This window comes from Anaerotardibacter muris (genome assembly GCF_943192915.1).
Lineage (GTDB): Bacteria > Actinomycetota > Coriobacteriia > Coriobacteriales > Eggerthellaceae > Anaerotardibacter > Anaerotardibacter muris.
In genome coordinates, this window is record NZ_CALPCD010000001.1 from 287,043 (window position 1) to 344,713 (window position 57,671).

Here is a 57,671-nt window from a genome sequence, read left to right on the forward strand (position 1 = left end):
TGGATGCAGTGCTGCATCCGGCTATCTATCGGCGCGAGGCCATCTTCAAACAGGAAGGGTGGCACTACGAACTAGAGTCAGCCGATGCGCCGCTGACCTACAACGGCGTGGTATTCAACGAGATGAAGGGCGTGATGAGCGACCCCGATAACGTGCTCTACGATGCGCTGCAGGCGGCACTGTTCCCTGACACTGCATATCGTTTCGAATCGGGCGGTCTACCGAGCGCGATCCCGGATCTAACGTACGCGGACTTCTTGGACAACCACGCGCGCCACTATCGCCTGGACAACAGCTACATCACGCTGTATGGCAACATGGATATCGATAACGTGCTGGCATTCTTGGACGAGCGCTATCTTGGTGCTGATGCTGAAGGATCGAGGCCTGTCCCCAAAGTGTCCGGGACAGTTTCGGACCTGTCCCCGAAGTGTCCGAACCCGCTGGAGTTCCAAGATGCTGTGGTGGCTGATGACGTAGTGATCGAGATGAACACTTCACCCGAGAACGCGTGCGCGGGACTGGGGTATGTCATCGGTACGGCGGCGGACAACGAGCGCATCATCGCGGTGGATATCCTGATGGACGCACTGATGGGCAGCAATGAGGCGCCGCTGAAGAAGGCGCTCTTGGAAGCAGGCTTCGCGGGAGATGTGTTCGACTACATGAACAAATCCATCCTGCAACCGTTCTTGTTGATCGAAGCCAAGGGCATCAAGCCCAAGCAAGCACGAGCATTCAAGCGCTGCGTAGAGGAACAAGCGCGGACGCTCGTGGAAAACGGCATCGATAAGCAGCTGATAGAAGGTGCTATCGCGCACGCGGAATTCACCATGCGCGAAGGAGATTTCGGCACGTCAACAGGTGTTATCTTGGCGGTGAATGCGCTATCTTCATGGCTATACGACGATACGCTCGCTGTTGAACCGCTGCGCTTCGAGACCACGTTCGCTTCGCTGCGTGAAAAGCTCGAGACGCGCTATTTCGAAGAGCTGCTCGAAGAGGTCTTGCTGACAAATGACCATCGTGCACTGGTGGAAGTCGTGCCGATGGCGGCTGAATCTTCCGAGGAAGAGCAGCGCTTGGCAGCGGTGAAGTCCACGATGGATGATGCACAGCTCGAGGCCATCATGGCCGATGCCGCTGAGTTGCAGCGCATCCAGATGGAGCCTGACAGCCCCGAGGCGTTGGCAACGTTGCCGCTTCTGGAGTTAGCGGACATCGCCGAAGCGCCGGTCGAGCCCGCATGGCATGCGGACTCTGCTACGCCGCAGCCGAGCATCATCCATGATGTTCACACCCATGGCATCGACTATCTTTCGTATTATTTTCCGCTCGATGGCGTGAGCTTCGAAGATATGCCGTATGTGAGCTTGCTAGCAGGACTGCTAGGCAAGCTGGATACGGAAGGATACACAGCGGCGGAGCTGGACACGCTTTCGCAGCTTTACTTGGGACGCCTGCGTTTTTCAGCGACCACGTACGAGAATGCGAGCGCACCACAGGGCATCGCACCACAGTTCATCGTGGCCACCAGTTGCTTATCGAAGAACGTCGACCATGCGGTGATGCTACCGCGCGAGATCTGGGCACGCACGAAATTCAACGATCCCGAGCGCATCCAGACCATCTTGCAACAGCAGCGTATCGCCATGGAGCAGAATTTCTCCACCATGGGCAACGCGGCTGCGATGGCACGCATCGCAGCAGGACTCACTTACGCGGGCAAGCTGATCGATCAGATCTCGGGCGTTGGCTTCTATTTCTTCCTGCGCGACCTGCTCGATCACTTCGATGAACGTGCAGATGCACTGGTGGCAAAGCTGGGTGAGCTGGCAGAGCACATCTTCACCACCGACATGGTGCTGAGCTTCGCGGGTCCGCGCGAAGACTTGGCACGCGTATGGGAAGTGGGTGACACCTTCGACCTGCACTCGACAGGCGCGAGCGGCGGTCACGAGCGTGTGCTCGAGGTGCCGCAGCCAGTTGCCAAGAACGAGGCGTTCATCGTGCCGAGCGATGTGTGCTATGTGGGCGCGGGCACGAATCGCAGCGAGATCGACGCGGTGCCGTTCGACGGCGTGACCAATATCGTCACGCGTGCGCTTTCGTACGACTACCTGTGGAACGAGGTGCGCGTTAAGGGCGGCGCGTATGGTGCGGGGTATCGCGCAACACGAACGGGCACCGTGATGTTCTATTCGTTCCGCGACCCGAACTTGGATAGCACGGTGACCATCTATAACGCCACGGGTGCGTGGCTGGCAAGCTTCGATCCGAGCGAGACAGAGCTGCGCGGCTACATCATCAGTGCGGTGGCCTCGTACGATGCGCCGGTGAAGCCACGCGCATTGGCGCAGCGTCAGGATAGCATGTACTTCTCGAACCTGCCGCTCGATTGGCGCGAGAAACTGCGCGCGGAGATGCTCGCCACCACCATCGATGAACTGCGCTCCCGTGGGACAGCGCTCGAGCGTCTGGCGGAACATGAGATCATCTGCGTCTTCGGCAACAAAGAGAAGATCGAATCCTCCACCCTCGACCTTGAAGTGACCGAACTTTACTAACCCGAAGGCAATTCGAGGCCGAGGGCGCGTATGAAACGAACGACCCGGCGCGCAAGCTTCTTCATTAACGGGCCTTACAGTTGCGAGGCGAGTTTCATGATCTGAGGTTTTGCGGCTTCGCGCATCTTTTGGAGGGAGCGGCGATAGAGCGGGTAGTTCGCGCAGACGATCGCGATCCCCACCACACCAACGATGATTCCCAGCACGAAGAAGTCGGTCGCGAGCATGGTCAGGCTCATGCCGATGCCTAGGAGCAGGCATCCGATGATGCCGATGGTGATCGCTTTGATGCTGGCGCGCTTGAGGATCGAATTCTCGATGCTCACGATCTGGTCCTCGACCGTGTTCTCGGGGCCTTCATAAGTGTACATGTCGACGATCTGTTGAGCACTTCTTTCCATTTGAGATTCCTTTCAAAACGACATATGATGTTTTAAGTTTTGATTTAAGTCTAAGCCGTGTGACCTGGGCGGACAACAACATACATCACAACATCTGTCGGGTTAAGGAGAAATATGGATAAGGCTGAGTCGAAATTCGCGAACATGGCGAAGCGCATGGATTCGGCGCTCATTGAATTGCTGGAGGAAAAACCCTTCAGTGCCATCACCGTGACCGACGTGTGCAAGGCAGCCGGCGCGCACCGTTCGACGTTCTATTCTCACTACGACAATACGCTCGACCTGCTGAACGAGGTGAAGGATGCGACCATGCGCGAGTTCTTCGCGAGCTTCGAGCACCTGCCGCGCGAAACTGCGCTGAAGGATCGCAAGTATTTGGAGGTTTATCTGCGCTTCGTCGAAGAACACAAGCGGCTTTTCCGGGTGTTTCTGGAGAACATCAACTTGTTCGACGGGTTCGGGATCCTTGAGTCTCTCGAGGGCAACATGCAGGATATCGTGCCGGCGAGGAGTTCGCGCGAAAAACGTGTGAGCAAGTACAAACTGCTGTTCACAGCGGCGGGAACGACCAGTATCGTGTCGATGTGGCTAGAATCGGGATGCAAGGAGTCGCGCAGCGAGCTTGCGGATATCATCCTGGCGTGCGCGAACGTCGCGTAACGCAGGGTTGTTGGCGACTAGCGGCTAACAACTGACGGCTGAGGCGTTTTCAGGCCGGGAGCAAACTTGTCCGGGACAGTTTCGGGACAGGGTTGCCCCGGCCTTGCATTCATCAAGCCAGCAAAAAGCAGGGACCCGAATCGGGTCCCTGCTTCCATCCTCCAAGCTTTCCGCTTGTTCTACGCGCTTCTCCCTGCGCGTGGATCGTTTTCTTCAGCGCTCGTCTAACCTTCAAGGATCGCGCAAGCTGCCTGAGCCAGCTGCTTGGAATTCATGCTGACCGGGTCCTTCTCGATGCCCTTTTCCTTCAGGTGCGGGATGGTCGAGATCTGGCGGAACTTCGTCTGATGCTCCGGCAGCGTTGCCAGGATGACTGGTGCTTCGCTATTGCGTAGCAGCGTACCTTCGACCGCCTTATTGATGTAGCGGAAGAACTTTTCGCTCTCAAGCTCGGTCACATCGTTGCGCGAGCGGTGATCGTGATAGGGGTTCAGCTTGTCCATCAGCGCATGATGATCGAGCGCTGGCGCGTCGCTGAAGTCATGCATCACATCGCCGAACTGATCAGCGATGCCATCGGTCTTCACGTCAACGCGCTGCAGATAATTGCCATGACCCGCGATCAGGCCGAAGCGATCGGTGCAGACGGCCAAGATGTAATAGTCGGTCTGTTGGAACGCATCGCCCTCGAGCGGACCAAGTTCCCAGTTGTCGCCCACGAAGACCTGTGGCTCTACCTTGTGATACAGGTTGAAGATGAAGACCTGATCCTTGTTCGCGAAGAGCGCGACGCCTGCTTCCGCATTGCGCCAAACCGCTTCATCAGGAGCATTGAGCACGTCTTCAAGGTGAACGATGATCTTGTTGTTAGGCTGCTCGGCATAGTGCGCGTCGATCTCTTGCTTCGCCTTCTTGATAAGATCCTTCACCTCGATGCGCTCCTTGTTCGAACGGAGCTGCTTGTATTCGGTGGGAAGATAGAGCGAAACGACCGGGCCTTCAGTGGCCGGCGCAAGATCAGCAAGATCGTTGATGACCTTGACGGTATCTTTAGTGTGATGAATTGGACGCATGATGAGCCTCCTTGTAATAACGGATATTCCTGCAGCGAGCGCGAAACGGACGATCCGTTCGTCTTGCTGCATCTCTAAAGTATCACTGTTGGGCGAAGTGAACCGAAGGGCTGTTACTTTGACAAGAAGCTGTAATTTTTCAGTTGAAACGCTGCAAACTTGGGGGTTATGGGAGGTGCTGTGGATGTAGGGTAAGATTAAGGGACTGGACAAGGAAGGAATATGGCGGAGAACGTACAGGTGATCAAAGAGCAACGTCCGTTGCCAGCGCGCTATGAGAAGTTGCAGACGATCTGGGGAGAAGAGGCATTGCGGCGGATCATGGATTCGCACGTGATGGTGCTTGGCGTGGGCGGCGTAGGGTCGAACTGCACCGAAGCGCTCGCACGCGGCGGCGTGGGCAGGATCACCATCCTCGACCGCGATGTGGTGGCAGAGAGCAATATCAATCGTCAGTCCATCGCGTTCTATTCAACACTTGGCCAGCGCAAGGTTGACGTGATGGAGGGCATGATCAAGGATATCAACCCCGAAGCGCAGGTGACCAAATTCTTCCAATTCCTGCGCCAGGAAGAGATGGAAGCATTCCTCGATGAATACGCGCGCGATGTGGACTACGTGGTGGACGCCATCGATACCATCTCGGCCAAGTTGAAGCTGGCAGAGTTGGCCCCGAAATACTCATTCAAGCTGATCAGTAGCATGGGCGGCGCAAACAAAGTGCAGCCCGAATGCTTCAAGATCGCTGATCTTTACGACACGGTGAACTGTCCGCTGTGCCGCATCATGCGCAAAGAGGGACGCAAGCGAGGCATCACCGAGCTGAAAGTGCTGTATTCGTGCGAACAGCCCATCGACACGGACATGGGCGTGGATTGGGAACGCAGTGAGCGCAAGGACCTGGGCACTGCATCGTTCGTGCCACCGATCTTCGGACAGATGATCGCGGGCGAAGTACTGCGCGACCTGGCAGGATTCAACGACCGAATGGATGACGCGTCATGAGCGACCATGGTGCAGAAGCAACAGCGCACAACTTGAACGGCCTGCTCGATACGAGCGCATTGTTCGATGCGCACGCGCATCTTTCATTCGCACCCGAACCGATGCGATTCGGAGCGTGGGCAACGCATCAGTTCGCGGGCGCATTCTCCACCACCGTAACGCCTGCAGATTTCACGCGCGCACGAAAAGTATTCGCCGATCTAGATTCCGTGAAGGTTGGCATCGGCGCACATCCGTGGTGGATATCGCTTGGAGAGCTTTCGCCCCTTGACCTGGAATCGGCCGCGATCGAATTTGCGCAGGCGCCCTATATTGGTGAGGTTGGGCTCGACTTCGGCAAGAAAGGCATGTGGACGTGCGCTTTCGATAGTGACGAAGCTGCCGAGGCGGCACAGGTTTCGGCCTTGCGCACCATCTTTGCGGCTTGTCAGGGCGAACCCGAACATACTGCGAACACGCAAGCGCATGCGGGGCGTGTCTTTTCGTTCCATGCGGTACGAAGCGCGGACGTGATCATGGATCTGCTCGAGGAATTCGGCCTGTTATCGGGCAATACCATCATCTTCCATTGGTTCTCTGATTCAGGCGATCGACTGCAACGCGCACGAGAGCTTGGCTGCTACTTCTCGGTCAATTCTTTGATGCTAAATTCGCGCCGGGGACGTGAGTATGCCAAGGCCATTCCGCTCGATCGCTTGCTTGTCGAAACAGATCTGCCTGATGAAACGGCTGATAATGCAGGTGATCCGGACCGGTTCGAGAACGCTCGCGCAGACTACGAGCGCGCACTTGTTTCAGCTTATGAACTGATCGCTGAGATCCGCGGACCCGAAGTGCTCCCCGCTATCGCAGGCAACGTAGCGCATATCTTTGGTATTGGTGAATGATCGTCGCTGATCGTTGGTCTCTGATCGTTGATCGAACGCTCGTTGTGAGTGTTTGGCTTATGAAGGCCCAGGTACCGCTCAGTCGCCAAAGAGCCCCTCTAACGCTCCCCTATTCGCGTACGTAATTCGCGCAGATAATCCACTGGATCTTCGCAGGTCATCATGCTGCTCATCAGGCATGCGCCCGCTGCACCAGCCTCTTTGGTCTGAGCAATGGTATCAAGGCCAACCCCACCAATGGCATAGATGGGAATGTGCGTTTCACGGCAAACCTCAGCGAGGAAATCGATCCCCCGTGGCGCAAGACCAGGCTTGCAATCGGTTGCGAAGATGTGGCCCGCTATAGCGAACTGGACCTTGAGCTTTTGCGCTTCCCGCACTTCTTCAAGGCTATGGACCGACACGCCTACGGTAGGAAATTCGTGGATGAACGAAGGGTGCGCGATCAATTCCTCGTAGGTGAGCTGCACCGCAGTGATCCCTCGCACCTCTGCGATATCGACGAAGGTATTCACCGTGATGAACCTGCGGAATTCTGGATCAACAGCATCAAGGATATCGTCGATGAGCTGAGCGTATTCATGTTCAGACAAGTCCTTCTCTCGCACGATGACACGATCGATGCCAGCCTCGCACAACCGCGCAACACGCACGGGTAGCGGCTCGGCACACAGCGCGCGATTGGTCACCGCAACGATCTGGAATGGTTCGCTCATGCTCTTTCCCTTCGATGGACTTTGGACGAATTGAACGAATTGGGACGAATGGAGGATAGCGGCAAACTATCCTGGGATGCTTTTGCCTCCGTCCCCAATTCGTTCCCTGTTAGACGTAGACGTAATCGTTCATCACAGGTTGAAGGCCGCGGGCACGGATGGCAGCGACCACTTCATCAACGCTGCGCGGGTCGGCTATCTCGAACTGGTCATCGCCCTGTTCTTCTCCTTCATGACCGCCAATGCCCGTTGACACCCCAGCCGATATCTTAGTGGCCGCAATATCGATGACGTTGTTGCGAAAACCTTCGCGTTCGCGCGTGGAGATGGTCATGCCCGCAAAGGGCAGGAAGATGCGATATGCGCACATGACCTGCAACAATTGACGCTCGTGCACGTCGTGTGGATTGATCTGGTCGTTATTCGCGATCGGGCGCAAGCGCGGACAGGAGAACGATATCTCGGCATGCGGATACTTCTTCTGCAGAAGATAGGCATGCATACCTGTTGCGAATGCATCGCGGCGAAAATCGGCTAGGCCAAGCAGCGCCGCGAATGCCACACCACGCATCCCACCGCGCAAAGCGCGTTCCTGGGATTCAAGCCGGTATGGGAACACGCGCTTATGTCCCGCGAGATGCAGCTCTTCATAACGATCAGGATCGTAAGTCTCCTGGAATACGGTCACGTAATCGGCGCCGCATTCGCGCAAGTAGGCGTATTCGTCGGTATTCATCGGATACACCTCAAGCCCTACGTTCTTGAAATAGCGCGCTGCGATCTTGCATGCTTCACCCAGGTATTCGACCGTGCTCTTGTTGCGGCTTTCGCCCGTAAGGATGAGTATCTCCTCGAGCCCCGTTTCAGCGATGGCCGCCATCTCAGCCTCGATCTGGTCAGTATCGAGCTGCGCTCGACGGATCTTGTTGTGGCAGTTGAACCCGCAGTAGATGCAGTAATTCTCGCAGTAATTCGCCAGATAGATGGGCGTGAAAAGATAGACGTTGTCGCCGAAGAAGCGGCGCTTTTCCACGCGAGCACGCTGAGCCATCTCTTCAAGGAACGGTTCGGCTGCAGGCGAAAGCAGCGCAGCGAAATCACGCGGCGTGACGGGATCTGCGGCAAGAGCGCGCTTCACCTCCGCTTCCGTGAACGTTGCAGGATCGTAGCTGCGAAACGCCTCTTCGACCTGAAGACGAATGGTGGGGTCGATCTGCTCCATGTCGTCAAGGTAGGTCAAGTGGTCGATCTTGTTCTCCACCTCGAAAACCGTGATGCCCTCCATGGGCTGATGCTGGGCAACTTTCTTCATCATGTCTCCCCTAGTCCGCCAAGAAGCCTGTGAGCGGAGATGATGCCACGGCACCCTTTTCGATCACGCGACCGAGTCCAGCAAGGTACGCCTCACGGCCTGCTTCGATGGCCAACTTGAAAGCGTGCGCCATGGCCGCCACATCGCCTGCAGTAGCAATAGCAGTGTTCGCCATGACCGCCGCCGCACCCATCTCCATGGCTTCAGCAGCTTGCGAAGGCCGGCCGATGCCCGCATCCACGATGATGGGCAGGTCGATCTCGTCGATGAGGATCTGGATGAAATCGCGCGTGGCCAGGCCCTTGTTCGACCCGATGGGCGCGCCAAGCGGCATGACCGCTGCAGCGCCAGCCTCTACCAGGTCACGCGCCACATTCAGGTCGGGATACATGTAAGGCAGCACGACGAAGCCTTCATTTGCGAGCGTTTCGGTGGCCTTGATGGTCTCGTAGTTGTCGGGCAGCAGATACTTAGAATCGCGCATGATCTCGATCTTCACGAAGTCACCGCAACCCAGCTCGCGCGCCAGACGAGCAATGCGCACGGCCTCTTCAGCATTGCGCGCACCCGAAGTGTTCGGTAGCAGCGTAACGCCTTCAGGAATGTGCTCGAGAATGGAGTCCGTTTCGGAATTCGCGCGACGCAAGGCCAACGTGATGATCTGCGCGCCAGCGTGCTCGATGGCGGCTTGCACCAGGTCAAGCGAATACTTTCCCGATCCTAAGATGAAGCGGGAGCTAAATTCATGTCCTCCGAGGATCAGCGGATCATTGTTCGACATAAGGGTCCTTTCTGGTTCGCGCTTCAGGCGCGGAAGTGGTTATATGGTGGCTGCTCTTGTTCAAGCTTCGCGCTGTGCCCCAGGGGGCGCGCATGCCTAGGGTTCATCCATCCCGAGGATAAGACGCAGCACCATATTCGCCTCATGAGCTGCGCACACGCCCACACGCGGGCTAACGAGCGAGCCTACTTCGGCCACGTCCGCGGTGCCATCGCCACACACATAGAGGCGCCCAAGCGGATGCGTGGTAGTGATGGAGTTCGCCGAATCGATGCCCGCCATGCCCGAGCCACTGACCACGACTGTTTCGGGAAGTTGCATCAGCAGCGTTTCGATGAGCATCGCCTTTTGGTCGGGCTGGTCAAAAGCCTCGCACACGATCTGGCAGTCTCGAAAGATCTCGGGCGCGTTCTCGGGCGATATCTTCACTGGATGGAGTTCCAGCTCAACGTAAGGATCGATCGCACGGATCTGTTGGGCGATAGCCTCGGTCTTGGGCATTCCCAGATGCGCGATGGCATACTGCTGACGATGCAGGTTCGACAGATCGACCGCATCAAGATCGGCCAGCACCAGCTTCCCCACACCGAGTCGCGCCAGATGAAGAGCCACGGCCGATCCAAGACCGCCAAGGCCCGCGATACCAACGCATGCCTGTTCGATGAGCTGCTGATACGTTTCCGTATGGCGCTCGGCTAAGGCAGCGTGGAATTCTTCGCGCGAGGGAGTATACGGAATTGGTTGCGCGTTCTCAGCCAAAGACACTAGCCACCTCCTACGAAATGAACGATCTCTACCTTGTCGTCATCGTGAAGCAGGGTACTGTCGAAGGCTGCGCGAGGCACGATAGCGCCGTTAAGCTCGACCGCCACGCGTTGTGCGGCAAGATCGAGCGAGCGCACCAGGTCCGTGACGGTCATGCCATCCTCGAATTCATGTGCTTGCCCATTCACCGTTATCATAAGCGTCTCCTTCCCCTGCTGCGTTCAGGCGATCCGCGCGGTCATGACCTGTCCCCATTCCGTCCCGGACACTTTGGGGACGGGTCCTTTTTTGTCCCGGACAGTTTGGGACCTGTCCCCCAAGTGTCCAACGTTTCCGCCAATAAAAAAGCACCACGAAGAAACCCCACCGAAGGTGGTGAGCCCCTTCATGATGCCTCAGCGTCAATCTATCCTGAGGATACCACGGAGACCCAGCGGTGCGCAACAGAATACCCGCAGTTAGACAAGACAGACTTGGGCTCTGAGGCTATGAAAAAGCCCGAGCACCTTGCCCGGGCTTTCGTTCGTTGCGAACAGACGGAACTGCTTTTTCAGCTCTTATTCAGCGGGCTTTTGCTGGTCGCCCGTCACTTCGTCGACCGCTTCGGTTGCGATGACCTCAGTGATGACATCGGTCTTGGTAGCACGAGCGCCATTCACAGCCTGGTCAACTTCCATTTCAGCAATAGCATCTCCCAATGCGTCAGCCTGTGCATCAGCGGTGATCTCGGCAGCGATAGCTTCGTTGAGTTCCGCATTGAGCTCCGCTTCGACGGCCTGCACGGTCTCTACAGGAACGCTCGATTCAGGAGCTGGCGTTGGGGCAGGGGCTGGAGCGGAAGTAGGGGTTGCGCCAGGTGCGGGTGGTGCAGGAGGAACCGCAACGGATGCAGCAGCGGGCGCAGTAGCAGCGGGTGCTGGCGCAGCAGCTGCAGGAGCTGGAGCGGGTGAGGGTGCGGGCGTGGGTGCCGCCATCGGGGCAGGTGCCGGAGCAGCAACACCAGGCTGCGGGCCCTTCTTGATCTTATTGAGGAATACGGCACTCACAACGAAGAGCGCCACAGAAATGAGGCCACCATAGAACACGCACGTTACTGCAGCGATGATCGAAAGGACGAACAAGGTCTTCAGCTTCGAAGGATCGCGGAACATGCGAAAGGTGAAGATAGCTACGAAAAGCTGGAATGCGCTCGCAATGAGCGCCATGATGCCCAACACGAGTCCAACGGTGGCAGCAGCGCCGGCCGCACTCAGTTCGTTGAGCTCTTCATAATAGTAAGCATAGTAGCTGCTCATCGAGTAATAATCGAGGTAGGCGTTCACGGTGTTGATAGTGCCGACCATGACCACCGCAACGATGATGCTGAACAGGATAGCAAGCGCCGAAACTACGATCTCGGCAATGCTCAGGCCTTTCACGACCTTTTGATTTTGAGTGAGCGTATTCATGGGTCCTCCTAAATATCGTGCTTATAGATTAAAGCACAATCGCGCAGAGTTGGTATTCGTAAACAAGCCGTTTCTTTAGAAGGAATCTCTAGCGCATCAACGGAAACGAAGCGCAAAGACCGAAGCATGGATGCATGGCTGGACTGTCCCTCTTCTGTCCGGGACAGTTTGGGGACGGGTTCATTTTTTGTCCGGGACAGTTTGGGACCTGTCCCCGAAGTGTCCGAAGTGGGTTAGAAGAGGTACTTGGCGCAGAGGGCCTCGCGCTTTTCGGGGGTGATGCCAAGCGCCTGCTCAACATAGGTAGCCAAAGAGCCATACTTGTCTTCGACCGCTTCCATGGCGGCATTCATATAGCGCTCATCGGCGCTCACGAATGCGATCAGCGCCTCATCGCTCTTGCTGGCAATATGGAACTTTTCCAGGTCGTGCGCTGCTCGCTTGAGCTTTTCGCGTGCGAACAGATTCGTGGCCAGATAGTCTTCCATGATGGCTTCAGGCACCACGCCCAACACATAAAGGATGAGCATGCTGGTGATGCCCGTGCGGTCCTTACCTTCCGAGCAGTGCCACAAGATCGCACCATCTTCTTGGTTCAGGAAGATATCGAAGATCTGCTTGAAAGCCTTGATCGCGGGATCGCCCAGCAGCATGAGCGGGTAGGTTTCGCACATCGTCTTGATAGGATCGGCGCGCAGTTTGCTGAATTCTTCCCAGAGCGACTTCAGGTCGTGTTCATGAGTAAGGCCCACCGCACTGCCTGCGAGCACTGGCGCATTCACGAACTTCACATCAGGCATGCGATCGATGGGGTCGGGGCTTGATGAGCGCTCGACTTCAGTACGCAGATCGATGACCGTACGCAGCTTCAATTCGTCCATCAACACTTCGATGTCGTGATCGGTAAGACCAGCCAGTTTGTCGGACCTGATGAGCTTCTTCGCACGCACACGCTGACCCGTTGCGGTGAGCATGCCGCCTTGATCGCGCGTATTCTGCGTGCCTTCAAGTTCGATATGTCCATAATCGGTCATCCCGTCAGCGGGTTTGGTCACGGGCGGTTGGTCGGTCTGAGATCCTGTAGCCATGATGCTCTCCTTCATTCTTGATGGGTCGAGGCGTCCTCGCCCTTTTCGATCACTTCCAAATAACCCTCTTCGTCATAGGGTTTGCGGGGCTCTTCTACCTCAAGCGCTTCAGGCGATGGATCTTCAGCCTGCGCATACAAGGTTTCGACCTCTTGCTCTTCTTCCGAGGTCATCTCTTGCTTGCCGCCGCTTTCACGATAGCGTTTGCGCAGTTCGTCGATGAAATAGTGAAGCTCTTACTCACTGATGGATTCACGAGAAAGACGCTCGACGATAGGCGCGATGCGTGCAGCCAGGTCGGGATCGTCCTTGTTGATGAGCGCACGGGCCTTCGCCAGGGAACGGACCAGATCGGCACGGGTCTTCACGATGCTCGAGATATCAGCAGGTTGCGCATCGCTACGATACGGGGAGCGTTGCGCAGATATCGCTTTCACCAGCCCCACAGGACGCGTGTCGGAAATGCGCGTGGTGACCGAAGCGAGCGCTGGCATGACGAAGACCGTCACCGCGCCAGCACACACCAGCACAGATGCGATCTCGCTGCTCATGGCGCCTGATTGCTGCGCGACCGTGGTGACCGCCACGATGATGGGCAGCGCGGTGGTGCAGTAGATCGCCACCGTTATGCGCGAGCTCCGACCGAGTTCGTCCTTATGCTTGCCTGTTGAAAGCGCGATGAAGATAGGGAGCGCGCGGATGAGCAGCAGCAAGATGATGAAGAATACGAGCAGGTCAGGGCGCTGACCCACCGCAGTGAGGTCGATATTCGCACCCGAAACGATGAAGAAGAGCGGGATGAAGAACCCGAAGGCCAGGCCATCGAGCTTCTTCTCGAGACCCTTGCTGCCCTGGGGGATGATGTAGCGCAGGATGAATCCTGCTGCAAAGGATCCGAGCACGATATCAAGATTGAACACCGCAGAGAGCGCTGTAAGACCGACCATCAGCAAGACCACTCCACGGACCACGGTCTGTTGAGTGGTGTCGGCGCCTTCATGGATCGCAGCCTCTATCTTGCTCCAGTTCTTCAGACGCGAAGAAAGCAGTGCCATGGCCACCGCGATGACCGCGAACACCACCAAGATGATAACGCTCTCGATAGTAGTGCGCGTAGAGAGCAGCAGCGCCATAGCAATGACCGGACACAGCTCGCCCCAGGTGCCGTAAGAGAGGATGGCGTTGCCGATGGGCGTATCGAGCAGATTGCGCTCGCGCAGGATGGGAAGCAACGTACCCAGCGCTGTGGTGGTGAGCGCGATGACCACCGCGATGCCATCGATACCATCGAGCGAGAATGCGGGCCACAACCAGACCACCACTACTGCAATGGCGAAGGTGACGATCCACGTGGCAAGACCACGCTTCCCTTGGTAGTTCGTAAGATTCTTGGGATTGATCTCATAGCCGGCTAATAAGAAGAGGAAGGCCAGGCCCAGATCAGAAAGCAGGCTGATGGGTTCGCTCACATGGATGACGTTCAACAGATGCGGACCACAGATCGCACCAGCGAACAGGAGGAATACCGTTTCAGGAACAAGACGATGCGGGATGGCGCGGGCCAACAATGGCGTAATGCTAGCAACCAGTGCGATGACCGCAAGTGACACCAATGCGTCTTCCATCTTGTTCCCCTCCTTTCCGAATTCGATCCCTGGAGTTGCTGGGGTGCTGCGGATGCAGGGTAAGGGTGCATAATTTACCCGCTACCCTGCTCACCCCTTCGGGGTTCGTGCGGTCGCTCTCCAGTTCTGTTTACACGAACCAGCTTCGCTGGTTCTGTCTTTTCAAGTTTGCTATGCGAAGTAAATTCTGCACCCTTACCCTGCATCCGCAGCACCGTGTGCCTTTTCATATTCCGCATTCCATTGTGGCGCAATCTGGGCGTCGACAAGGAATCCACGGGGTTTCGTAACCTAACTGATGCCTAGTTGTGGGCAGGCGTTGGTTTACCCAAGACGCGCGCAGTGGCACGATGGGAATAGTAGATTCGATCAGAGTGAAAAGAAGTGGATCATGTCGTGGCTTTCCACCATCGATAAGAAGCAGCTCGGGCTTCACCTTGTGTTCATTGGCGTGGTGGGCGTGATATCAGCGTTCACGTCCATCGTGTTGTGCTTGTGCGTCGATACGGCGTATCACATCAGTCAGGCGTTCGCATGGACAGTGCTGTTGTTGCCGCTGATGGGGGTTATCTCGCTCATCTTTTATCGCGCGATGAAGCTGCCCTACGACTATTCCACTGACGACATGGTGCTTCAAATGCGTGAGAACAAACCAGTCTCCCCCACCCTTGCCCCTGGCATCCTGGTGGGCACCTGCTTGACCATGCTGGCAGGCGGTGCAGTGGGCAAGGAATCGAGCGCGTTTCAAATGGGCGCATCGATAGGCGAGATGCTCGGGCGCGGCTTCAAGCTGAAGAACATCTTCAAGAACAAGGCTGATCGCAACGTATATGGATACGCTGCGCTGATGGGCATGGCTGCTACGTTCAGTGCGCTGTTCTTCGCACCGCTCGGGGCTACCTTCCTCGTGTTCGAGCTGACACGCTTCAAGACGTTCAGCCCTGCACGTTTCATCGCTATCCTGGTGGCGGCGGTGATATCGGCCTCGATCGCCAGCATCTTCGGCATCGGCGATATCATCCCGAAGGTAGCGGTGCCGGGTCTTTCGCCCGACCTGCTGCTTCAGGTCGTGCTGGTCGGCACCCTGGGTGGCGTGCTCGGTCACTTCTTCGGCGGCAGCATCCGCATCGTACGAGAGTGGCAGCGCAAGACCTTCCGCCATCCGTTCGTTTCCGTGGTGGTGGTTGGCGTGGTGATCGCGGCTATCGTGATGATCTTCAGCCTGCAGACCTTCGAAGGCAGCGGCATGAATCTGCTCACCCAGGCTCTTGGCGGCAGCATTGGCACGTGGGACTTCGCCATCAAGGCGCTCCTCGTGTTCCTGGCGCTGGCATCAGGCTTCAAAGGCGGCGAGATCATGCCAACGCTCGTCATCGGCGGCTTGCTCGGTTGTTCACTCGGACAGCTGATCGGGCTTGACCCAGCGTTCGCGGGCGCCATCGGCGTGATGACCTTCTTCGCGGGCATGAGCCGCTGCCCCATCGCAGCATTCTTCCTCGGATTCGAGATCTTCGGTGTTGAGGCCATCCCGTTCTTCCTGGTGGCCATCGTTTTCGCATACTTCGGCAGTCGAGGCATGGGCTACTATGGCCACGGCATCTTGGGCGAAGAGCGCAACGCGCGCCAGGAGCGTAAGACCCTGCACACGTTCTTCAAGAAGAACCCAGATGCAGTTGCAGCGTTCAAGGCGCTCGAGGAGCAGTCGAACGAACGCGCCCATCGGGCAGAAGTTCTGGCGCGCAAGGAAGCGCAGAGCGCCGTGCTGCCGCAGATGCCTAAAGAGACGCTGAAGCACCTCGAGCAAGAACGCGAGCAGCACCAAGAGGCTGCGCAGGCAAAGAGCGCGCCAAGCGGGTCGTCAACGAACTCGACGGATCAGTCTTCTTGATCAACCTGGGAATCTTCTGGGGCGCTGCGGCTGCAAGGTAATCGTGCACTTTCTGGCGATTCGCTGTTGGATTCTCGCTACTATATACTGGTTGATGATCCGTCTTTAGTATTACGCGAACGAAAGGATTCCCATGACCACGCTCTTCGTGAACGCTTGTGCGCGTGAGGATTCGCGCACGATGGCTCTGTGCCAGGAATATCTGACAGGCAAGGCCGATGTAGAGACCGTGAATCTGTTCGAACTAGGCATCGAGCCCTTCGATTGGGCGAAAGTGGAAGAGCGCGAGCGCCTGAAGGCCGAAGGCGCTCTCGGGGATTCGATGTTCGACCTGGCCAAGCAATTCGCAGCAGCGGACGAGATCGTAGTGGGCGCGCCGTATTGGGACTTGTCGTTCCCATCCATCTTGAAGGTGTACGTTGAGCACATCACCGTGAATGACATCGTGTTCCACTACACCGAAGAAGGCAGACCAGAGGGATTGTGCAAGGCGCAGCGCTTGGTGTACGTCACCACCTCGGGCGGTCCGTGCTCGCTGGCGAACTATGGCTATGAATACTTCCAGGGTCTTGCGCGCATGTTCGGGATCGACGAGACTTGCTTCGTTTCTGCAGAGATGCTCGATATAGTGGGTGCGAACGTTGACCAGATCATGGATGATGCCCGCAAGCAGATCCAAGCTCTGAAATGATCCACTATCAAGAGGACAGGTCCCAAAGTGTCCCGGACGCTTTGGGACCTGTCCTCTTTTTGTCCGAGATAGGCCAATTGGTTTGAGCGGATCGGTGTTCGTCTTCGTATTCGAAGCGACTTGCTAGATGCGACTTGCTTGATCGGGGTTCATGGTCATGGTTTGGAAGCGATTCTGCATGTACTCATTGTCGTAATGCTTGGCCATGAATTCCTCGAGTGCGCTATCGGGAGCATGACCCGATTCGCGCAGATACCAACAATCGATGGTCTGGACGGTCATGATCACATCAACGACCATGAACACCATGGCGATGGTAGTGAGCGTGTAGCGCAGCTTCCATGGGATCTTATTGATGGCCCACAGCAACATGGGTAGCAACAATTTCACCCACGCAAGACCGAGCAAGCCCCAGAAGCACATGAACATGACATTGGTCCGTCCATCGATGTTGCCGAACGTACCGCTATAATCCCAGGCCACGATACCGAACGCATATTGCATGATCCAGCTGACGAAGAACTCGAAGCAGCCGCCGATCACCGCTGATACCAGGAAGATGACCGGGATGGGCTTGTCGTGGAAGCGGTTCAGCGCGATGGTCATCATCAGGCCACCGAAACCGTAGATGGGTGAGAACGGACCATAGAGCAGGCCTGCGCGATCTTGGTATTCATGGAAGATGATCAGATGGAAGATGGTCTCCACCACCAGCCCCAAGAAGCAGCACACCACGAAGATCCAGAACAAGTTGAAGAAGTTCAGCGTGATATAGCCCTTCAAGGGCTTGCGATCGTCGATCTTCTTCTCGTAAGCGCGGCGTTCCTCGGGCGGCATGGAATGCGCTCGTTTGGTGAGCAGGCGCTCTTGAGCCAATTCGGGGTCCATATAGACGGTGACCACACCTAAGAACACCAGTTCCGCAAGGTAGACGACGTGCAGCCAGCTTAGACCGTAGAGCAGCATCATGGCCAAGAACGACACGCATACTAATGCGATATTGCCGATGGCAAGCTCTTCGCCGTACTTGCTGATATTCTTGCAGAACCGCACGCCCATCACGCAGAACAACGCGATAGCACCCACCGCCATGAACGAGATGGCCAGTGCCACACCTGCGTTCATCGCCGTAAGATTCTGCTCAAGGGTGTTCACCACATCCACACCCAAGGCGATGAGCAAACAGGCCGAAGCCGCTGCGCACACGAAGCACAAGATGCCATACGTGCGCAGGACCTTCTTGGAAAAATCCTGATAAGGGAAATCGCTCTGATCGGTGGGAGGCTGGATCTTGCCCCAGATATCTTTGAACCTCATGGATAGGCCTACCGTTCTTGCCGAAGAAACAATAGGCTCACTTTAGCACAGTCTTCCTGCAGAAATGGGCGCACGAGACCTCAATTCGCTCTTGACTCCAAACATTTGTTCGCATAGCATGATAGGAGCTAATAGAACGGATGTACGTATGGATATCGCCGAAAAACTCGAACTGCTTGCCGATGCTGCCAAATATGATGTAGCCTGCACCTCTTCAGGTGTTGATCGCAGCGCGCAGAAGGGCAAGCTCGGCAATACCTCTGCGGCGGGCATCTGTCACAGCTTCACGGCTGATGGGCGCTGCGTCACACTGCTGAAGGTGTTGATGAGCAACGCATGCATCTATAACTGCGCTTACTGCGTGAATCGCATCAGCAACGAAGGCAAGCGTACCACCTTCAAGCCACGCGAACTGGCTGATCTCACCATCAGCTTCTACCGCCGCAACTATATCGAAGGGCTGTTCCTCAGTTCTGGCGTGGTGAAAAGTCCTGATTTCACCACCGAGCTCATGATCGAGGCGCTCAGCATCCTGCGCGAAGAATACGGATTCCGCGGCTACATCCACGCGAAGGCGATACCCGGCACATCGCCTGAGCTGCTGGAGCGTCTCGGCTCGCTCGCTGATCGTATGAGCGTGAACCTGGAACTGCCTTCACAAAAGAGCCTGAACCTGCTCGCCCCCGACAAGAGCAAGCATGACATCTTGAGCCCTATGGCATTCATCAAGCAGGGTATCGAAGAAGCGCGCGACACACGTCGACTCATGCAGAAGAGCAAGCGTGCCAGTACTACCTATTTGAGCACACGCAACACCGCGATGGCCAAGCCCGCGCGCGAAGTTCGTCAATTCGCGCCAGCAGGGCAATCCACGCAGATGATCATCGGAGCCACGCCAGAGAGCGACTATCAGATCCTGAACCTTTCTTCGGCTCTCTATCAGACCTTCGCGATGAAGCGTGTGTTCTTCAGTGCCTATCTGCCTGTGAACCAGGACAAACGCCTACCATCGAACAACGCAGTGGCGCTCGACCGAGAACATCGCCTCTATCAGGCCGACTGGCTCATGCGCTTCTATGGCTTCGATGTGAATGAGGTGATCGATGAATCCAACCCGTTCTTGGACCTGGATGTCGATCCGAAGGCGAATTGGGCACTGAATCACTTGGACTTCTTCCCTGTTGAGGTGAACAAAGCCCCCTACGCTAGCTTGCTGCGCGTACCTGGGATCGGTGTGCGCGGAGCTAAGCTCATCATCCGCGCGCGTAAGACCCACGTACTGCGCGAACAAGAGCTGCGAAAACTCGGCATCGCTTACAAGCGTGCGCAGTTCTTCATCACCTGCCAAGGAAAATATCAAGGAGGTGCGGTCGCCTTCGAACGAGAGGCGCTGCGCTCCCGGCTGGCCGCCCCTATCCAAGGCGGACGACATGGTTCACGCTCAGCTAAGATCACGCCAGGCCAGATGAGCCTGTTCGATCAGCCTCAAGCAGGCGCCCTGTGGGGTGGATCACCTGTTGGCGCTCTTGGCTCAGGGCCTGCGGCGCTCAAGGCGGGTGCAGCATGACCTACAAGCAAACACCCGACAACATCGCCTATCTTTACGATGGCTCGGTCGAAGGGCTGTTCACTGCCGTATTCCTCACCTATGCCTACAAGGAAGACCCCATCGACATCTGCCCAAAAGCAGCGCATCAGCCGCGCCTTGGCCAGGCTGTGCGCACCATCGAGACCGACTTCGCGCTTGCCACGCGCGTGCAGCGCGGTATATGTCGAGTGGCAGGATACGAAGTATTCGATATCGTGAAGGTCGCTGCACTTTCAGACGAGCCCCATACCGGCATGGCGGTCTATCACTTCATCCGCTATTGCATGGACGCGCGCAACGCCTACGGGTTCTCACACAACAGACGCGGCGAAGACGCGCTCGCTCCCAAGATCTACGGGGCTGGCTGCGGACCAGCAGACATCAACACCTCTGCCGTGCGCGCCGTGCTCCATCCTGATGTAGAGCCCGTATTGAAGCTCGAACGCGCGGTGCAGAACGAACGACACCATATGCTCGAATTCCTGCGCTTCGAAGAATTGGTCGGCGGTCTTTGGTGTGCGAAATGCAATCCGAAGGCATCGGTAGTGCCTTTGGTCATGGATTGGTTCGCAGCACGGTTCAACACGCAGCCCTTCATCATCTATGATGAGAATCATCACGTAGCTGGGGTCTATGAAGGTGCTGATTGGCACCTGGTTTGCACCGATCAGTTCACACCTCCGCCTCGCACTCAAAATGAAGAGAAGATGCAAGAAGCCTGGAAGCGCTTCTACGATACGCTTGCCATCGACGCTCGCTACAATCCTGAATTACGCCGCCACTTCATGCCCAAGCGTCTATGGAAGAACATCACCGAGGTGCGGGATATGGCACCCGCCGAGCGATGATATTCGCTTTATTTAACCAAAGCGACACAAGGTTGTCGTATCATTTCGAAATCGAGTTTGAACGGGCTTCGCGCTCGTTTTGTATTTGAGCCAGATTTGATGAGGAGTGATCATGGCACGCGTTTACAACTTTTCCGCTGGTCCGGCAGTGCTGCCCGAAGCGGTCTTGAAAGAAGCAGCTGACGAAATGCTCGATTATCAGGGTACGGGCATGTCCGTGATGGAGATGAGCCATCGCTCGAAGGCGTTCGAGAATATCATCACCTCTGCAGAAGCTGACCTGCGCGACTTGCTCTCCATTCCTGACGATTACGCAGTACTGTTCCTGCAGGGTGGCGCTTCCCAGCAGTTCGCTGCCATCCCGATGAACCTGATGGTGAACGGCAAGGCAGACTACATCGTTTCTGGTTCCTGGTCGAAGAAGGCATTCAAGGAAGCTGAACTGTTCGGCGACGCACGCTGCATTGCCTCGAGCGAAGACGGCAACTTCTCCTATATCCCCGATTGCAAGGATCTGGATATCGATGCAGATGCCGATTATGTCTACATCTGCGAGAACGAGACCATCTATGGCACGAAATATCACGAACTTCCCAACACCAAGGGCAAGACCTTGGTAGCGGACGTTTCTTCTTGCTTCCTTTCCGAGCCAGTCGACATCACCAAATACGGCGTGATGTATGGTGGCGTTCAGAAGAACATCGGCCCTGCTGGCGTGGCTATCGACATCATCCGCAAGGACTTGATCCGCGACGATGTCCTTGAGGGCACCCCCACCATGCTGAAGTGGAAGACCCAGGCAGACAACGATTCGCTCTACAACACGCCACCGGCTTATGGCATCTACATCTGCGGCAAAGTATTCAAATGGCTGAAGAGCCTGGGTGGTCTTGAGGTCATGGGCCAGATGAATCGCGAAAAAGCCGCGATCCTCTATGACTTCCTCGATAGCTCAGATCTGTTCATGGGCACCGCACGTCGCGAAGACCGCTCCATCATGAATGTTCCCTTCATCACGGGCGATCCGAAGCTGGATGAACTGTTCGTGGCTGAGGCCAAGAAGAATGGCATCGAATCCATCAAGGGCCATCGTACGGTTGGCGGCATGCGCGCGAGCATCTATAACGCTATGCCGAAGGCAGGCGTTGAAGCGCTGGTCGAATTCATGAAGAAGTTCGAACTCGAACACAAGTAGCTCACGGTTGCGCAGACGGATTAGCCCTTCTTGTTGCGGCGGTAGATGTCGATGGCGATCCAGAGGGACAGGATGATAGCCACCACGAATTCGATGAACGCCAAGATGGGCATGCCAAAGACGTGAGCTTCATCGATGGCGAAGGTGAGCAGCGCTGCCGAAACCAGCAGGCCGGCCACGATCAAACCGATGGTCAGACGATTCAAGATGCGCGATATCTTCACCATGGGCTCAGCTGAACCGAGCATCTCCATGTTCACTTTCAGCTGACCACGCGAGAGCAGCTGCATGGTGTCGCCAGAATATTCAGCCGCACGCAGAGCACCACGGCTAGCGCTGTTCAGGGAAACAACCAGCTCTTTCAGCAATTCGCGCACTTCATCGGAGTCCTCTTTGGAGCGCTTGATGTGCTTGTTGATGATGTCGATGATATTGAACGAACCCACGTATTCGAGCAGTGTGCCTTCCATGGTCACGATACCACGCGAAACCATGGTCACTGATGGTGGCAGCTGCACCTTCGATTGGCGCGTTACATTCATGATATCGTTCAGGAATTGCCCGATGTCGATATCTTCTACTTCCACCGAGCCATAGCGATCGAGGATGATGTCGAGTTCGGAGAGCAAACGCGGCTGATCGACCGCCTCCAAGTCGCGCGAGATGGAAAATGACATGAACGCTTCCATCAAGCGACTGGAGCTGCGCAGCCCTACAGCCTCCACCATGTTTTCGAATCCGGTACGATCCCGCGGATTCAAGTGCCCCATCAACCCCAGGTCAAGATAGACTATCTGCCCATCATCGATGACGATGTTGCCAGGATGTGGGTCGGCATGGAAGAAGCCATCTTCAAGGATCTGCTTCGCGTAATTCTCGAGCATCTTGTCGCCGATCTCGTCAAGCACATAGCCTTGTTCGAGCAGCTTTTCGGTGTTGCGGATCGAAATGCCGTCGACATATTCCATCACCAGCACTTCTTCGCGGCAATATTCCATGTAGGGCTTCGGTGCACGCACGTAGACCACATCGGCATTCAGCTCATTGAATCTCACCAGATTGCGCGCTTCGTTCAGAAAGTCGGTCTCCTCAAGGAAGGTCACCCATAATTCCTCGACCACATCGCGCAGGTCTACCATCTGCGAGTCTTTCATGTAACGCGAAAGACGGCGCGCCAAACTGCGCATCACATCGATATCCTGAGCCATGGTAACGCGCACACCAGGGCGCTGCACCTTGATGGCTACGATCTGACCCGTAGCAAGTCTTGCTTTATGCACTTGCGCGAGCGATGCGCTTCCCAACGGCTTTGGGTCGATCGCATCGAAGATGACCCCAGTATCTGCGCCATAGATAGCCTCTATCGCCTCAAGGACCTCTTGATACGACATCGGCTCGCATTCTTGTTGAAGTTGCGAGAGCGCCTTGCAGTAAGCTTGCGGCAAGATCTCGGAACGCGTGGAGAGGGTCTGACCCACTTTGATGAAGCTGGGGCCCAGGTCCTCGAAGAGATCGCGCAGCTCTTCAGGAGAAAACCCCTGCAAGAAGTTATGCCTGCGCAGGATCTGAACTATCTCATGAACGCGGCGCACGCGCACGCTGCGGCTCAGACCGAATTCGTCGGCTGGGTCGACCTCGGCACGGGTGTTCAGGAAATGTCGTAGCAGCGTGTTATCGGACATGGACTCTCTCCTCTGCGCGTTGCGCACTCACTACCTTCGATTTTACCGTGGCAGGCGTTCAAGACCAAACAAAAGGCGTATGAATCATCGTGACCCATACGCCTTTTGGTGTCTGCCGCATCGAAGCGACACACACGCTCAACCGAATACTTTGTTAGTTATGCAGAGGCATTCGCATCTGATGCATCAGCTGCTGCAGCATCTGCAGATACCTTGTCTGCAAGTTCAGAGACCTTCGATACGAATTCTGCACGCTGCTCGGGGCTCATTGCCTTGAGCTGCGCGGAAAGAGCTTCGTCGCGCACCTGGTTGAAGGTTTCGCTAGCCTTGTGCTGGAGCTCAGTATTGAGCTGCTTTCCCTGCTCGACAGTGATCTCGCCCTTCTCGATGAGGTTATTCACCAATTCGTTGGCCTTTTCGCCACCGTAAGCCAATGCCCCTACGCCTGCCAAAAAGATATCTTTAAAACCATCACGGATGTCTGCCATGATACTTACCGCCCTTCGTTGACCGTTTTCCATTGACCTTAGTGTACTCGCTCGTAGATGCTTCGCTTCCCACAACCGCCGAGGTTAGACAAACCGTAACCCGCACGTCACTTTTGTGCGGAGAAGCGGGTACGGAGAGATCGATCAAGAGGATCCAAAGCCAATTTGGAAATGGCCGGCTTGCGAACAGGAAACGGACGATCCCACGCTCGATCCCCTTTTGTCTCACAATGAGCCAAGGCTCTGCGCCTCTGGTCCGTCTTCGCCCCTTAGGGACAAATTGGGGGCAGCCCCCTTTTTGTCCACTCACCTTCACCCCTTAGCAAAAAATCGCGCCGCCTGGCGCACGGGATGGCGTCAGCGTCTCGAAGTAACAGGGGTTCTTGTACTCTTTATGCATGACTCTTTTCGGCGCCTTAACGCTGGCACCGGGAAGATCGAACGATAAGACTCAACGAGTAGGAGGGAATGGCCATGGGCTTCCTCGAAGGAAAGACAGCGATCATCACGGGCGGCGGACGCGCCGTGCTGAAAGATGGTTCTTGCGGATCGATCGGCTACGGTATCGCAACGGCTTACGCGAAAGAAGGTGCGAACCTGGTCATCACGGGCCGCAACGTGCAGAAGCTCGAGGATGCGAAGGAAGAGCTCGAACGCCTTTACGGCATCAAGGTGCTCCCTATCCAGGCTGATGTCAGCGCTGGCAACGACAACGTAGCAACGGTTCAGCATGTTATCGACGAGACCATGAAGGAATTTGGCCGCATCGACGTGCTGATCAACAACGCACAGGCTTCCGCTTCTGGCGTGCCGCTGAAGGATCACACCACTGACCAGTTCGACCTGGCGATCTATTCTGGCCTCTATGCAGCTTTCTACTATATGCAGGCTTGCTATCCTCACCTGAAGGAAACCAAGGGTACCGTGATCAACTTCGCTTCTGGCGCAGGTTTGTTCGGTAATGTTGGTCAGTGCTCTTACGCAGCAGCTAAGGAAGGCATTCGTGGCCTGACCCGCGTTGCAGCGAACGAATGGGGTGCTGATGGCATCAACGTGAACGTTATCTGCCCGCTGGCTTGGACCGCTCAGCTCGAGAAGTTCCAGGAAGAATATCCTGACGCATTCGAGGCTAACGTGCACATGCCTCCGCTGGGCCACTACGGCAACGTCGAGACCGAGATCGGTCGTCCGTGCGTGCAGCTGGCTTCGCCCGACTTCAAGTTCATGTCCGGCGAGACCATCACACTCGAAGGCGGCATGGGTCTGCGCCCGTAACATCGAATCTGCTGGGCTGCGGCTGCAGCAAGCCTCAGTCGTCCCGGGCTTTCTTGTCTTTGGGGATGGGTTCAATTTTGTCCAGGACAAAAATGAACCTGTCCCCTTTCTTTTCAATCGGGTTACATCATCGAGGGCACTGACGAAATGATGGTACTGTTTACGCATTCAACTTTTAGAAAAGGAGCCTGAAATGAAATTATTGGAAGGAAAAGTTGCTGTTGTAACGGGTGGCACCCGCGGCATCGGCTTCGGCATCGTGGAGAAGTTCCTCGAGCACGGGGCGAAGGTTGCCGTCTTGGGTTCTCGCCAGGAAACCGTTGATGCAGCCCTCGAGAAGATCAAGAAAGAGCATGCAGATGCGCCTGTTTTGGGTCTTCATCCTACTCTGACCGATCCTGACGAGATGACCGCCGCCTTCAATACCGTGGTCGACACGTTCGGTTCGCTCGACGTCTTGGCGAACAATGCGGGAACCGATTCGCGCACCAAGCTGGTCGACTATACGCTTGATGAATTCCAGAAGGTCATGCGCCTGAATGTTGAGGCAACTTTCGTGTGTTCTCAGGCTGCTGCGCGCATCATGATCGAGCAGGGCAAGGGCGGTTCGATCATCAACACCTCTTCCATGGTGAGCATCTATGGCCAGCCTGCCGGTTGCGCCTACCCCACCTCGAAGTTCGCTGTGAATGGCATGACCAAGTCGCTCGCACGTGAACTGGCACCGCATAAGATCCGCGTGAATGCAGTTGCTCCCGGCGTTATCCACACCGATATGGTGGACGCGCTGCCCAAAGAGGTCATCGAGCCGCTGATCAAGGCTATTCCGCTTGGTCGCATGGGTGAGCCTGAAGACATCGGCAACGCATTCGTATTCCTGGCTTCCGATATGGCGGATTACGTTTCTGGCGACGTCCTCTCTGTCGACGGTCTTTCGCGCACCTAGTCTTGGGGACGGGTTCATTTTTGTCCCGGACAGTTTGGGGACAGGTTCAGATTGCCAAATGGTGAATTTGAACCTGTCCCCTTTTTGTCCCGGACAAAAATGAACCCGTCCCCAGAGTGTCTTGTATAGTTGGGGGAAACGGAAAATTGGGGATTGGAGAGATATGGCCAGCGCTCAGGATACGTTCACTTTGAAGAATGGCGTGACCATGCCATGCATCGGATTCGGCACGTACGACACGTCTGACGAAGATGCTTGCCGTGTGGTGCTCGATGCGATCGAGGTTGGATATCGTCTTATCGATACTGCCGCTATTTACAAGAATGAAGCAGGTATCGGGAAGGCCATCGCCACCAGCGGCGTGTCCCGCGAAGAGCTGTTCATCACCTCGAAAGTTTGGAACACTCACCGCGGTTACGACAAGACCATGGAGTCTTTCGAGGCATCGCTCGAGCGCTTGGGGCTTACCTATATCGATCTGTTCTTGATCCATTGGCCTGCGAACGAAAAGCAGTTCGGCGCTGACGCTGAGCAGATCAATGCTGACACCTGGCGTGCGCTCGAGGATCTTTACCAGGCGGACCGCGTGCGTGCGATCGGGCTTTCGAACTTCAAGCCACATCATATCGAAGGCCTTATGAAGCATGCCAAGATAGAACCGATGGTCAACCAGATCGAATACTATCCAGGCCGCATGCAGGCTGAAACGCTCGAATACAGTCTTGAACAAGGCATGGTGGTAGAAGCGTGGAGCCCGCTCGGGCGCGGCAAGACGCTCACAAATGAGAGCATCGCGGCCATTGGTGCGCGTTATGGCAAGAGCAATGCGCAGGTGTGCTTGCGTTGGCTCATCCAGCAGGGCATGTTGCCGTTGCCGAAGTCGGGCAACATCGAGCGCATGGCACAGAACCTTGACGTGTTCGATTTCGAGCTTACGCCAGGGGAAATGGAGATCATCACGCAACAAGAGAACCCAACAGGGCGTTTTTGGGATGCGGACGAGATCGACTTCTAGCAAAGTCTATTGGGCGCTTCGGCTGTTGGGTAAGGGTGCATAATTTACCCGCTACCCTGTTCGCCCTTCGGGCTCATGCGGTCGTTCTCCAGTTTTATTTATGCGAACCCAGCTTAAGCTGGGTTCTGTCTTTTTAAATGGCTATACGAAGTAAATTCTGTGCCCTTACCCAACAGCCGAAGCGCGTGCACTGGTTTTGAAGAAGTCGATCAGGGCATGAAAAAACCCGAGCGCGTGGCTCGGGTTTTTTGTTGTGCTCAGTTGTTTTGACTGATTAGAGGCTGTTCATGATGCTGGAGGGGAAGAGAGCCTCTTGGAGGATCTCGCCAGAATCACTTGCCATCTCCCAGTTACCTGCAACCTTCACCACGTCAAATTCGATGACCTTGGTCTCGGTGGTGGGCAGATCCTTGATAGTGTCGATGACCAGCTGACCGATCGCTGCGTTCATGTCTTCAGCCTCTGCCAAAGAACCATCTGCAACAGCATTCTGAGCTGCCGTGGTCAGCGCGCTCTGGAAAGTAGTGAGGTCCTTGGTGGTGAACACGACACCAACGGTAGCCTTATCGCCGTCAACCTTGATGCTGTCGATCTTGTAATCGAATTCGCTGAAGATCGCGTCATACGCGTCTGCGGCAGTGATGCCATAAGCGCTCAGCGAAGCGAACTCGCTCGAAGCAGCTGACAACTGCTCGATCTCTTCAGCGCTTGCATTCTTTACCTCGTCGAACTCCTCGGTGACGACCTTGCGTACTGCGTCTTCAGCATTTTCCGCGCAACCTGCGAGGAAGGTGCAGCAGCAAGCGACGAACACAGCCAGGAGCGCGATGATGCCCTTCTGGGCCCATGCCTGAGCCTTTTCCATGTGGATCTCCTCTCGATATCTCTCAATTGCGATGCGGTGCACCGCGTAGAGTATTGTAGCAACACTTGCATCGGAGAACCCTCTGAAATCAAGAATAGATTCCGCCCTGCCGAAGAGGCGGGCGTCTGCGTGGCTTCGCGGCTCATGTTCCCGCGCTGAGCCAGCGAACCTGGCCTGTCCCCGAAGTATCCAGTTTAGGCTTGAGGGAGGACCCAGTTCTTGGTCTGGGCGAATTTTTCCAAAGGATCAAGATAGGATCGTTCGTTGGCGGGCAGCGCTTTACGCGCCAGCGAGAAGAGCAGGTCTATCCAGCTGCGAAGAGTTTTCGCGTGGTCGCCATAGAATGTGGCGTCGTAGCCGTGCTTGCGAATGGCATCGATGGCCTCTTCGACATCTTGCTCGGTCAAAGGCCACACGTCTTTACCTTGGTCATCCTTGACAACGCCGAACGCTTGCTCGAGCGCACGCAAGCTTTCATCGCTATAGAACAGGCCCTTCACCAGTGCGGCATAGCCCTCAAGGTATTCTTGGGGCAGCGAATCAGCGGGGCGGATCTCGACGAAGCGCTTCAAGCGCACATCGGGCCAGAACATCGAGATAAGATGCTCGATATCTTCCTTGGTCATGGCGGTATCAGCATAGACCTCGCTCGAGGGACGCGTAGATTCAGCCTGGGGCGTGGTAGTGCCGTCGGCATTCTTCTTATTGATGAAGATAGGCGAAGTACGAAGCAACCAGTCGGCATAGGCAGCAAAGCCGAAATCGGGATCGAAGACGCTCGGTACCACACCGCAACGAGCATCATCGACGTTGCGCCATACCGCCAAACGCACGAGCGGATAAGCTCCCACTTCGCGCTCATAGACTGCCACGTTGTCCGCGATAGCACCCAGGATAGGAGCCAGCGCGCTAGCCACGCGCATCTTGCGAACAGCATCATCTTCACTGATGTAGTCGATAGAGACTTGAGTGGATGCCGAAGCACGCATCATGCGCAGGCCCAAAGTTCCCAAGTCTGCGAAATGCTTGTCCATCAGGCGATATCGCTCTTTAGGGATGAGCTTGAGCTCTTCGGCCTTGCGGGTAGGATGATAGCCCGCATTCACCAACTTGGCACCGTGATCAGCCAGATACGGATCGAGCGCCTCACGAAAATGCTGGTAGGCAGCACCGATCTCTTCGATGGATTCGAACGGCGCGATGCTCACTTCGATCTGCGCCGAAGGCTCGAGCGTAATGGAGGCTTCCTCGTTCGCGCACCCGATCAATTCCCCTTCAGTATTCTGGAACATAGCGGGATAGGTGCGCAGCAGATGATTCAATACATCTCTAAGACCAGGGATGTTACCTTGAGGCTCATAGGTGAACGGGGTGCCGTCATCTTCCACGATGATGAAATGCTCGACCTCAACGCCCAGCTTACGATCGAGCTCTTTCGAACCTGACTTGAAATAGTCGATCAAGCTCTGGCGATTTTCGTCGGCGATCGTCATGGTTGCCTCCTCTGGCACTTTGCGGTCCACCTCGTGTTATGTCTCGAAACGCCCGAAAAGTTCAAAAAAATGTAAGTGATCTCTTAATTCTACATCAGATTTTTTTCAAATCTGGTTGAGGTCGTTCGTGCACACTAAGTCGTAAGAATTCTGGCACATCGCTTTTCGCTTTGCTCGTCCCCACCCCTTATCGCGCGTTTCGTTCTTGTTCCACATCTTGCATAGCTTGCGCTCATTAGCGTGCTTGCTGCATCTTGCACCCTTGATGCCGTAAGCACGTTGCCCTCATCTTGTTGCGCGACCATCTTCAGCTCACAGCATATCAGTATCGCTTTTGCTCGCACGTCACTTGACCATCAGTTACTGCCCGAGAGAAAGAGGATGCCATGTCTCACTTGCGCTTTCGACCAGCGTCAACCATCCCGTCCAAGATAGGAGGAATGCTCGCTGCGCTGCTCACGCTCATATTGCTGTGCACGTGCATACCCACCTCCATAGCCCAGGGAGACGAAACACCGCGCACTGCCCGCGTGATCTATCACTTCGTCGATCCTGACCAGCTTTCAGGTGATGCGAGCTTTGCCGAATACGAGAGCGAGCTCTCTTCGGTTTGCGCAGGTGAGATTTGGGAAGACGATGGTCACGTAGTGATACGAGCGAACGCCTACCCACAGCTCATGGAAGTAGCAACCGAAGCGGGACGCTGGCGCGTGATGAAAGATTACGCCAGCACGAGCGCTTCGGGCAAAGGCACGCAAGACATCACGGCGGAGGCAACCTACAACGCCGAAGACGGCACCATATGGCTGCCTGCGTGCTACGCGAGCGACGATCTTACCGTGGCATGGTATGTTCCGGCCGAAGCCCAGGCTATAGAGATCCCGCTCGAGGTGAAGGTGGACAAGACCATCGAGGGTATTGCTTCTGCCACCACGCTCGAGCATGTGTTCGCGGCAAACACTCAGACCATCAATCTGAAACTCTTCGCTGATGAAGACCGTGCTTCTCGTGTGAAGGATCTTCGCATCACTCAGGGAGGCACAGAGCTAACCCAATACGTCTATCAGAACGGCTCGATCAGCCTGAGCGCAAGCCCTTTGGGAGGCCCTATCGCGATCACAGCGAGCGATGAGAGCGAAGAGCAAACCACCGCACCCGACACCGAGAGCGCCGTGAACACCGACCAACCCATCTTCAGCCTGTTCAGCGCTGCTAACCCTGTTGTAGGAGAGCGCTTCACCCTAGCAGCCGATTGCGCACTGATCCGCACCTGCGAACCAGGCGGTAACATGGCTCAGGCATGTGGCTGGCCAGAGAAGAGCGGCACCTACGGCTTTGCGGTGCACTTCAACAACTGCGTGAATCCTGAAGTGGTGAATGCCGACCAGAACCACGTAGCACCTGGCGGAACGGTCCATACTCCTGGCGGAGGCACCTACGATTACAACTGGATCCGCGGCATGCACTTCGCCTGGGGCGATTGCGCAGGCAATGTCGATGACAATGGCACAGGTGAACCTAAGGTGACCAGCGGCTGGGTAGAAGTGACCAACGTCGACTACAACACGCAAACGGTGAGCTATCGCTACTACCTGAACGTCTGCTCCGATATCGATGGTCATGCCATGCAGAGCATCACAGGCACCTTCCAGGTACACGAAGACCTGGTGGGATATATCGAGCTGAAGAAGCAAAGTGCGCTGGCGGATGTTTCTGCGAACAACGGATGCTATTCGCTCGAGGGTGCTCGTTACGGCATCTACGCAGATGAAGCGTGTACCGATCTGAAGCAGACTTTGACCACTGATGGCCAAGGTTATGCACGATCGAAGGCACTGCCCGTAGGCACCTATTACGTGAAAGAGATCGCAGCATCGCAAGGGTATGCGCTTGATGTGGTAGCGCACGAAACGAACGTTGCGGCAGGCACCACGCGCACCTGCACGGTCGAAGAGGTTCCCCAATCAGACCCCACCCCACTCTTGTTAGCGAAGCATGATTCGGACTACCCCTACTCCAGCGAGCACAACAACATCCAAGGCAACGCAAGTTCGCTCGCAGGCGCACAGTTCACCATCACCTTCCATCCCACCCTGGCTGGCGATCATGCCACCATCGAGCCTCTGCGCACCTGGGTCGTGGTCGCTGACGAGCATGGCTTCATCGATCTACGCAAGGGTGACGGTTGCAAGGTGTCAGGCGACGATTTCTATCGCGATACGAATGGGCAGATCACGTTGCCTATTGGCACCTATGTCATTCGCGAGACCAAGGCTCCTGCAGGATATAACCTCAACGATGCCGTAGTGGTCCGCACCGTAACGGGGCTAGCAAATGGCAGTGAAGAGGTTTCGAGCTACAACACCCCTATCGTGTCTGAAGAAGTGATCCGTGGCGGCATCGAGCTGGAGAAGCGCGATGCTGAATCGGGCCTGCAGAGCGCCCTGGGCGCAGCGGATCTTGACGGTACGCGCTTCACCATCACCAACGAGAGCAGTCATGAGGTATGCGTGGGTGGGATCTTCTATCAGCCAGGGGAAGTGTGCGCGACCCTCATCGCGCAAGATGGCAAAGCAGCCACTGCGCGCGACGCACTTCCCTTCGGCGATTACACGCTGCGCGAGGTGAGCGCAGGCGATGGTTATAACATCTCGGTCGGCGAACCGCAGGCGTTCTCCATCGAAAGCGAAGGTCAGGTGGTGCATTTCACCGACGCGGACGAGAACACGCTCGCAGGTGCATTCCGCAACTACGTGAAGCGCGGCGACCTGAACTTCGTGAAGGTGCGCGAACGTGACGAGCAGCGCCTCGCAGGCATCCCGTTCAAGATAACCTCGCAAACCACTGGAGAGTCACATGTGGTCGTGAGCGACCCTAATGGCATCGTGAACACTTCGTCGAACTGGATCAAGCATTCTGAACGCACCAATGAGAGCGACACTGAACCCTACTCAAGCGAATGCGGCGTGTGGTTCGGCCTGACCAAGAACGGAACCACCACGCCTGTGCGTGACGACCTAGGAGCGCTACCTTTCGACACCTATACGCTCGAGGAGCTACGCTGCGAAGCCAACGAAGGTCTTGAGCTGGTGAGCACCACTTTCAGCATCTACCGTGACCAGCAGCAGCTCGATTTCGGCATGATCGAGAACCACGACCCTAGTGTGCCCTGGCTGGTAACGAAAGCCACTGACGATGTCGACCACGACAAGCTGATGAGCGCAGAGGGCGAAGTGGTGATCAATGACCATATCCAATACGGCAACCTGAAAGAAGGTAACACCTACACGCTGAAGGGCGAGCTGGTAGATAGAGAGATGGGCGATTTGATCGAAGGCGCTTCTGGCCTGACCACCTTCACTGCCACGGGAACCGTGGGCACCACCGAAGTGCGCATCCCTGTGAACCTCTCCGAACGATCCGTAGACGATATCGTAGTCTACGAAACGCTGATGGAAGGCGATGAGGTACTGCTCGAGCATAACGACATCGGCAACACCGAGCAAACCGTATCGGTCGTCGCACCGCGCATCAGTACAAGTGCGGTCGATGCAACAGATGGCGACCACGAAGTGCTCAACGATCAAGGCGCCGAGATCATAGACACCGTGAGCTTCACGAATCTGGTGGTAGGCCAGGAATACTGCATCACGGGCACGCTGATGACGAAGGTCGTAGCTGAAGATGGGAGCGTTTCTGGCGCGGAGCTGACCACCGAAGCTGGCGAGGTCATCCAAAGCTCCGTTACGTTCACGCCGCAAGTGAGCGATGGATCGGTGGATGTGAGCTTCACGTTCGATGCGAGCGTGCTGGAGGAAGGCTGCCAGTTGGTGGTGTTCGAGAGCCTGATGCGTGAAGAGAGCGAAGTTGCTGAACATCGCAATATCGAAGATGAGCACCAGACCGTCACCATCGTCACACCCGAAGAGCCACCTACGCCCAACGAGCCAGACGACCCACAGCCCAACACACCCGTAAGCTATTCGGACACACCGCAATTCTTCGCTAAGACTGGCGCGGCTGTGATGCCCTGGATCATAGGCATGTTCATACTGTTCGGTTGCGCAGCAGCCTTTCTGATCATCGCGATGTTCAAGCACCGCAAGGCACAAGAGATAACCGCCGCGATCGCCTATAACATGCTCGGCGGAAGAGGTCGTTGGTCATGAGCGCGACGCGGGCCAAAGGAACAAGGCTTTCGGTAGTTCTGCTGCTCTGCGCTGCGCTGTGCTTGTCGCTCTGTCCGTTGAGTGCGGGCAACCTTACCTCATCCGCCGAGGCCGCCACGCTCCATCGTGGAGATGTGACGCGCGCTTCATCAGAAGGTATCGTACTGGACGCGGATCTCTACACCAAACAGCCTTCGTTCGATAAAGCTGTTACCACCGCTTCAAGCCCGAGCAAAGACACCCCCGATACGGTCCATACCTATTCCTATGGGCTACAGGTTCCTGCGAACACCTATCAAAGCCTGGGCACCTCTGTGAGCGTGCGCTGGAATGATGTGGGCTTCGATGCTGATGATGACCGCATCGACCTGGTGATAACATGGCTGCCCGATTCCCGCTGGTATTCGGTCGGAAGCCTTTCGCGCGTGCCTCTGCTGCAGCGCTACGACCGCAACGGTTATGGGACCGCAGGCATCACCATCGGCATCAATACCGAGACCACGGGCACGAAGACCTGTTGCGAACAGCATCTCAAGATCAGCTTCTTCAAGCGCGGAACATCAACGCCCGCCAGCGGATCGTTCCTGACCCGCTTCACCGACCTGGACCAACCAGGCTGGTCCAACGACTTCACTGACCGCTGGGTAGAATCGATCGAGTTCATATCGGGGCATTCGAGCGATATGTACATACCAAGCGGGAACGTGCTGAACGTTGGCAAGAATCGCAACAACGAAGAGGCTACCGATTATCGCGCCACGAAGAAGATGGATGGGTCGAACCTGGATTCTGGTGTGGTGGTGCGACTTTCGCATGGTGCTGAATTCTGGTACTACTCGACGCGCGGTTGGACCGACATCCTCGACCAATTCGATGCGAAGTCCATCGCGCTCTCTTCTGGGACGGGCGGCAGCGTTTCCTGCAATGGCAAGACCGATACCGTAGCGGTTGGTTGGCGTGGAAACAGGACCATCTCCATCACGCCTTCAACCGGCTATAAGGTATCCGATGTAAAAGTGGATGGGAGCTCGGTTGGTGTACGCACCTCTTACGGGTTCGCTAACGTGACCACCGACCATTCGATCAATGCCACGTTCGCACCCATCAACTACACCGTGCGCTTCAATGGGAACGGTGGCGGAGGCACCATGGCGGCTATGAGCGTGCCCTATGATGCGACGCGTTCGCTCACACCCAATGCCTTCACGCGCACTGGCTACACCTTCAAGGGGTGGAACACGAAAGCGGATGGTTCGGGCAGTACCTATACTGACAAGCAGGCCATCAAGAATCTCGCTAGCGCCGATGGGGCTGTGATAGACCTCTTCGCTCAATGGGAACCCCAGACCTACGTGGTAGGGTTCGACCAGAATGGTGGCGAAGGCGCGATGAGCGATCAATCCTTCACCTACGATCGAGCTCAGGCGCTTACGCTCAATCAGTTCTCACGCGTGGGGTACCTGTTCGCAGGGTGGAACACCGCATCGGACGGGTCGGGAGAAGGCTATGCGAATCTGCAGGAAGTGAAGAACTTGATCGCAAGCGATGGCGGCAAGGTCACCTTGTTCGCGCAGTGGCAGCCTATCGACTACTTCGTGGTATTCGAAGGTCAAGGGGCTGATGGGTCCATGGTCGAGCAGCAACTTACGTTCGATCAGGCGCAGGCGCTTTCGAAGAATCTCTTTCATATGAGCGGGTTTCGCTGGGTGAAATGGGATACGAACCCCTCAGTGCCTGAGACCACCTATGTTGACCGCGAAGTGGTGAAGAATCTAGCCGACCGCGCCAACGAAGTGGTCACGCTCTATGCTGTTTGGATAGCGAATCGTAACTTGGTAGTGTTCGACGCTAATGGTGGCGAAGGGTCGATGGAGACGCAGTCGCTTGCCTATGGCACCGCCGAGATCCTCTACCCCAACTCTTTCGAGCGCGAAGGGTGGCATTGGGCTTCATGGAACACCGCGCGCGATGGAAGCGGCGATCCATACGCTGACCAGCAAGAAGTGAAGAACCTCTCTGAAGACGACAACACCACGCTCATCCTCTACGCCCAATGGGAGCCAGATGATACAGGAAATGCCAACGGAAACGATGATGGGGATGATGGCAATAATGAGAATGGCGATAGCGATGGCAAGAACGGAGATGATCCTATTCCTGCACCAGACGACTCAGAAGAAGACGGTGGCGATCCCGAACCTAAGGATGATGCTGATCCAGACGATGTGCCAGACAGCGAAGACGGCGGACAAGTCGATGAAGCCCCGAACACCGATAAGGAGAACGACCGATCGACTGGCGCAGGAGCCGAAGATGCCACGAGTGCGCTAACAAGTGACCCTTTCGCTGAATCCTCTGCCGAAGCTGATCTGGAAGCGAACAAGATGAGCAGCACCTCCGATCTATCCGCATTCGCAAAGACAGGATCAGGAGTGCTTGGCTTAGTGTGCGTCGCCTCTGCGCTGTTGGTTGCGAGCGTGTCCTTCATCCTGTTCGGCATACGAAAGCGGAAACAGGAGCGTGAAGCAAAGCGTCAGTTGTTCAGATCGAGACTCGACCTATGAGATGGCGAAGGCAATCACGCTGGTTGCTGGGGATCGGGGCGGCGTTGCTCGCCACGGCATTAGGGCTGTTGACGTGGCTCTACGTGATGGATGCGAATGCGAACCTCTCCCCGAACCCCGCCGATGACGACTGGTTCGCAAGCCTAGTATCGGATCGTTCCTCTGAAGAGGATGATGGGTTCGTAGAGGTGGACTGGGACCATTGGCGATCCGTGAATCCAGACATCATCGCATGGGTGAACATCCCTGATACCCAGGTGAACTACCCTGTGGTACGTGCTTCAGCTGAGGACCCTACGTTCTATCTGCACCACGATATCTACGGAAACTACAGCGCATATGGAGTGCCCTATCTTGATGCAGATTGCGTGAGCGCCGAAGTATCCGCCTTCAATGCCATCATCTATGGCCACCACATGGACAATGGTTCGATGTTCAGCGATATCGCAGAATACTCGAATGAGAGCTTCGCGCACGACCACCCTTTCATCTATCTACAGAGCCCCACGGTGAAGCAAAAGCTTGCCGTGAGCTTCGTTGAGATAATCGACGCGGCCAACACTCCGAAAGCCATCCGGTATGAAAGCGCAGAAGCATTCCAGGATTGGTTCGAAGAACACTTTGCAAGTGCAGCTGTTGGTCTGGAAGCGCCTGCGGAACCGAATTACGCTATCACCTTTTGCACCTGTTCATATCATGAATTCAGCAATGAACGAACGCTGGTGGTGTGCGTTCCTACTTAGGCTTTGCCTCGAGCACGGCGATGCATTCAACATGATCGGTATGGGGAAACATGTCCACAGGCTGAATAGCAGCAACTCGATAGCCACGTTCTTGCAAGAACGAGATATCGCGCGCCTGGGTCTTGGGATTGCAAGAGATGTAAACGATGCGCGCAGGACGAAGCTTTGCGGTGGCGGCCAGGAATTCCTTGCTCGCACCAGCACGCGGTGGATCCATGAATAGCACGTCTATGGTCTCGCCTCGTTCGGCAAGTTCCACCATGAATTCACCTGCGTCAGCAGCTACGAACGTCGCATTCGCAACGCCATTATGCTTTGCGTTATTGCGTGCATCGGTTATAGCCTCGGAAACCTTATCGACACCGATCACGCCAGCCGTTTCGTTTTTATCGTTCTTCTCTTGAAGCGCACGCGCTGCCACTAGACCGATGGTGCCCGTGCCACAATAGGCATCAAGGATGCGCTCGTCACCCTGCAGATCAGCAAGTTCGATAGCTTTGCGGTAAAGCGTTTCAGTCTGCACCGCATTCACTTGATAGAACGAATGCGAAGAGATACGGAAGCTCAACCCACACAAGCGGTCGAGGATGAAGCCAGGCCCATAGAGCGTGCGTTCCTTGCCATCGCCCAAGATGACGTTCGTGTTGCGTGTATTCACGTTCTGCACGATGGTGGTTATCTCGGGGATGCGCTTGGTCAGATCGCGACAGAAACTCTTCGCACCAGGGAAATCTTCACCGTTGGTCACCAGCGTAACGAGCACTTCTCCGCTCTGATGCCCTACGCGCACGACCGCGTGACGCAAAAATCCCTTACCCGTATCTTCGTTGTAGGGCTCGATCCGATGACGCGGCATCAGATCACGGATAGCAAGGATGATGCGCTTTGCCACCTGGTTCTCAAGCAAGCATTCATCGGTAGGGATGATACGATGGGTCCCCCGCTCATACATCCCACAGAGGGTCTGGTGGCGCACTCGCTGCTTGGTGTGGCCACGACCTTGCTTCTTGCTATGCTTCGCACCGCCATCGCGACCATTCGAAAGTTTCGGGCCGATGCGTTTGCCTGGGGCATAAGGAGATATGACCTTGTTGCGATAGTAGAACGGATCATCCATACCCACCAAGGGCAGCACTGCAACGCCATCCTTCTTGGTGATATCCGCGAACAAGTTGACCATCTGATCGTGCTTGAGCTTCAGCTGCTCATCATAGGGGACCGCAAGCAGCTGACACGCACCGCAGCGCTTTTCAACAGGGCATGACTGAACGCATGGGCGCACGGTTTCATCTTGCTTCTGATCCATGGGGGATTCCCGCTACGCCCAAGCCTAAGAGATGCCGCGCTTAACGCTGCGACGTTTGCGCTTGGGTTGTTCGGTAGGTTCGCGAAAATCGAGCATGAGTTGCTCTTGAACACCTTGTTCGGAATCAGGTACGCGCTTGATATCGGTAACGGTCCAGCTAATGGCTTCCGATCCATGGAGCTCGAGCATCTTGTAGCGAGCATCCTGGATGTTCTGCTTGGTGCCAGCACGATATTCGCTCTCGAACTCGATGGTGCTCGAAGAGGGGGCTGCGCCCAAAGGAGAAACGATGGTTGCGCGATATTTCATGGTCGTTCCCCTTCCCTACTGAACGAATCTGCTAAATACCATCAGACCAAGCAACAAGGCCAAGCCCTTGCAAGCTAAGCCTAGACCAAGCGCACGAACTTGCGCTTACCCACTTGGATCACTGCACCTTCGAGCAGTGCGGGATCAACGTTGTAAGCCTTCGGCGCCAACGCTTCGCCATTTACTTTCACACCGCCGCCATCGATGAGGCGACGAGCCTCGCCGACCGAAGGAGCCATACCTGCATCGCTGATGAGCTTTGCCACGTAGACCAGACCCTCATCGTTTGGCGTAAGATCAGCAGCGAATTCGGGGATGTCTTCAGGGATATCGTGCTGCTTGAACACGCGATCGAACGCCGCTTCGGCTTCTACTGCCGCAGCTTCATCGTAATAAGCAGCAACGATGTTCTGGGCCAGAGCTCGCTTCACCTTATTCGGATGCAACGATCCGTCTGCCAGACCACGTTCGATCTGGTCTATCTCGTCCACCGGCTTGGTCGAAGCCAGGCGATAGTACTTCACCATCAGTTCGTCAGGAATGGACATGACCTTGCCGAATATATCGTTGGGGTCATCGGTCAGGCCAATGTAGTTGCCGTAGCTCTTGGACATCTTCTGTACACCATCGGTGCCTTCGAGCAGCGGAAGCGTGAGACAGACCTGGGGCTCCATGCCCATCTTCTCCATCAATTCGCGACCTGCCAGCAGGTTGAACAGCTGGTCGGTGCCACCCAACTCAACATCAGCCTTGATCACTACGGAGTCATAAGCCTGCATGACCGGATAGAGGAATTCATGAAGACTGATAGGCTGATTGCTGCTGTAGCGCTTAGTGAAGTCATCACGCTCGAGGATACGTGCAACCGTGAAGTTGGAGAGCAACTTCAACAGGTCTTCCATGTTCAGATCCAAGATCCATTCGGAATTGTAGCGCAGGGTGGTCTTTTCGGGATCGAGCACCTTGAACGCCTGGTCAACATAGGTCTGCGCATTCGCTTCGATCTGTTCGCGCGAAAGCTGCGGGCGCGTGGAGTTGCGACCTGAAGGGTCGCCGATCAGCGCCGTACCATCGCCGATGATGAGCGTGACATGATGGCCCAGGTCCTGGAACTGGCGAAGCTTGCGCAGCGGCACCGCATGACCGAGATGGATATCGGGGGCAGTGGGATCGACACCAAGCTTGATATTCAGCGGCTCATTGCGTTCGAGCTTTTCCATCAGAGCTTTTTCAGGAACGATCTGGGCTGCTCCCGAAACGATGGTGCGGAATTGTTCTTCTGCTGGAATCATCGATCCTCTTCCTTCATAGGACGCGCGCTGTGCGCTCTTTCAGTTGAATTCGTTGAATAACCAGCATACCGCAAAACAGAGCAACGCGGCATTCTGTCGCTCTTAACGGTGTGCGCGTAGTTGCCAAAAAGCCACAGCGGATGCGGCGGCAACATTGAGCGAGTCAACGCCGTCGCGCATAGGTATCTTCGCAACAAGATCAGCTGCTTCGATGGTGCGCTGCGAAAGCCCCTCACCTTCGGTACCGAGCAGAACCGCCAGCTTCTCTGGTCGTTCGAGCTGCGGGTCGTCAAGGAAGACCGATTCATCATGGAGCGCGAGCGCCACGGTAGTGAAACCAAGCTGTTTGAGCGTCTCAACACCCGATTCGTGCCAATCTTCAACAGTCCCTGGAAAGCGCGTCCATGGCACTTGGAAGACCGTACCCATCGACACGCGGATCGCGCGGCGATAGAGCGGGTCGCAGCAACCAGGAGTTATCAGGAGCCCGTCGAAGCCAAGGGCTGCCGCATTACGGAAGACCGCTCCCACGTTCGTGTGGTTCGTGATGTCTTCAAGCACTGCGATGCGCTTTGCATCGTGCGCGAAGCTCTCCATGGTTGGAAGCGGCTTGCGCTTCATCGCGCACAGCACCCCGCGCGTTAACTCGAAGCCAGTTAGCTGTTCGATCTGCTCGGAGGGCGCCACATAGATGGGAATACCTGGAGCGTCTTCGGCGGCGGCACCAGCAGCAGGACCGAAGTCTGTTTCGATGCGCTCGATCAGTGCCGCACTACGCTGCAGACGATGTTCAGGAATGAGCAACGAAAGTGGTTCGTAGCCTGCGTCGAGCGCGCGCACGATGACCTTCTCCGATTCCGCGATGAAGATGCCCTTCTCTGGCTCCAGTCGATTGCGCAACTGCACTTCGGTGAGCCGCACATAAGCATCCAGCCGTTCATCACGTATATCCTCAACCTGAATGATCACAAACACTCCTCAATCTCTCACCCAAGTATAAAAGAAAAGCTCCCGGGTGGGAGCTTTTCAAAAAAGTGCGTGTGAGCAGCTATTACATCATGCCCATTCCGCCGCCCATGCCTGCGCCAGCAAGTGCGGACAGGTCGGGACCTTCGGAGGGGATCTCGTTCACGGTTGCTTCGGTGATCAAGATCAAAGCCGCCACAGAAGCTGCGGACTGCAGCGCGGTACGGGTCACCTTCACGGGGTCGTTCACGCCCATCTTGATCATGTTGCCCGTCTCGCCATTCGCGAAGTTCACACCTTCGCCCTTCTTCAGGCTCTTGACCTTCTCGACCACAACGGAGCCTTCATAACCAGCATTGGCAGCGATGGCACGCATGGGAGCTTCGAGCGCCTTGCGGATGATGTCAACGCCAACCTTTTCGTCGTTGTCAGCAACCTTCAGCTTCTCGAGCGCGGGGATCGCGTTGATCAATGCAACGCCACCACCTGCAACGATGCCTTCCTCAACAGCAGCGCGCGTTGCCTGGAGCGCGTCTTCGATGCGGCTCTTCTTCTCTTTCAGCTCGGACTCGGTCGCTGCACCAACCTTCAGCACGGCAACACCGCCAGAGAGCTTAGCCAAACGCTCCTGAAGCTTCTCACGATCGAATTCAGAGTCAAGACGCTCAAGTTCAGCACGCATGGATGCGATGCGGGCATCCACGGCAGCCTTGTCGCCTGCACCGTCGATGATGACGGTGGTGTCCTTGGAAACCTTCACGGTCTTCGCGGTGCCCAGGTCCTCGAGCTTCACATCAGCCAAGGTCATGCCGAAGTCCTTGGAAACAACCTTGCCGCCAGTGACCACTGCGATGTCCTCAAGGATGCGAGCACGACGATCGCCAAAGCCCGGTGCCTTGATAGCCACCACATTCAGGGTGCCACGCAGCTTGTTCAGCAACAGGGTGCCCAATGCTTCGCCTTCAACGTCCTCCGCAACGATGAGCAGCGGACGACCAGATTTCATGACCTGCTCGAGCAAGGGAATAAGATCCTGGATCGAAGAGATCTTCAAGTCGGTGAGCAAGATGAACGGATCTGCAAGGACCGCCTCCATGCGCTCGGTGTCGGTTGCCATGTAGGGAGAAATGTAGCCGCGGTCGTACTGCATACCCTGGACGATGTCGATATCGATGCCGAAGGTCTGAGATTCCTCGACCGAGATAGCGCCGTCCTTGCCAACAGCTTCCATTGCCTCTGCGATCTTCTCGCCGATGACCGCGTCACCTGCGGAAATGGTGCCAACGTTCGCAATCTGGTCCTTGGTGGTAACTTCTTGAGCGTCCTTCTTGATGGCCTCGACCACTGCTTCAGTAGCAACTTCGATACCACGACGAATGCCAAGCGCTGCAGCGCCTGCAGTAACGTTGCGCAAGCCTTCGGAGACGATGACGTCTGCCAACAGGGTTGCCGTGGTGGTACCGTCGCCAGCGACATCATTGGTCTTCACTGCCGCTTCACGAACGAGCTGAGCGCCCATGTTCTCGACCGGGTTCTCAAGGTCGATCTCACGAGCAACGGTAACGCCATCGTTGGTAACGAGGGGTGCGCCGAAAGAACGTTCGAGCGCAACGTAGCGACCCTTAGGGCCAAGCGTCACCTTGACCGCATCAGAGAGCTTCTTGACGCCAGCGGCCATTGCGCTGCGAGCGTCGGTGTCAAACAAAATTTCTTTTGCCATTGATGGTTCCTTTCATTGGTGCCCTTACGGGCGAAATTTCCGAGTTAGATGTTCGAGAGGTCGCAGAAGCGATTAGTCTGCGTAGACAGCGTAGATGTCGTCGGCGCGCAGGATGAGAACAGCCTCTCCGTCGACGTCAACTTCAGTTCCGCCGTACTTGCCATAGAGCACGCGGTCGCCTTCTTTCACAGGCATAGGAAGATGCTTACCATCGTTGTTGACGCGGCCTTCGCCGACAGCGAGAACAACGCCCGTCTGGGGCTTCTCCTTGGATTCAGGAGCGATGTAGAGGCCTCCAGCCGTGGTCTCCTGAGCCTCGTCCTGCTTGACGATGATGCGATCACCGAGCGGCTTCAAGTTCATAGGTACTTCCTTTCTTCGAATGCGCTTATGCGCCTTGTTCCCAGGTCAGTCCAGCCGTGCTGCCCGAGTTAGCGGGGCGGCTTGAAGAGCACCGCAACACTGCTAGAGAGTAATTAGCACTCGCAAGTGTCGAGTGCTAACCCTGAATATACTATCAAGTTTTACCATGAATGCAAGGCGAGTTTCAGAAAATATGCGCGTTCGTCATATAGGTTTACGAAGCGTAACCTACTCCATGTTTTGGACACGTTTCATGCCATCTGCTCGAACTGAAGCGCGAGCAAAACGCATCTTAAATGCTTCCTGGCCTGTCCCCAAAGCGTTCGGGACACTTTGGGACCTGTCCTCCAAGTGTCCGAGCTAGTAGAACTTTGCGTCGGGGAATGGCGGTTCGATGGCACGTTTGAAGGCATAGGAGTTGGTACGACGAATGGCGTAGCCCACCTCTTCGGGATTGAAACCCATGGCCACCACTTCTTCGGCAGGTTTGCCATGCTCGAAATGCGCGATAAGGATCTTGTCCAAGGTCTCGTAGTCGATACCGAGCGCTTTCTCATCTTCGGCACCAGGAGAAAGCTCAGCACTGGGCGGCTTCACGATGATGTGTTCGGGGATGGGAGGGATCTGACCAGCAGCTACGGCGCGTTCGTTCACCCAACGCGAAAGGGCGAACACGTCGGTCTTGTAGAGACCGCCGAGCGGGGCGAACGCACCCGACGTGTCACCATACATGGTAGAGAAGCCCATGGCGGCTTCGCTCTTATTGCCCGTGTTGACCATCATCCAATCAAACGCGTTGGAGAGCGCCATCAAACACACCATGCGGCAGCGGGCCTGGGTGTTCTCGGAAGCAAGCCCAGAAAGCGGACCACCCACGGCATCGCTCAACGTTTCAACGAAGGCTTCATAAGGGCCTTCGATCGATATCTTCTCAACAGGAATAGCTAGGTTCGCGGCAAGCTCTTCCGCATCTGAAATGGAGTGATCGCTTGAATAGGGGCCAGGCAACATGTAGGCATGCACGTGGTTGGGGCCGAAAGCTTCGGCGCACATCACCGCTACGAGCGCGGAATCAATGCCGCCCGAAAGACCGAGCACCACATCGGTGAAACCCGCCTGCGTGGCATAATCCTTCAGTGCCTGAACGCTCAGTGTGTATTTCTGCTCGAGATCCATAGCTTTCCCCTCTTTGCTGTGGCTGTCTCTGCTGATCGTAAGCTTGTTCTTAGCCCGTGCGCTCCCCTACGTGCCTGCGCAGCGCTCGAACTTGGGCCCTAGAGCCTAGAGCGCGCGGATCTGGTCGGCCAGCCAGTTAGCCCACGCTTCAACGCCTTTACCATTTGTAGCAGACATCGGGAAGATGGGCGCAGTGGGATTGAGATTCTTAATATGGTCGTAAAACAGTTCTTCGTCAAAGTTGAACACGGGCGCGGTGTCGATCTTGTTCAACACGATGGCAGACGCAGCCTGGAATACGCCTGGGTACTTCAGCGGCTTGTCGTCACCTTCGGGGACGGACAGGATCATGGCCTTCATATTCTCGCCCAGATCGAAGTCGGTCGGGCACACCAGGTTGCCCACATTCTCGATGATGATAAGGTCGAGGTTGTCCAGGTCGAGCACATCGACCGCGCGGCGGATCATCGCGCTTTCCAGATGGCACGCGCCACCAGTGTTGATCTGCACGGCCGCGATACCCTGGCTCTTGATCTTCTCAGAGTCCACCGAGGAGGCGATATCGCCCTCGATCACCGCGATATTGAATTCATCACGCAGCGCTTCGATGGTTGCCAGGATGGTAGAGGTCTTGCCTGAGCCAGGCGATGCCAACAGATCGAGCACGAACACTTTCTTTTCCTTGAACAGCTCACGATTCTCGTCGGCCAAACGGTCGTTCTTATCAAGAATGGGCTGGTGAAGATCGATCTGCATGAGCTACTCCTTGTCCGAGTTGTCTGGTTCATCTTCATCGGGCATATCTACCTCGATCGAAGAGATCTGCAATTCTTTGCCTTCGAGCAGCTGCAAGAAAGGGCTGCCGCATTCGGGGCACAGCATATGAAACCGGTCGTGGGAGAATTCGTGACCGCATTGCGTGCAAATGCTCTTAGGCTGGATCATGGTCACTTCAAGGGTGGCGCCTTCGAAGTAGGGATTGTTTTCTGCAAGCGCTTCAAAAGCGAACTGGAGCGCGTCTTCAATAGCTTCGGTCATAACGCCCACATCAAGCGAGACCTTCAGCACACGGTCGGCCCCGGCATCGCGCGCGGCGGTCTCGACCGATTCCATAACGCCTGTCATGATGCCTAGCTCGTGCATCATTCGCCCTTTTCGTTCGAGGACTGAGGCTGGTCGGCCTGGGTCTGCGCGGCCTGTGCAGGTTGTGCAGATTGGGCGGGTTGGGCTTTCTTCTTAGGAGCGAGCTCGTCGTCGCTGCCCCATAGATGCTTGTCGAAATCGCGCTTCAACTGACGCAGCTCTTCGCGCGCCTCTTCGGCTTCCTGCGCTTCGATAACGGCTTGCTCTTCGAGCTTCTTAGCGCGCTTCTTCACCGCGAATCGAGCGATGAACAGGCTGATCTCGTAGAGCAGCACCAGTGCCGCAAACATAAGGCCCATGGTCACGGGCGAAGCGTCTGGCGTGACCATAGCCGAGAAGATGAGCAGGCCGATGTAGACATAGCGCCAACTCTTGCGCAGCTTGTCGTAAGGAATCACGTTGAAGACCACCAGGTAGAACACCACCAGCGGCAGCTCGAAGCCCAGACCAAAGCCTAGCTCAAACTTGATGATGATGTCGACCCATTTGCTGGCCTCTGGCAGGATGTTCGCGAAACCCGATGCTTGGTCGGTGAGCCATTCGAACGCGGGGTTCAGGATGACCAAATAGCAGAAGACGGTACCGAAGATGAACAAGCCCACTGCTGCGAAGAACGTGGGCAGGAACCACTTGCGCTCCTTGGGCTTCAGTGCCGGCAGGAAGAACGCGAGGATCTGCCATAGGATGAACGGTGCGGTAGCCACGAGCGATGCCCAGAGCGCCAATTGGAAACGCAGGGCGAACGCGTCAAAGGCACCGAGCACGTTCAGCAGCACCTGACCATCTTCGTTGGCGGGCAAGTATTGCGCCACGGGCATGAGCAGGAATTGCGCGATGGTGGGCGTTGCCAGGTAGAAGACGATACAAGCCACCAGCAGTACCACCACGATGCGCACCAAGCGCATACGCAGTTCGCCCAAATGCTCCATCAAAGACATACGCGCAGGTCCGATAGGCATCACTGCTCACCTCCCTTGGAGGTGGTGGAGGCTGACTGGTCTTCTGCTGGCTTTGTGACAGAAACAGCTTCAGACTTGGACTCTGAGCTGCCCTTTTCGCGGATCACGTCTTTGTTCAGAGGAACGTTGCCATAGAGCTGGTCGGCCGTAGGCCTTTGCGTGGAAGTCTTCGGTTCTGGTTTGGAAGCGGGAGTTGCCGCAGAAGTTTCGGCGGAGATTTCGGCATCAGCGTGGCCCTGAACCTGGGCTTCGGTGCCAGCCTTAGCCCCATCATTGACTGGAGCCTGAGTTTGCGCTTGACCCTGCGCTTCGGCCTTAGCAGCAGCTTCCTGCTTCATCTTCGCACGATTAGCGTCGATCTCAGCTTGCTTCTTCTGATCGATCTCTGCGCGGGCTTTACACTCAGCGCGTTCACGGTCGTAGCGAGCTTTGCGCTGAGCGAAGGTCTCTTCGTTTTCGGCACGCTTGATCTTCTGCTTAGCAGCGCTATGAGCACGGTCGAGCGCCTTCGAGGGATTCTTGAACGGCTCATCTGCACTGGGGTCGAAGATCTCTTCGCGGATGACGCCATCCATTTCGTCTTTTGCTTTCTTGAATTTGTTGATGGCCATGCCAACGGTCTTGGCGATCTCCGGCAATTTATCGGGGCCGAAGATAAGAAAGCCGAAGAGAATTATGAGAAATAGCTCAAATCCGCCGATTCCAAACAAGACGCAGCCTCAAATCTTCTATCAACGCGAGAGCGCTCGGGCTTAGGACGCGCCACCGATGAACATCAATCCGACGGTAGGGATAGAGAGAGCGAGCGCAAGGATGACGCACACAACGATAACGCCGATACGCTTGATGAATTCAGCGCGCTTCTGCTTCTCCGCCTGCTTACGCTGACGTTCGAGGGCGGCTTGCCTGCGTTCTTCTGCCTGCTTGGCACTGATCTTCTGTTTCTTTCCAGCCATTGCTCAATCTCTTTCCTACGGACAGAACAACTTTACCCTACGATGCTCGCGCGTGGGTGCTCTATTCGGTGTGGGGTGATGAGGATAGGTTAGGATGGGCGCAACGATGTGCGAATGCTCAACACGCGAGCGATGTTCTTAGCCACATCGGTGCCGTCAACGCGCCACTGACCGCGCTCGAACAAGATGTTGCCATCGACCATGGTCATCATAACGTCGTTGTTCGATGCGGAGCTGAGCATGGTGAAGATCGGGTCGTTCACAGAAGTTTGGTGTGAGCCAGCCAGGTCGATAGCGATGATGTCAGCCTGCTTGCCCACTTCCAGGGAGCCGACCTTGTCATCGATGCCCAGCACCTTCGCAGCTGAGAGCGTACCCATCTCAAGCAGCGTTTGAGCACTGATGAAGTCACGATTGCTCATAGCGCGCTGGATGAGCAGCTCAACGCGCATCTCTGTGAAGATGTCCACGAAATCGAGCGAGCCAGGAGCGCCCGTTGCTAGACCAACGCGCAGACCCGCACGCAGGTATTCATCGAGCGGCGCAACGCCCATACCCAACTGAGCATTCAAGCTGGGGGTGATGGCAACAGCCACATCGTATTCCTTGAGCTTGTTGATATCTTCGTGATTGACGCACACGCCATAGATGATCATGGTGTTCTCGGCATCGAAGCCTTCCCAGTTCAGCACATAATTCACGGGCGTGACACCAGTAGGCAACCATGGCGGTAGCTCCATGAAGCCCGACAGCTCGAAGCGCAAGCTGCTATCCACCGCGCGGCCATGCTTCACGAAGCGATATTCCTCATTGCTGCCTGCCAAGCGCATGGCCACAGGCAGGTTATGCTCCAAGGCATAATGGGAAACTTCCTTGTAGATGAGGGGATGACACTCGAAAACGGGTGCAGGCGCCAGACCGAAGGAGATGCGATCAGAGGTCATCTCGTTCGACCATTTCTCCAGATCACCCACAGCCTTCTTCAGCGCGTAATTCACCAGATTCTTATCGATGGCAGAAGTTTCGCGATAGATCACCGCACGCAGACCGAGCTTGTCAGCCGCACGAGCAGCAGCACCCGTAGTGGTCATATCGCCCACGGTGGTGATGCCCGAAGCAAGCGCCTCGAGCGCGCCAAGATAAGCGGATTCGTAGCTTTCTTCAGCAGAGAGCTTGCGACGCAGTTCTGATATCTCTTTGATCCAACCAGTGTAGGGGACGTCGCTGATCAGACCACGAAGGATGGCATCTTCAAGACGCGCATAAAGATCGATCATGCCGGGACACAGTGCTGCGTTGCCAAAATCGTGGATCTCTTCGTCTGCGTAGCGCAGGCGCATCATGTCGGCCTGGCCGATGTCCAGGATCTTGTCGTCTTTGACGTAGATGGCGCCGTTCTCGATGGGAGCCGAAGAGACGGGCAGAACGTATTGTGCACAGAGAAGCATGGATCCTCCTGTAGTGAGTTTTCATACACATATTAGCATGAAGCACCCACTGAAACGTTGGCCTGGAGGGTGAGGGTAAGATATTTACCCACTACCTTGCTCGCGTGGAGCTATAAAGGTTTTTTGGCGATGTGGACGGCAGCCACGCCGAAGGTCACGTTGGTCCACTCGACGTCGGTGAAACCAGCTTCGCGCAGCATTTGGGCGAAGCCCTCCTGATCAGGGAACGCCTTGATGGATTTGGCAAGATAGATGAAGCCTGAAGCATCGCCAGTGCAGAATTTACCCCACAGCGGTATGCCCCAGCGCAGATAGAGACGATAGCCAAGGCGCATGAGCGGATTAGGCGGCGTGGAGAATTCGAGCACGCAGAGCGACCCACCGGGCTTCAGCACACGGAACATCTCGGAGAGCGCCTGTTCGCGCTTGGGCATGTTACGGATGCCGTAGGACATGGTGATGATGTCGAATGAATCGTCTTCGTAGGGGATATCCTGGCCATCGACCACCGCAAGCTCCATGGGAACGCCGCGGTTCTCCCCTTCATCGAGACGCTCTTGAGCCACCTCGAGCATGGCGGGCGTGTAGTCTGAAAGGATGATCTCTTTGGGCTTCTTGCGGCTGCAGGCCATGAAGCTCACATCGCCCGTGCCGCCTGCGATATCGAGCATGCGAGAGTCTGAGGTGATGGGCGAATTATCGATAAGGGTCTCGAGCCAGCCAACGTATTGACCGAAGCTGGAAAGACGATTGAAGCGCTCGTAATCCCAGGCGATGTCGGTGAAGATCTTCTGAACGCGGTCGGAGGAGAGCTCCGCGGGAGCATTTTCGCCCGTGGCAGTATCGATCGAATGCTCGTTGGTATGTTCTTTCGATTCGGTCATGCCGATGCGATCCTTGTCGGTCCTTCGTTCGTTTACGAGTGCTTGAATATCGTAGCCATCTAAGATGAGGAAAACAATCAGAGTTTTACTAATGGCAAAAATGTAAGTCTTTGGCGCAAGCAGTAAGCCTGTAGGGGCAGGGCCCCTACAGGCTTACTGCTTGCGACAACGTATTTGGGAAGGTCACTCCTAGTAGGGATCGTCTAGGGAAGTGTGGGCGGCTACATCGCAGGTATAGTCGAAGAATCTTCCCTGGTCATAGCGTGCAAGACCTACCAGAGCGATCATGGAAGCATTATCCGTGCAGGCTTTCAAAGGAGGCATGGTAAGACGAATGCCCATTTCAGCGCAAAGATCTTCATAAGCTGCGCGCAGAGCAGGATTGGCAGCTACGCCGCCGCCAAGACAAAACTCCTTGGCACCCGTCTGTTCCAATGCGGCGCGTGCTTTCGCAACCTGTACTTCGATGACCGCCTGTTGGAAACTGGCAGCGATGTTGGGCGTATCCCATTCGCGTCCAGCCTGCTCTTCCTTCTGCAGATACGTGAGCACTGCCGTCTTCAAGCCCGAAAGCGAGAAGTCGTAGTCACCAGAATGGAGCAGTGCACGTGGGAACTTGATGGCGTTCGGGTCGCCTTCTTCGGCCAAACGCGAAATGAGCGGTCCGCCCGGATAGCCCAGGCCGAGCGCTTTTGCCACCTTGTCAAAGGCCTCCCCTACTGCATCATCCAAGGTCGAACCGAGCGTGGTGTAGTTGCCCCAGTCCTTCACTTCGACCAACATAGTGTGGCCGCCCGAAACCAGCGAGACCACCATGGGCGGCTGAATATCAGGCGAAGCCAGCTTGTTCGCATAGATATGACCTTCGAGGTGATTCACGCCCACCAGCGGCAGATCGCAGCTCCATGCCAAGCCCTTAGCGAAGGCCACGCCCACCACAAGAGCCCCCACCAAACCAGGCGCATAGGTTACCGAGACCGCAGCAAGATCGCTCCACTTCAGATCGGGCGCTTCCAGCACTGCGCGGGCCTGATACAAGCATTCGAGCGCAACACCCGCGATAGCTTCGATGTGCTTACGGCTGGCGATCTCGGGCACCACGCCACCAAAACGCGCATGGAAATCGATCTGGGAAGCCACAACATCGGCGATGATCTGGCCTTCGCCATTCACGATGGCCGCGGCAGTTTCATCACACGAAGTCTCGATAGCAAGGATGAGCTTGCTGGCTGAAGGTGCTCCTTGAGCCCCAGTTTCAGATCGATCGGCCAAGTCGTTGATCATAAGGTCCATGCCTGCAACATCGGCCTGAGCCACGGGTAGCGGACCACGATAGATGAAGGCATCTTCTTTGTCGGAGTAGTAGCGCGGACGCGTACCGATATTCTCAAGGCCCAAACGTTCGTAGAATCGATGCGCTCCTGTGTTGGAAACGCGCACCTCAAGGGACATATCACAAGCGCCCAAGTCGCGTGCATCAGCTGCCACGCGTTCGATCAGCATACGCGCGATACCCTTGCGGCGAAGCTTAGGAGCTGCCGCTACTTTCAAGATCTGCACTTCCCCATCAACGATCCAGCCACCTGCATAACCGACCAGCTCATCGGTTTCAGGAGTGGCTTCGCGTGTAGTGGGATCTGACGAAAGGAAAGCCGCCCACCAGGTGCGATCGGTACGCGGAAGATCATCGATGATCTGAGCTTCATTCCAAGCATCGCTACCCATCACTGCTGCTTCCATTGTGGCAACATCGGCCGCCCACGAAGCATCGAGCGGCTGCAGACGCAAGGTCTTACCTTCGATCTGGAGCGCGCCGTCTTGGGTAGCGGCTTCAACAATACGAGTGTCACCCTGCACACCCGTCGTGAGATCGACGGCTGAAGCAATAGGTCGAGACTGATCCGCATCATCGGTCTTCGCCAAGCGAGTCCGCTCGTGTTCTTCAGCATCGGAAAGACGCGTGTAAACGGGCAGCAGCGAAAGCGGATCACCCAGCTCGATGCTGTCTGGGTCGAAAGCGCCATCGTGCCAAGCGGCCTGGGCTGCACGGAGCAATCCGGCTCCTGTGGGATGCCACGCATCCTCGTTGGTGAGCGTGCCATATTCTGCGAATCTATCGGCGAACTTAGCCAGCGCATCGCCCGTGATGAGCTGGTCCCCTTCCCCTGAAGAGAGCCATTCGCATGCAGCGTCAGCCTTCACCACGAAGTCTGCATTCAGACGCTCGATACCCTGGTCGTTGAGCATATAACGCACTGGATAGACCTCTTTGCGCATCGCATCGCCCAGCACCACCACGGCACCACGGACCCCATCGGCCCATCGGTCCCAAGCCTGAGCATCCAGCGTGGACACCCCGAAGAGCGGAACTTCGAGCCCGAGTGCGATGCCCTTGGCCGTAGCCGCGCAGATGCGCACGCCCGTGAACGAACCAGGTCCGCGGCCGCAGATCACGCATGCAAGACTGGTCTTAGCAATGCCGGCTTGCGCGAGCGCCGCATCGATCTGGGTGATGAGCTTGGTATTCGACGCACGAAAAGCAGGTACCTCGATCGAAGCAACCACCTCTATGCTGCGCGCGACGCGATCGAGCTTGCCCACGCCCACTGCGATCACTTCATTAGCCGTGTCAAAAGCAAGTATGTAGTCTGAGCTCATCAGAAGACCTTCTTGTCAAATGTTCATAGAGCGCTTGCAGCGGCGATCCACGCATCGAGCAGATCGATAGCGCGCTGATCGCGTGCCGTGGCTTGAATGGTTCGCGCACCATCTTCGCCTGTGGTGATCGAGAGCCATAAGGTGTGATCGGGCAGTTCATCAGCGAATTTGCTGGCCCATTCGACACAGCTCACCCCATCAGCGTCAACATAGTCGTAGAACGCCACATCTTCAAGCTGAAGAGCATCCTCTAAGCGATAGAGGTCGAAGTGATAGAGCGGGAGCCGACCGCTATCATAGGCCACCATCACCGTGAAGGTGGGCGAGGTGACCAGATCTGCTACACCCAACCCTTCAGCAAGACCTTGCGTGAAGTGGGTCTTCCCTGCCCCTAGATCGCCATCGAGCGCGACCACATCGCCGGCCTCTACGCACGAAGCCAACTGAGCCGCGAGCGATTGGGTCTGCTCAACGCTTTGACTGGTGAAGGTGTAGGTTCGCGCACTCACGAGCAATTGCCGCCTTAGAGCGCAGCCTGTTCAGCCGCCATGACCGTGTGCTCCATGGTGCAGAGCGTAGTGATCGATCCAATGCCACCTGGAACAGGCGTGATGGCTTCAACGAGCGGTTCGACCTGAGCGAAATCGACATCGCCGCACATATGGCCTTCGTCGTCGAAGTTGATGCCTACATCCAGCACGATCTGGCCTGGAGCGAAATAGTCGGCGCCATAAGCCTTGGCACGACCCGTCGCGCAGATGACGATATCCGCCGCGCGAGTGATGGCAGGCAGGTCAGCCGTACGCGAGTGACAGATGGTCACGCTGGCGTTGTGGCGCAGCAGCATCATGGACACAGGCTTGCCGATGACCAAGCTGCGACCGATGACCACCACATGCTTGCCCTCGAGCGGGATGCGGTAATGATCGAGCACCTTGATGCACGCTTCAGCCGTTGCAGGCGGAAGCGAATCGGGGTCGTCGGTGAAGATGCCTGCCAGAGCTGCGCTGGACACGCCGTCCACGTCCTTGTGGGGCGCGAGCAGATCGCACAAGGCTTTTTCGTCCAAGAATTCAGGGAGCGGGCGGAACATCAAGCAGCCATGGATCTTCGGGTCTTCGTTGATATAGGTGATATCGCCTGCGAGCAGCTCATGGGACACATCGGCTGGGAACTCGAATACGCGCACAGCGATATCGAGCGCTTCAGCGCGCTTGATGGCGGTGCGCTCGTAGCTGATGTCATCAGGCTTGTTACCCACGCGCACGATGGCCAGTGTTGGCACTACACCTTTGCTTCGCAGCAGTTCGACACGGGGTCTCAGGTCCTGTTCCATGGCTTCCACCACAGGCTTGGAGCCCAGGATATGCGGGATCATTTATCCAACTCCTTCACAACCGAAGCATAGACCGCATCGGCACGCTTCGTATAGATGTTCAACATATGCTCGACTTCGGCAAGATAGCCTTCAGCGCGAGCTCGGTCGGTCATGGATGCGCAATTGATCAGCACATTGAGCGATGCGCCCTGAAGCGCCGCCTTCGCGAAGAGCACGCTCACGCCCGCGTCGGATACTGCCATGCGTGAGCCTTTTTCGGCGAGCATCTCTGCCAATTCGATAACGCGCGTGCAGGCTTTCATGATAGAAACAGGCACATCGCAAGCGCCCACCAGTGCCTGCTGGAGCGCAGCTTCTTTCTCCTGCTTCTGTGTCTCGGTCTCCTTGGGCATCTTGTACGCGTCGGCAAGCGGCGTGAATACGCGGGCATCTTCGTCGACCAGCTTCACCAGCTCATCGGTAAGGCTTGCAAGCTCTTTGGCTGCCTGCTGCACCTCATCTTCGACCGCAGCGTAAGCCTTCTTCCCTGTAGTGAGGTTGCACACCATAGAAGAGAGCGCCGCAGCAAGAGCCCCACAATAAGCCGAAGCGCCCCCACCTCCTGGTGTGGGCGCTTTGCTTGCCAATTCATCGATGAAAGTTCTGTCGACCATGATCGCCTTCGCTTTGTATTGCCGCTCTTAGAACAGGCCGCTGATCTTGCCCGTTTCGTCAACGTCGATGCGCAACGCAGCGGGTGATTTCGGCAGGCCCGGCATAGTGAGCACGTCACCTGTGAGCGCGACCACGAAGCCTGCACCAGCGGAAACCTTGACCTGACGCACCATGATGCGGAAATCACGCGGAGCGCCAAGCTTGGAGGCATCGTCGGAGAAGCTGTATTGGGTCTTCGCCATGCAAACGGGGTATTTGCCAAAACCAAGGCTTTCGAGCTTAGCGATCTCCTGCGCTGCGGCTGGAGTGAAATCGACCCCGTCAGCATGATAGATCCGCTTGGCGATGGCTTCGATCTTCTGAGCAAGGCCCAGATCGTCTTCATAGGCGAAGGTGAGCTTGCTCGTCTCATCACAGAGACGGATGACCTCTTCAGCCAGTTCAAGGCCGCCTTCGCCGCCCTTTGCCCAAACCTGGGAAAGCGCCACATTCACGCCAAGCTCTTCGCACTTCTTGCGAACCAGGTCCACTTCGGCCTGGGTGTCGGTCGGGAATTCGTTGATAGCTACCACGCAAGGCAGGTTGAATACCGTGCGGATGTTCTCAACGTGCTGGAGCAGATTCGGTAGACCCTTCTCGAGCGCTTCAAGATTCTCTTCATTGAGGTCTTCTTTGGCCACGCCGCCGTGGTTCTTCAGAGCGCGCACGGTCGCCACTACCACCACCGCGTCTGGTTCAAGGCCCGCCAAACGGCACTTGATGTCGAGGAACTTCTCGGCACCAAGATCAGCACCGAAGCCTGCCTCGGTAACGCAATAGTCGCCAAGCGCTAGAGCCATGCGTGTTGCCATGATGGAATTGCAGCCATGAGCGATGTTCGCGAATGGACCGCCGTGAACGAACGCTGGGGTGCCCTCGAGCGTCTGAACGAGGTTTGGCTTGAGCGCATCTTTCAGCAGCGCCGCCATAGCGCCTTCAGCGCCTAGGTCGTGAGCAGTAACTGGTTCGTCGTCGTAGGTGTAACCCACAACGATGCGGCCCAAGCGCTCTTTCAGGTCAGTGATAGAAGTTGCCAAGCAGAAGATAGCCATGATCTCTGATGCAACGGTGATGTCGAAACCATCTTCGCGCGGTACGCCCGACTTGGTTCCGCCAAGGCCCACCACGATGTTGCGCAGTTCGCGATCGTTCATGTCCACCACGCGCTTCCAGGTGATGCGGCGCACGTCGATGTTCAATTCGTTGCCCTGTTGGATATGGTTGTCGAGCATTGCAGCCAGCAGGTTATTCGCCGCGCCGATGGCGTGGAAGTCGCCCGTGAAATGCAAGTTGATGTCTTCCATGGGGATGACCTGGGCATATCCGCCGCCCGCAGCGCCACCCTTCACGCCGAACACAGGACCCAGCGATGGTTCGCGCAGTGCGACGACCACGTTCTTGCCCATCTTATGGAGCGCATCGGAAAGACCCACGGTAGTGGTGGTCTTGCCTTCGCCAGCAGCGGTGGGATTGATAGCGGTCACCAGGATGAGCTTGCCTGGTTCGTAGTCCTTTTCACGCAGCAGATTGTAGTCCACCTTCGCCTTGGTCTTGCCGTAGCATTCAAGGTATTCAGGTGCGATACCTGCCGATTCGGCGATAGCGGAGATGTCTTGCAGCGTGGCCGCCTGGGCAATTTCAATGTCGGTCAACATGTCGGGCCCCTCTTTCTCTTGAGATGACGTGCTCTTTCCCTATGAATATCTAGGGATATCCTACTTGGTCAGGTCGTTATATATCAGGCGTAATCCCTGTAAGGTCAATTCAACATCGACTTCGGTTATGGTGCGCGAAAGCGGTGCGATGCGATGCGCCAGACCGCCCGTTGCCACCACTTTCGTGGGGTATCCAAGCTGCTCATGGATGCGATCGACCAGACCATCAACGCGTGCTGCTTCGCCACAGACCACGCCGATCTGGATAGCTTCGGAAGAATCGCGACCGATGGCGATGCCCGGATCTTCAAGCTCGACCGCGCGCAGGAGCGCAGCACGGCTCATGAGCGAGCGCATGGACGATTCCACACCAGGCGCGATGATACCGCCAACGAATGCCCCGTCCTTGTCGATGACCTCCATGTTCGTAGCGGTACCGAAATCGACCACCACCACAGGAGCCCCGAAGATCGCTTTAGCTGCAATAGCATCAGCCACACGGTCAGCACCAAGTTCGGTGAACGAGGTCCGCTCGATGTTCAACAGATGCGCGCAATTGGAAGCAGAGACCACCAGCGGCGTGACGCCGAAGGATCGCTCGCACACCTTCTCCCAGTTATGGGTGAGCGCAGGCACGACCGAGCAAAGGATGGCGCCCTTGATGGAGGTGCCTTCGATATGCTCGGCACCCAACAGGGCATGGAGCTTGATGCGCAGTTCGTCGCTCGTGTATTCCACGTTCGTGGCCAGGCGCCACATATGAATGAGACGATCTTCGTCGTAAATGCCGAGGACAGTATGGGTGTTGCCGATATCGACCACTAACAGCATCTCAGCGCACCTTTCGATGGGTACAAAACGCTCGCGCTTGACGATTAAGCGCGGTAAATACTAAAACAGATGCTATCATATTGTGAGTAAGAAAGAGCCTCATTGCTGTATAGAATGAGTGCGTGCAAGAAGATTTCGATAGGGATTTACCATGGATCATACCCCCACTCGCATCCTCGTTGTCGATGATGAGCCTTCGATCACTGAATTCGTCAGCTATGCACTGCAGAAGGAAAACTATTCGGTGGACACAGCGGGCGATGGCGAAGCTGCTATCGAGCTGATCGAGCAAAAGCCCTATGATCTCTACATCCTCGACATCATCCTTCCAGGTATCGATGGCTACGAACTGTGCCGTCGTATCCGTGCGAAGTACGACACTCCTATCTTGTTCTTGAGCGCTCGTGATGGCGAAGTGAACACGATCGTTGGCCTGGAGCTTGGCGCGGACGACTACCTGGCTAAGCCCTTCGGCATCCGCGAACTGATCGCACGTACGCGCGCTTTGCTGCGTCGCTCGCAGGTGGCTGTTAACGCTTCGGCGGAGGTTTCTGCTGGCGGTATCGTGCTGGACGACGATGCTCATACCGCTGTTGGCGAACACGGTCCTATCGATCTTACGCCGCGTGAATTCGAGCTGATGAGCTGCCTGATGCACAATGCTGGCAAAGTGGTCTCTCGTGAAGATCTGCTACGCGATGCATGGGGTTGGGATTTCATCACGGAGACCAAGACCGTCGACACGCACATCAAGCGTCTGCGCGACAAGATCGAGGCTGCAGGCTACAATCCGCAGGTTGTTGAGACCGTTCGTGGCTACGGGTATCGCTTCAAGAAATAACCTGCACTCTCCATACGCAAACAAAAAGGCCAGCTTC

General features: G+C 56.1%; 52 protein-coding genes (1 of these 52 only partly in view). 16 read left to right on the plus strand and 36 right to left on the minus strand.

Annotated elements, in window-relative coordinates; translation table 11 throughout:
* Window positions 1-2,567: the 3' portion of an insulinase family protein gene (locus NFR25_RS01045; RefSeq protein WP_251197398.1), read on the plus strand. It extends 376 nt beyond the left edge of the window; only the last 2,567 of its 2,943 coding nucleotides appear in the window; its start codon lies beyond the left edge, outside the window; its stop codon occupies window positions 2,565-2,567.
* Between the two features lie 74 nt (window positions 2,568-2,641).
* Here the strand turns inward: NFR25_RS01045 and NFR25_RS01050 are convergent, their stop codons facing one another.
* The gene (locus NFR25_RS01050) at window positions 2,642-2,968 is read right to left on the minus strand and encodes a hypothetical protein (RefSeq protein ID WP_251197399.1); all 327 of its coding nucleotides are present in this window, start codon (window positions 2,966-2,968) and stop codon (window positions 2,642-2,644) included.
* Between the two features lie 114 nt (window positions 2,969-3,082).
* Here NFR25_RS01050 and NFR25_RS01055 point away from each other — a divergent pair, with 114 nt between their 5' ends.
* Complete coding sequence (locus NFR25_RS01055) at window positions 3,083-3,628, plus strand: TetR/AcrR family transcriptional regulator (protein ID WP_251197400.1); 546 nt, start codon at window positions 3,083-3,085, stop codon at window positions 3,626-3,628.
* A 224-nt stretch (window positions 3,629-3,852) separates the two neighbouring features.
* Here the strand turns inward: NFR25_RS01055 and NFR25_RS01060 are convergent, their stop codons facing one another.
* A complete protein-coding gene (locus NFR25_RS01060) occupies window positions 3,853-4,701 on the minus strand; it encodes a baeRF8 domain-containing protein (protein ID WP_251197401.1) in 849 nt (282 codons plus the stop codon).
* A gap of 222 nt (window positions 4,702-4,923) precedes the next feature.
* Here NFR25_RS01060 and NFR25_RS01065 point away from each other — a divergent pair, with 222 nt between their 5' ends.
* Both NFR25_RS01065 and NFR25_RS01070 read left to right on the plus strand, forming a co-directional pair.
* Entirely contained in the window at window positions 4,924-5,706 is a 783-nt protein-coding gene (locus NFR25_RS01065; protein WP_251197402.1) for a tRNA threonylcarbamoyladenosine dehydratase, read from the plus strand.
* Entirely contained in the window at window positions 5,703-6,593 is an 891-nt protein-coding gene (locus NFR25_RS01070; RefSeq protein WP_251197403.1) for a TatD family hydrolase, read from the plus strand. The genes NFR25_RS01065 and NFR25_RS01070 overlap by 4 nt, the downstream gene beginning before the upstream one ends.
* Window positions 6,594-6,691: 98 nt before the next feature.
* On the opposite strand, the gene NFR25_RS01075 is transcribed toward NFR25_RS01070, so the two are convergent.
* From NFR25_RS01075 to NFR25_RS01115, 9 genes are all read right to left on the minus strand, one after another.
* Entirely contained in the window at window positions 6,692-7,309 is a 618-nt protein-coding gene (locus tag NFR25_RS01075) for a thiamine phosphate synthase (protein WP_251197404.1), read from the minus strand.
* Window positions 7,310-7,418: 109 nt separating this feature from the next.
* On the minus strand, window positions 7,419-8,624 hold the full coding sequence (thiH, locus tag NFR25_RS01080) for a 2-iminoacetate synthase ThiH (RefSeq protein WP_251197405.1): 1,206 nt from the start codon (window positions 8,622-8,624) through the stop codon (window positions 7,419-7,421).
* A 7-nt stretch (window positions 8,625-8,631) separates the two neighbouring features.
* Window positions 8,632-9,402 (minus strand): thiazole synthase, encoded by a 771-nt coding sequence (locus NFR25_RS01085; RefSeq protein ID WP_251197406.1) that lies wholly within the window; start codon window positions 9,400-9,402, stop codon window positions 8,632-8,634.
* 96 nt (window positions 9,403-9,498) lie between these two features.
* Complete coding sequence (gene thiF / locus NFR25_RS01090; RefSeq protein ID WP_251197407.1) at window positions 9,499-10,167, minus strand: sulfur carrier protein ThiS adenylyltransferase ThiF; 669 nt, start codon at window positions 10,165-10,167, stop codon at window positions 9,499-9,501.
* On the minus strand, window positions 10,167-10,364 hold the full coding sequence (gene thiS, locus NFR25_RS01095; RefSeq protein ID WP_251197408.1) for a sulfur carrier protein ThiS: 198 nt from the start codon (window positions 10,362-10,364) through the stop codon (window positions 10,167-10,169). Before thiS ends, thiF begins: the two co-directional genes overlap by 1 nt.
* A gap of 360 nt (window positions 10,365-10,724) precedes the next feature.
* Window positions 10,725-11,615, minus strand: coding sequence for a hypothetical protein (locus NFR25_RS01100; RefSeq protein ID WP_251197409.1), 891 nt, complete (start codon window positions 11,613-11,615; stop codon window positions 10,725-10,727).
* 233 nt (window positions 11,616-11,848) lie between these two features.
* Window positions 11,849-12,703 carry a tyrosine-protein phosphatase gene (locus NFR25_RS01105; RefSeq protein ID WP_251197410.1) on the minus strand — a complete coding sequence of 285 codons (855 nt, stop codon included), beginning with the start codon at window positions 12,701-12,703 and terminating at the stop codon, window positions 11,849-11,851.
* An 11-nt stretch (window positions 12,704-12,714) separates the two neighbouring features.
* The gene (locus NFR25_RS01110; protein WP_251197411.1) at window positions 12,715-12,876 is read right to left on the minus strand and encodes a hypothetical protein; all 162 of its coding nucleotides are present in this window, start codon (window positions 12,874-12,876) and stop codon (window positions 12,715-12,717) included.
* A gap of 63 nt (window positions 12,877-12,939) precedes the next feature.
* The gene (locus tag NFR25_RS01115) at window positions 12,940-14,328 is read right to left on the minus strand and encodes a cation:proton antiporter (RefSeq protein WP_251197412.1); all 1,389 of its coding nucleotides are present in this window, start codon (window positions 14,326-14,328) and stop codon (window positions 12,940-12,942) included.
* A 391-nt stretch (window positions 14,329-14,719) separates the two neighbouring features.
* Here NFR25_RS01115 and NFR25_RS01120 point away from each other — a divergent pair, with 391 nt between their 5' ends.
* Both NFR25_RS01120 and NFR25_RS01125 read left to right on the plus strand, forming a co-directional pair.
* Window positions 14,720-16,216, plus strand: coding sequence for a chloride channel protein (locus NFR25_RS01120; protein WP_251197413.1), 1,497 nt, complete (start codon window positions 14,720-14,722; stop codon window positions 16,214-16,216).
* A 133-nt stretch (window positions 16,217-16,349) separates the two neighbouring features.
* Window positions 16,350-16,907 carry an NAD(P)H-dependent oxidoreductase gene (locus tag NFR25_RS01125; protein WP_251197414.1) on the plus strand — a complete coding sequence of 186 codons (558 nt, stop codon included), beginning with the start codon at window positions 16,350-16,352 and terminating at the stop codon, window positions 16,905-16,907.
* A 123-nt stretch (window positions 16,908-17,030) separates the two neighbouring features.
* On the opposite strand, the gene NFR25_RS01130 is transcribed toward NFR25_RS01125, so the two are convergent.
* Window positions 17,031-18,224 carry a putative ABC transporter permease gene (locus NFR25_RS01130; RefSeq protein WP_251197415.1) on the minus strand — a complete coding sequence of 398 codons (1,194 nt, stop codon included), beginning with the start codon at window positions 18,222-18,224 and terminating at the stop codon, window positions 17,031-17,033.
* A 148-nt stretch (window positions 18,225-18,372) separates the two neighbouring features.
* On the opposite strand from NFR25_RS01130, the gene NFR25_RS01135 reads away from it, so the two are divergent.
* The 3 genes from NFR25_RS01135 (at window position 18,373) to serC (ending at window position 21,855) form a co-directional block, all read left to right on the plus strand.
* Window positions 18,373-19,791, plus strand: a complete 1,419-nt coding sequence (locus NFR25_RS01135) for a putative DNA modification/repair radical SAM protein (RefSeq protein ID WP_251197416.1) — start codon at window positions 18,373-18,375, stop codon at window positions 19,789-19,791.
* Window positions 19,788-20,660, plus strand: coding sequence for a TIGR03915 family putative DNA repair protein (locus tag NFR25_RS01140; protein WP_251197417.1), 873 nt, complete (start codon window positions 19,788-19,790; stop codon window positions 20,658-20,660). The genes NFR25_RS01135 and NFR25_RS01140 overlap by 4 nt, the downstream gene beginning before the upstream one ends.
* 112 nt (window positions 20,661-20,772) lie before the next feature.
* A complete protein-coding gene (serC, locus tag NFR25_RS01145) occupies window positions 20,773-21,855 on the plus strand; it encodes a 3-phosphoserine/phosphohydroxythreonine transaminase (protein ID WP_251197418.1) in 1,083 nt (360 codons plus the stop codon).
* Window positions 21,856-21,875: 20 nt separating this feature from the next.
* Here serC and NFR25_RS01150 read toward each other — a convergent pair whose 3' ends face one another.
* A complete protein-coding gene (locus tag NFR25_RS01150) occupies window positions 21,876-23,537 on the minus strand; it encodes an ABC1 kinase family protein (RefSeq protein ID WP_251197419.1) in 1,662 nt (553 codons plus the stop codon).
* Between the two features lie 158 nt (window positions 23,538-23,695).
* On the minus strand, window positions 23,696-24,025 hold the full coding sequence (locus NFR25_RS01155; RefSeq protein WP_251197420.1) for a hypothetical protein: 330 nt from the start codon (window positions 24,023-24,025) through the stop codon (window positions 23,696-23,698).
* 474 nt (window positions 24,026-24,499) lie between these two features.
* On the opposite strand from NFR25_RS01155, the gene NFR25_RS01160 reads away from it, so the two are divergent.
* The 3 genes from NFR25_RS01160 to NFR25_RS01170 all read left to right on the plus strand — a co-directional run bounded on the left by NFR25_RS01160 (window position 24,500) and on the right by NFR25_RS01170 (window position 27,261).
* On the plus strand, window positions 24,500-25,300 hold the full coding sequence (locus tag NFR25_RS01160; protein WP_251197421.1) for an SDR family NAD(P)-dependent oxidoreductase: 801 nt from the start codon (window positions 24,500-24,502) through the stop codon (window positions 25,298-25,300).
* Window positions 25,301-25,493: 193 nt separating this feature from the next.
* On the plus strand, window positions 25,494-26,246 hold the full coding sequence (locus NFR25_RS01165) for an SDR family NAD(P)-dependent oxidoreductase (protein ID WP_251197422.1): 753 nt from the start codon (window positions 25,494-25,496) through the stop codon (window positions 26,244-26,246).
* Window positions 26,247-26,409: 163 nt separating this feature from the next.
* Window positions 26,410-27,261 (plus strand): aldo/keto reductase, encoded by an 852-nt coding sequence (locus NFR25_RS01170; RefSeq protein ID WP_251197423.1) that lies wholly within the window; start codon window positions 26,410-26,412, stop codon window positions 27,259-27,261.
* 274 nt (window positions 27,262-27,535) lie between these two features.
* On the opposite strand, the gene NFR25_RS01175 is transcribed toward NFR25_RS01170, so the two are convergent.
* Together NFR25_RS01175 and NFR25_RS01180 are read right to left on the minus strand one after the other, a co-directional pair.
* The gene (locus NFR25_RS01175; protein WP_251197424.1) at window positions 27,536-28,126 is read right to left on the minus strand and encodes a hypothetical protein; all 591 of its coding nucleotides are present in this window, start codon (window positions 28,124-28,126) and stop codon (window positions 27,536-27,538) included.
* A gap of 194 nt (window positions 28,127-28,320) precedes the next feature.
* Window positions 28,321-29,619, minus strand: a complete 1,299-nt coding sequence (locus NFR25_RS01180) for a glutamate-cysteine ligase family protein (protein ID WP_251197425.1) — start codon at window positions 29,617-29,619, stop codon at window positions 28,321-28,323.
* Between the two features lie 386 nt (window positions 29,620-30,005).
* Here NFR25_RS01180 and NFR25_RS01185 point away from each other — a divergent pair, with 386 nt between their 5' ends.
* From NFR25_RS01185 to NFR25_RS01195, 3 genes are read left to right on the plus strand one after another with little or no spacing between them, the layout of a single operon-like run.
* Window positions 30,006-33,788, plus strand: a complete 3,783-nt coding sequence (locus NFR25_RS01185) for a VaFE repeat-containing surface-anchored protein (RefSeq protein WP_251197426.1) — start codon at window positions 30,006-30,008, stop codon at window positions 33,786-33,788.
* Entirely contained in the window at window positions 33,785-36,352 is a 2,568-nt protein-coding gene (locus tag NFR25_RS01190; protein ID WP_251197427.1) for an InlB B-repeat-containing protein, read from the plus strand. The genes NFR25_RS01185 and NFR25_RS01190 overlap by 4 nt, the downstream gene beginning before the upstream one ends.
* A gap of 23 nt (window positions 36,353-36,375) precedes the next feature.
* Window positions 36,376-37,095 carry a class B sortase gene (locus NFR25_RS01195; protein ID WP_251197428.1) on the plus strand — a complete coding sequence of 240 codons (720 nt, stop codon included), beginning with the start codon at window positions 36,376-36,378 and terminating at the stop codon, window positions 37,093-37,095.
* Here the strand turns inward: NFR25_RS01195 and rlmD are convergent.
* From rlmD to NFR25_RS01295, 20 genes are all read right to left on the minus strand, one after another.
* Window positions 37,088-38,401 carry a 23S rRNA (uracil(1939)-C(5))-methyltransferase RlmD gene (gene rlmD / locus NFR25_RS01200; protein WP_251197429.1) on the minus strand — a complete coding sequence of 438 codons (1,314 nt, stop codon included), beginning with the start codon at window positions 38,399-38,401 and terminating at the stop codon, window positions 37,088-37,090. The genes NFR25_RS01195 and rlmD overlap by 8 nt on opposite strands.
* 24 nt (window positions 38,402-38,425) lie before the next feature.
* Complete coding sequence (locus NFR25_RS01205) at window positions 38,426-38,710, minus strand: hypothetical protein (protein ID WP_251197430.1); 285 nt, start codon at window positions 38,708-38,710, stop codon at window positions 38,426-38,428.
* An 80-nt stretch (window positions 38,711-38,790) separates the two neighbouring features.
* Window positions 38,791-40,002, minus strand: a complete 1,212-nt coding sequence (gene tyrS, locus NFR25_RS01210; RefSeq protein WP_251197431.1) for a tyrosine--tRNA ligase — start codon at window positions 40,000-40,002, stop codon at window positions 38,791-38,793.
* A 102-nt stretch (window positions 40,003-40,104) separates the two neighbouring features.
* Window positions 40,105-40,971, minus strand: coding sequence for a TrmH family RNA methyltransferase (locus tag NFR25_RS01215; protein WP_251197432.1), 867 nt, complete (start codon window positions 40,969-40,971; stop codon window positions 40,105-40,107).
* 82 nt (window positions 40,972-41,053) lie between these two features.
* A complete protein-coding gene (gene groL / locus NFR25_RS01220) occupies window positions 41,054-42,688 on the minus strand; it encodes a chaperonin GroEL (protein WP_251197433.1) in 1,635 nt (544 codons plus the stop codon).
* A 72-nt stretch (window positions 42,689-42,760) separates the two neighbouring features.
* A complete protein-coding gene (locus NFR25_RS01225) occupies window positions 42,761-43,051 on the minus strand; it encodes a co-chaperone GroES (RefSeq protein WP_251197434.1) in 291 nt (96 codons plus the stop codon).
* A gap of 360 nt (window positions 43,052-43,411) precedes the next feature.
* A complete protein-coding gene (gene nadE, locus NFR25_RS01230) occupies window positions 43,412-44,227 on the minus strand; it encodes an NAD(+) synthase (RefSeq protein ID WP_251197435.1) in 816 nt (271 codons plus the stop codon).
* 105 nt (window positions 44,228-44,332) lie between these two features.
* On the minus strand, window positions 44,333-44,983 hold the full coding sequence (gene hypB / locus NFR25_RS01235; RefSeq protein ID WP_251197436.1) for a hydrogenase nickel incorporation protein HypB: 651 nt from the start codon (window positions 44,981-44,983) through the stop codon (window positions 44,333-44,335).
* A gap of 3 nt (window positions 44,984-44,986) precedes the next feature.
* Window positions 44,987-45,370 (minus strand): hydrogenase maturation nickel metallochaperone HypA/HybF, encoded by a 384-nt coding sequence (locus tag NFR25_RS01240; protein WP_251197559.1) that lies wholly within the window; start codon window positions 45,368-45,370, stop codon window positions 44,987-44,989.
* Window positions 45,370-46,329: a twin-arginine translocase subunit TatC gene (gene tatC, locus NFR25_RS01245; protein WP_251197437.1), complete on the minus strand. Its 960-nt coding sequence runs from the start codon at window positions 46,327-46,329 to the stop codon at window positions 45,370-45,372. The genes NFR25_RS01240 and tatC overlap by 1 nt, the downstream gene beginning before the upstream one ends.
* Window positions 46,329-47,039 carry a twin-arginine translocase TatA/TatE family subunit gene (locus NFR25_RS01250; protein ID WP_251197438.1) on the minus strand — a complete coding sequence of 237 codons (711 nt, stop codon included), beginning with the start codon at window positions 47,037-47,039 and terminating at the stop codon, window positions 46,329-46,331. Before NFR25_RS01250 ends, tatC begins: the two co-directional genes overlap by 1 nt.
* A gap of 42 nt (window positions 47,040-47,081) precedes the next feature.
* Entirely contained in the window at window positions 47,082-47,285 is a 204-nt protein-coding gene (locus NFR25_RS01255) for a CASC3 protein CASC3 (RefSeq protein WP_251197439.1), read from the minus strand.
* Window positions 47,286-47,374: 89 nt separating this feature from the next.
* Complete coding sequence (locus NFR25_RS01260) at window positions 47,375-48,733, minus strand: amidohydrolase family protein (RefSeq protein WP_251197440.1); 1,359 nt, start codon at window positions 48,731-48,733, stop codon at window positions 47,375-47,377.
* A 110-nt stretch (window positions 48,734-48,843) separates the two neighbouring features.
* Window positions 48,844-49,617, minus strand: a complete 774-nt coding sequence (locus tag NFR25_RS01265; RefSeq protein ID WP_251197441.1) for a ubiquinone/menaquinone biosynthesis methyltransferase — start codon at window positions 49,615-49,617, stop codon at window positions 48,844-48,846.
* A 189-nt stretch (window positions 49,618-49,806) separates the two neighbouring features.
* Window positions 49,807-52,275: a tRNA (adenosine(37)-N6)-threonylcarbamoyltransferase complex transferase subunit TsaD gene (tsaD, locus tag NFR25_RS07490; RefSeq protein WP_251197442.1), complete on the minus strand. Its 2,469-nt coding sequence runs from the start codon at window positions 52,273-52,275 to the stop codon at window positions 49,807-49,809.
* Between the two features lie 23 nt (window positions 52,276-52,298).
* Window positions 52,299-52,784: a tRNA (adenosine(37)-N6)-threonylcarbamoyltransferase complex ATPase subunit type 1 TsaE gene (gene tsaE, locus NFR25_RS01275; RefSeq protein ID WP_251197443.1), complete on the minus strand. Its 486-nt coding sequence runs from the start codon at window positions 52,782-52,784 to the stop codon at window positions 52,299-52,301.
* Window positions 52,785-52,798: 14 nt separating this feature from the next.
* Complete coding sequence (locus NFR25_RS01280) at window positions 52,799-53,650, minus strand: bifunctional 5,10-methylenetetrahydrofolate dehydrogenase/5,10-methenyltetrahydrofolate cyclohydrolase (RefSeq protein WP_251197560.1); 852 nt, start codon at window positions 53,648-53,650, stop codon at window positions 52,799-52,801.
* Entirely contained in the window at window positions 53,650-54,267 is a 618-nt protein-coding gene (locus NFR25_RS01285; RefSeq protein WP_251197444.1) for a cyclodeaminase/cyclohydrolase family protein, read from the minus strand. Before NFR25_RS01285 ends, NFR25_RS01280 begins: the two co-directional genes overlap by 1 nt.
* Before the next feature lie 27 nt (window positions 54,268-54,294).
* The gene (locus NFR25_RS01290) at window positions 54,295-55,962 is read right to left on the minus strand and encodes a formate--tetrahydrofolate ligase (protein WP_251197445.1); all 1,668 of its coding nucleotides are present in this window, start codon (window positions 55,960-55,962) and stop codon (window positions 54,295-54,297) included.
* A 60-nt stretch (window positions 55,963-56,022) separates the two neighbouring features.
* Window positions 56,023-56,793 (minus strand): type III pantothenate kinase, encoded by a 771-nt coding sequence (locus tag NFR25_RS01295; RefSeq protein ID WP_251197446.1) that lies wholly within the window; start codon window positions 56,791-56,793, stop codon window positions 56,023-56,025.
* A 151-nt stretch (window positions 56,794-56,944) separates the two neighbouring features.
* On the opposite strand from NFR25_RS01295, the gene NFR25_RS01300 reads away from it, so the two are divergent.
* Window positions 56,945-57,634, plus strand: a complete 690-nt coding sequence (locus NFR25_RS01300) for a response regulator transcription factor (protein WP_251197447.1) — start codon at window positions 56,945-56,947, stop codon at window positions 57,632-57,634.
* Window positions 57,635-57,671 lie beyond the last annotated feature (37 nt).

Coding starts and splice junctions, on each gene's coding strand:
- NFR25_RS01050 (WP_251197399.1), bottom strand. CDS start 2,968: ATGGAAAGAAGTGCTCAACAGATCGTCGACATGTACACTTATGAAGGC.
- NFR25_RS01055 (WP_251197400.1), top strand. CDS start 3,083: ATGGATAAGGCTGAGTCGAAATTCGCGAACATGGCGAAGCGCATGGAT.
- NFR25_RS01060 (WP_251197401.1), bottom strand. CDS start 4,701: ATGCGTCCAATTCATCACACTAAAGATACCGTCAAGGTCATCAACGAT.
- NFR25_RS01065 (WP_251197402.1), top strand. CDS start 4,924: ATGGCGGAGAACGTACAGGTGATCAAAGAGCAACGTCCGTTGCCAGCG.
- NFR25_RS01070 (WP_251197403.1), top strand. CDS start 5,703: ATGAGCGACCATGGTGCAGAAGCAACAGCGCACAACTTGAACGGCCTG.
- NFR25_RS01075 (WP_251197404.1), bottom strand. CDS start 7,309: ATGAGCGAACCATTCCAGATCGTTGCGGTGACCAATCGCGCGCTGTGT.
- thiH (WP_251197405.1), bottom strand. CDS start 8,624: ATGATGAAGAAAGTTGCCCAGCATCAGCCCATGGAGGGCATCACGGTT.
- NFR25_RS01085 (WP_251197406.1), bottom strand. CDS start 9,402: ATGTCGAACAATGATCCGCTGATCCTCGGAGGACATGAATTTAGCTCC.
- thiS (WP_251197408.1), bottom strand. CDS start 10,364: ATGATAACGGTGAATGGGCAAGCACATGAATTCGAGGATGGCATGACC.
- NFR25_RS01100 (WP_251197409.1), bottom strand. CDS start 11,615: ATGAATACGCTCACTCAAAATCAAAAGGTCGTGAAAGGCCTGAGCATT.
- NFR25_RS01105 (WP_251197410.1), bottom strand. CDS start 12,703: ATGGCTACAGGATCTCAGACCGACCAACCGCCCGTGACCAAACCCGCT.
- NFR25_RS01110 (WP_251197411.1), bottom strand. CDS start 12,876: ATGACCTCGGAAGAAGAGCAAGAGGTCGAAACCTTGTATGCGCAGGCT.
- NFR25_RS01115 (WP_251197412.1), bottom strand. CDS start 14,328: ATGGAAGACGCATTGGTGTCACTTGCGGTCATCGCACTGGTTGCTAGC.
- NFR25_RS01120 (WP_251197413.1), top strand. CDS start 14,720: ATGTCGTGGCTTTCCACCATCGATAAGAAGCAGCTCGGGCTTCACCTT.
- NFR25_RS01125 (WP_251197414.1), top strand. CDS start 16,350: ATGACCACGCTCTTCGTGAACGCTTGTGCGCGTGAGGATTCGCGCACG.
- NFR25_RS01130 (WP_251197415.1), bottom strand. CDS start 18,224: ATGAGGTTCAAAGATATCTGGGGCAAGATCCAGCCTCCCACCGATCAG.
- NFR25_RS01135 (WP_251197416.1), top strand. CDS start 18,373: ATGGATATCGCCGAAAAACTCGAACTGCTTGCCGATGCTGCCAAATAT.
- NFR25_RS01140 (WP_251197417.1), top strand. CDS start 19,788: ATGACCTACAAGCAAACACCCGACAACATCGCCTATCTTTACGATGGC.
- serC (WP_251197418.1), top strand. CDS start 20,773: ATGGCACGCGTTTACAACTTTTCCGCTGGTCCGGCAGTGCTGCCCGAA.
- NFR25_RS01150 (WP_251197419.1), bottom strand. CDS start 23,537: ATGTCCGATAACACGCTGCTACGACATTTCCTGAACACCCGTGCCGAG.
- NFR25_RS01155 (WP_251197420.1), bottom strand. CDS start 24,025: ATGGCAGACATCCGTGATGGTTTTAAAGATATCTTTTTGGCAGGCGTA.
- NFR25_RS01160 (WP_251197421.1), top strand. CDS start 24,500: ATGGGCTTCCTCGAAGGAAAGACAGCGATCATCACGGGCGGCGGACGC.
- NFR25_RS01165 (WP_251197422.1), top strand. CDS start 25,494: ATGAAATTATTGGAAGGAAAAGTTGCTGTTGTAACGGGTGGCACCCGC.
- NFR25_RS01170 (WP_251197423.1), top strand. CDS start 26,410: ATGGCCAGCGCTCAGGATACGTTCACTTTGAAGAATGGCGTGACCATG.
- NFR25_RS01175 (WP_251197424.1), bottom strand. CDS start 28,126: ATGGAAAAGGCTCAGGCATGGGCCCAGAAGGGCATCATCGCGCTCCTG.
- NFR25_RS01180 (WP_251197425.1), bottom strand. CDS start 29,619: ATGACGATCGCCGACGAAAATCGCCAGAGCTTGATCGACTATTTCAAG.
- NFR25_RS01185 (WP_251197426.1), top strand. CDS start 30,006: ATGTCTCACTTGCGCTTTCGACCAGCGTCAACCATCCCGTCCAAGATA.
- NFR25_RS01190 (WP_251197427.1), top strand. CDS start 33,785: ATGAGCGCGACGCGGGCCAAAGGAACAAGGCTTTCGGTAGTTCTGCTG.
- rlmD (WP_251197429.1), bottom strand. CDS start 38,401: ATGGATCAGAAGCAAGATGAAACCGTGCGCCCATGCGTTCAGTCATGC.
- NFR25_RS01205 (WP_251197430.1), bottom strand. CDS start 38,710: ATGAAATATCGCGCAACCATCGTTTCTCCTTTGGGCGCAGCCCCCTCT.
- tyrS (WP_251197431.1), bottom strand. CDS start 40,002: ATGATTCCAGCAGAAGAACAATTCCGCACCATCGTTTCGGGAGCAGCC.
- groL (WP_251197433.1), bottom strand. CDS start 42,688: ATGGCAAAAGAAATTTTGTTTGACACCGACGCTCGCAGCGCAATGGCC.
- NFR25_RS01225 (WP_251197434.1), bottom strand. CDS start 43,051: ATGAACTTGAAGCCGCTCGGTGATCGCATCATCGTCAAGCAGGACGAG.
- nadE (WP_251197435.1), bottom strand. CDS start 44,227: ATGGATCTCGAGCAGAAATACACACTGAGCGTTCAGGCACTGAAGGAT.
- hypB (WP_251197436.1), bottom strand. CDS start 44,983: ATGCAGATCGATCTTCACCAGCCCATTCTTGATAAGAACGACCGTTTG.
- NFR25_RS01240 (WP_251197559.1), bottom strand. CDS start 45,370: ATGCACGAGCTAGGCATCATGACAGGCGTTATGGAATCGGTCGAGACC.
- tatC (WP_251197437.1), bottom strand. CDS start 46,329: ATGCCTATCGGACCTGCGCGTATGTCTTTGATGGAGCATTTGGGCGAA.
- NFR25_RS01255 (WP_251197439.1), bottom strand. CDS start 47,285: ATGGCTGGAAAGAAACAGAAGATCAGTGCCAAGCAGGCAGAAGAACGC.
- NFR25_RS01260 (WP_251197440.1), bottom strand. CDS start 48,733: ATGCTTCTCTGTGCACAATACGTTCTGCCCGTCTCTTCGGCTCCCATC.
- NFR25_RS01265 (WP_251197441.1), bottom strand. CDS start 49,617: ATGACCGAATCGAAAGAACATACCAACGAGCATTCGATCGATACTGCC.
- tsaD (WP_251197442.1), bottom strand. CDS start 52,275: ATGAGCTCAGACTACATACTTGCTTTTGACACGGCTAATGAAGTGATC.
- NFR25_RS01285 (WP_251197444.1), bottom strand. CDS start 54,267: ATGGTCGACAGAACTTTCATCGATGAATTGGCAAGCAAAGCGCCCACA.
- NFR25_RS01290 (WP_251197445.1), bottom strand. CDS start 55,962: ATGTTGACCGACATTGAAATTGCCCAGGCGGCCACGCTGCAAGACATC.
- NFR25_RS01295 (WP_251197446.1), bottom strand. CDS start 56,793: ATGCTGTTAGTGGTCGATATCGGCAACACCCATACTGTCCTCGGCATT.
- NFR25_RS01300 (WP_251197447.1), top strand. CDS start 56,945: ATGGATCATACCCCCACTCGCATCCTCGTTGTCGATGATGAGCCTTCG.